Below are 56,653 nucleotides of genomic sequence, written 5' to 3'. Positions count from 1 at the left end.
TTTTTTCAAGCTCTAGCTTCTCTACACTCAAAGCATCTTTAACGAGAATATTTGGGAGTAGCTCAAATGCCTCATCTAAGTCACAGTCTTGCTCAACACCACGATTCAAAGCTTCGACGACAATTCTAAGTTTAGTCGCTTCAATAAAGTGGGCGTGAAGATCAAAGCCCCAAAGGACTTTCCCCCAGGCTAACAAAGTTGTTGATAGTGTAGATTCAACACCAAGGGTCCTTGATGCTTCGATTAATAGATTGCCAGCACCACATGTTGGATCCAAGACAACAGAACGAGAAGTGATAACTGGTAGTAAAGCTACAGCTTTTGTAGCCAATTTTTGACCTGTAAAAAAGCTACCCGCCTCACGCATTTCTTCAATCGTCAGTAACTCCCTCAATACCAAATCAATATTATCTAAATCCACTAAGCTGCGGAACTGTTCTTTATCAGGCGAGAGGAGTAACTTACGCATCGCAGCGTTATGTGAAGTAAGGGCGTTCATTATAGTATTCTGCAGGAAATTTTAGCTATTGTATCATTAAAACTTAATTCTAAGGAAAATAGATACAGGCATAACCCATTGTTTTAATTGGATTTATAAACAAGTTTAATTATCCCACTTCTGCAGGCTACATTGCATACAAAAAAGGCGCCCCTTAGGCCGCCTTCGCTTTTCTAAATCACTGCCTTCATGACGGTGGTAACAACTTTCCCGATTACCGCGAACTCGTTGAGTTTCTCCTCATTCACGATAAACGAATCATATTCTTCTTTGTTGTCTGAGATGACGTTATAGCCCTCGGCCATGATGTCGTACTTCAGGCGCTTTATGTAAACGTGCTTACCAATGCGGACAACATAGACACCATGCTTTACTGGGTGATCGAGCTCTCGGGTATCTACTAATACTTCATCGCCGTCACTCAAAGTGTCTTCCATTGAGTCACCGTGACAAATGATGATACGAGCGTCTTCTTCTGTCAGGCCAAAACGTCTTAACCATAAGCAAGGGAGGAACTCGGTTCTGAGTTGGTATTCAGAGTCGTTTTGAGTACCAAACCCACAAGAGGCGTAAACGTTGTAAACAGGTACAGCACACATATCACCTATTTCAGAAGTAGCTTTTACTAACTTAACATTTGATATTTCAGTGACGTTAGTAGCGCTTGACGTAGAATTCTTCTGTTCATCACGTATTGACTCTGTGAACTCAGCAAGCGCTTCCAACTTCTTAGCAAGCTCTTCCTGGGTCTCATCATACGAGACTCCTGGATTCTCTCTTTCAAAAAGTTGCCTAATAACCTCTTCATGAAAGTTTGAAATATGATATTCAAAAGCTCGCCCCTGCCCTGATGCTTTTCGACTCAACCATTTGTTTCTCCTGGCTTTTTGTGCAACACCAGTAAGGCTATTTGGCATACCTGCTAACCCAAGCAATTCGTTACTAGTAAACCACTCACGCATAAAACACCCAATAAAACATAATCAAACACCTTGAAAGCTGTTTGATTATGATCATATAATGACCTCAAACAACCTTAAATAAACAGTGATTATCTTTTATAGCGAAACGGCAACAAAGATAATCATAGATTAACTAAGAACTATAGCATGTCGTTGCTGTAGTGAAAATGAGGCTAACCCTATGAATACTCAATATGCGTTACATGCTGTATTTGGTTCCCCAGTAGTAAAACTTTCTGAGATCTCTGAACAATACTTTGGAATGAAATACGCGACAGCCAAAGGCAAAGTAAGTGCGAATGAATTCCCTATCCCTACCTTTCGACTTCATGAAGAAACAGAAACGAACAAAGGCACTAAAGCTCCACTGTTTGTTTCTATTGATGATTTAGCTTTCTACATTGACCGTAAGCAAGCTGAAGCTAAGCGGGAGTGGGAATCAATCTATGGCAAATTCGGTCACCACTAAGCCAGCTTAAAGCTAACCACTTTTCTTATGTTTCATAGTGAGTATCAGACATGGAAGTGAACCAGACAATGTGCGTCTTTTTAGCGGATGTACAAGAACAGTACAACGAAGCATGCAGCTTGTTTCGAGCACGACACCGTAACGAGCTAACAGACATAGCCAAAGCTTGTGGCCTTCGCTCAAACATGTTGCGTAACAAGCTGAATATCGAGCAACCGCACGTACTTTCTTTACCTGAAATGATGGCAATTTCTAAAGCTACGGATGACTACGTAATTTTAGAAGTTGTACTTCGCCAATTAGGGCTAGTGACCGCTCATATTCCTGAGGGTGAAAGAGAAACGTTTATTAAACGTGCTCTAGACAACTCTGTGATTGCTGGAGAGATCTCTCAGCTCGCGTTAGACACGGCAGACCAAAGAGCCCTGCCTCGCTCAACTCGAAACTCAATTATCAAAACGGCACAAGCTGGTATTAGCAACTTGGTGCTGCTCATTAACGACCTAGAAGACCGCACAAGTGGTGCACACCCTTTCTTATGTATGGGTGTGGACTTGTTAGCCAACGGTGCGCCTTTACCCGGTCTTACTTAATTACGGGGTGTAATTATGAAAAAACCATTTATCGCGATTCAAATCAACTCATTAGAAGAAGCACTCAACATCGAGAATGTTGCGGCACTCACTATCTCTAAGTATCAAACGAACGAAGTTGAAGGCCAAAAGCAACTTCAGAATAACTTGATCGCATTGTGGCGCGGAATTCACAAGCAAGCGGGTGACGCTCTCGACCAGTTCAAGGTTTGCCAGAAGGAATCACTATGAAAGCTCTACTCAAAACCATCACTTCAGGTGAAGACAAGATTTATGTCTACGAAGCTGGATATGTAGAAGGCGTGAAAGCTGCTCAAGCTTATTTAGCAGGCCCTGACGGATGGGGAGCTTCTATGTACTTCCCTTTGTATAAGGTTGAAGACTTCGCTCAAAACCAAGCTCAGATTGCCAATTTCCTTGAGCTTGCTAAAGAGAAACTCGGGATGGAGAAAGAGCCATGCAATACGTAGCGGTTGCACTGAACAGCGGTGGCGGCGTGGTTCGTGATGATGAAACTAGCGAAGTTAAGAATCTTCTTATCGGTGAGTTTGATTCACCAGAGCCAGCAATCGAAGCGGCTTGTGAGCACTTCAACTGTCAGCACGTTATGAACGGCGTGATCATCAGAGGTAATCACACTGGCGGACACATGGTTATGGACACACAGGAGTTTAGCGAATTATGAGTTTTTACAAGCAAGCGCAAAAACAAGCAGTGGCGATAAAAATTGGTGATCGCTTCTTCTGTGGTTTTGGCAAGAAGCAGCGAGTTCAAACAGCTTGGAGCCTTGCAGGAGCAAGCCTGTATTTGAGTGTTTATGACGACAAGGTAAAAGAGATTCTCGCTACGTTAGAAGAAAAGAAGAAGAAACCAGAAGTGATATTTGTTGAGGTGGCAGCATGAGTGATGTGACTTTTAGACCTGCTAAATCGACAGCTGACTTGCCTATCACTTCTCCAATACATAAGCCCTGCCCTGATATGGCGGGAATGGAGAATCCAGATCCAAAGAAACGAGAGCGAGCGCGCTTTTTAGTGTCGAAGTTGCGCGAAAAACACGGCATTAAAAAGCGTGTTAAGGGCAACTCTCAGCCAATGAATTATGTATGTAGTGAAAACGGGTGCGCTGAACCTTGGGGCTCGGTAAGTAATGCGAATCCAGGGGATGTGAAGCAGTAAATGAGAAGTTATATAACAGTCCAAGCTATTCGTAATTGCGCCAAGTGCCAAAGTAGCGAAGTGTTTTGTGAACAAAGTTTAGATGACACCCCAAAACATTATGTTGCCTGTAATCAGTGTGGGCATGAGGGCAATACTGCGCAAAATTACAACCAAGCTGTAACTGAATGGAATTACCCGCCCGATAAAAAAAGCATTCGAAGTTACAAGGAATACTAAGTGTACCCATTATTTGCTCGTGAATTTTTACCTAGGTTACCTCGCATTATTCAAGATGATGTGAGGTTTCAGGTTTCCCGCCGTAAACGTCGTACTAACGCGACTCAACAGAACATCGACCGATTCACTAATGACTCAGTGAAACACGCACTCAAGTGCTCTCCATTTATTGAAGATAAATACACTTTTGTGGATGAACGAAGCAATGCACCAGAAAGGCAGCGTTTGCATAGTAGTGCGCGCAGTTCAGTAGAGCTAAATCATCGTGTTTTGATGTGTGATGAAGCATTAGAGCATTTAGCTACAAACCTTACTGAAATGTTCACACGCTTGATCCAAATGACTGAGATTGAGGAAAATGAGTCGAGTTATGTCGATGCGCTTGAAAAAGTGTTTTATGGCATTCGTGAAGATATGAAGCGTTTTTATATCAAAGCTCCACAAATTAAAAAGAAACATGAAACCATAGAGGACGCAGAGCGCGAATTAGAACGTGCTATTCGCCGCTGTCTGGATGTGAGTTATCTAGTTCGCAAGTTTAAGTTCTTACGTACCCAATATATCGAGTATTCACAAATTGCTTTGAGTCGCGTTGGCGGTAACAAAGGTCAACGTAAGTATGTATCGAGTCGTTCTTATGCCCGTTGGGAAAAGAAGCAAATCGAAGCAGAACAATTTGTAAAGTCTATGTCTGTGTTGAACGATGAGACAGGTCAAGCGTTTGATTTATCGGAAGTGGTTAAACGAACTACGGCAAACCCCGAAAACCGCCGCATTGAATTGGTGGTTCGTAGCCGTGGAGATGAAGAACGTGCAATTGAAATGGGATATGAAGGCGTTTTTGTTAACTGGACATTGCCGAGTAAATACCATCGTAATTCATCTAAATGGAACGGCTGCACACCCAAAGAGGCCCATGAAGTAATGATGGCTAAATGGCGATGTGCACGAGCTTGGTTTAAAAAACCAAAGATTGATATTCAATGGTTTGGGCTTCGTGTCGCTGAACCTCACAAGGACGGTACGCCTCATGCTCATATGTTTTTGTATGTGCACCCAAGGCAAAAGCAAGACCTGATAGACATCATTGAGGGTATTGCTATTGATGAAGATAAAAGCGAACTCATCATCAACGGTAAGCTTGATAAAACTCCTCGTATAACGATTAAAGATTGTGACCCGTCACAAGGTACGGCTACGGGTTACATCATCAAGTACATTTCCAAGAACATTAACGGTGCACATATGCCAGAAGGTGATGCGAAACAAACAGCACTTTCTGCGACAGCATGGGCGCGCATACACAGAATTAAGCAATTCTCTCAATCTGGCTCCCCTTCTGTCGGGCTCTGGCGACAATTACGCAGAGCTAATCCAACGGAAACTGCTTTCGATGAAGAGTTAGAACAACTTCGAGATCATGCTGATAACTCCCGCTGGAAAGGTTTTTGTGAATTGGGCTTCAAAGCCAAGCTAGCTTATGAAGATAAATTCAACCAGTACGGCGATACGGTAAAGCGCGTCATTGGAATCAATTGGCTTGGTAAGGTCATCGCAACATGTAGCGAGCAATTTAGTTTGGTGAAAACTAAAGACGTAAAGCGTCGTGCTCTTGATCTTAAAAAGGGCGGCGCCCTTCCTTGGAGCACTGAAAATAAGTGTAACCAGAAAGAGAAAATACCGATTTCGCCACTTGAGCAGGCATTGATGGACGTGACCGGATGGGGCGTTAAAGGGGTTCAATGCTTGCTGCGGCCATTGTCGCTTGGTGCTACTGTACCAATAGACAAACACATGTCCTTAAAACTTAGAAACGGACGGTTAGCCACAATATAAAAAGAGGCATATATGAGTTATTGGTTTGGTATTGGCTCATCAAAAGTGGAGCTTGTGGGAAGCTTTGAAACATTAGAACAAGCACAACGCGCTTATGAGTCAGAACCCGAAGCAACGGTAGGCATATTTAATGCCTCCACTGAAAATTACGCGTTAATTATGCTAGAGAAACTCAAACCCAAACCGATAGTTAGCTCTCTGCCTTTGAGAATGCGCCAAGCATACCTACTCGGCAAAAGAGGAGGGAAAAACCCCTATGCACTTGGTAGCCAAGAGTTTAACGACTTCGAAAGAGCTAGAGATAAATAGCGTTCAATGACTTAGGGGTGGGCATTGAACGTATTAATTAAAAAGGGAGATTACAACAATGCTAGTGACATGCCCGAAATGTGAAAGCAAAACTCGTATCGCGACCTCGCGTTCTATCAGTTCAGAAACACGAGAGTTGTACTGCCAATGTTTAAACCTGAATTGCGGAAAAGTGTTTGTAGCGCATACGTCGTTCTCGCACTTCATTGAACCGACAGGTCAAAAGCCAAGCTCAGAACTACAGCCCGAGCTGTGCAAAGGTGATGTGAACCAAATCGATATCTTTGAAGCAGAACAACCAAGCGCGTAAAATAGAAGCCTAGACTACGGGTGTTTTGAAAAAATGAACCTTATTCCTAAAAAGCGCCTAGATACTTTGTTTGAAGTGCTCTCAAAAAGAGATATGCCAGAACAAACTCGTAAAGCAGTTAAGTTGGTGTTTGAGTCTGGCTACTCTTACGAGCTGGCTTCACTAAGAACGGGTGTATCGAGCAAGCGTGTATCACTGGCTGTTCGCAAGCTGAACCTAATGGATGAAATATTACTAAAGGCGTATAGGGTGTGATGATGGATAGAAACTCAATGGATTTATACTTTGCTCAAGCAGCGCTGAACGATGCCATGCAAACAAACGAGAACCAGATCTTCTTATCAGCTTCGACTCTAGATAGCGAAAGAATCCGTAACCATGTTATTGATTTGGCAAAATCACAAGAGCTGAGTTTATCTGGTAACCCGTTAGTGCTACCGAATGGCGCAATGTTGTCGTTCTTACAAACCGATAGCCAAGTTTCAGGTGGGTATTCTGGGAATGCATATGTGATGAATTGCTTTGATGAAACGAGTTATTCTTATATAAATGAGTTGGTTTCTGCATGGACGATGCTGAAAAAGCACAAAGCAGCGTTTGTATCTATCGACTAAAAAGACTTAGGTTTTTATGAGTCATATTGAGTTTTTGCAAAAAGAAGCAATACAACTGCGCCAAAGGTTCATCTCCATACCCGACCTCGAATTTCCCAATAATGAACTGCAAGTTTGCGTCGTTATTGTTGGCCTATCATTACTTTCAGTTATTGGATGTCGGGTATTGGTCTAAGTCGGAAAGCATAGACAGCCGAGCTTTTAGAAAATAGAGCAATTCTGCATCACTTCTCTATAGACCCCTAGTAATGCCTCTGTATCTGCAGAAATAACAGCTTCTTGAAATGTTACAGTCTTATTGGAATGGTGCACTGAACCATGAACTTCATTGCCATAGCTTTCTAACTTGTAGCTAAATGAAGTTGGGTAAAAGTTTGTTATTTTGCCCGTAAGCTTATTTTCACCACTCAAAGTGTAAGCGACCTCTGTTCCTGATACCTCCCACTTTTGAGTGCTGCCATCTGAATTATTACAGGTAACAGTTTGAGAAGCTGCTAGTGGAGAAGAAAGTAGAAGTATAGTTAGTAATGTTTTAGTCATTATGAAATCGTAAATTAGCATCAATAATTGAGTGAAAATTTTAGCATCTCGCGCGTAAGTGATTTTCTGGTATGTGTAACATTAGGTTACTATCACTTAAATTCAGGTTCCTTTTCACACTTTGTTACATGGTCTGACAATCCCCTAACAGTCATTCACCTAAACAATAGGGATAATCTCAAATTATGAAAGGTGTTCAATGTGATATCGGGTCGTTGAATACTGAACTCTAGATAGGTAATGGCACTAAATGAAAAAAGCTTCTCTCGTATTGCTAGTATTAGGTTTCAGCGCTCCTGTAGCATCAGAACCACTATGGTCACCAACTAAGGTTGGTCAAATCTTAGGTTGTAAAGCGATTGCAGTATATGGGCAGCAAGCCGATATAGTTAAAAGCTTAGATGTATATGCTAAGAATTTTGCAGGAGGACCTATCGGAGGTATTTCGAACTTCAATCAAGACAAACAAATACAGAGCGAGTTCTATGAACTCGAAAAAGAACAATTTGCTGCTATGTCAGAGCTAATTGGAGCTGTATTTGAAGAAAGTCGAGCTGAATGGCTATGGAACAACGGTTCCTGTGTTGAGTTTTACTCCGATTCGGTTTCATTTCAGAGTTAGGTTTTATAGCCAGTTACGAAATTTTCAAAAACGAACAAAAACGATCTCGGACGATCTCTAAATCCCCTATCTAAAACAGCCCTCGATGTAGATACATCGGGGGCTGTGTTCCAATACAACTACCGAAATAAAATGCGGTTCTAAGATCGCATAATTGCAGTGTGGAATTTTGGTGTGGAGGGGTGGGTGAGTCCGAACAGGGCCTGAGCGCCCTACTCCATCACTAATTTTATTCTCGCTGCCTAATTCTGATTTTCTTCTGTAGTTGGTGGCTTTTTGATGTGGGAACGACAGTACGAGCACGCTAGATGGAATGGGCTTAAGCTCAACATCCTATCGACCGCCTTTGATGGTGGTAAGCGCTTGCAAGTCAGCGAAATCCCCTACTCTGACCTACCACACATCAAAGTCATGGGAACAAAAGCTCGTACCTACACAATTGAAGCGGTGTTCGTTGGCTCCAGTTCTCTGGCCGATGCCAATTCCCTCATTGAAAACCTAGAAGCAAAACCAACAGGCGAGCTAGAGCATCCTTGGTTGGGTGAATTACCGCTTGTCTTTGAAGACGTATCCCAAAGCATCAGTACAAAAAAAGGCTTAGTCACACTGAGCCTGAAGTTTGCTCGCGCTGGCTCTTCCCCATCAATCACTGCTCCTACTTCAGTTCGTACAAAAACGCAGGCCAACATAGTCGAGAGCTTGTCGAAACGTTCTTTCGTAACAGAAGTAAGCGGCTTGGATGTATCGGACATTCACAGGGTTCAGAGTGATGTCACCAGCGCATTGAACGTGTTGGTCGACATCACCAACCGTTTGAACCTCGAAGATGAAAACCTTCAAGACATTAACTACGCCATCAATAAAGCATTCTCGGCAGTGAGTAGCCTCAGCACCAACCCAACTGAGTTTGCTGATCTATTCTCTACGTCAGTGAATGCGGTCGCCGATGGTGTTCAAGTTGAGCCTAATTCAAGTAATGAAGCGGTAGACAACTCGCGCAGTGCTCAAGCTTTGCTGTTAAATGAAGTCAAACCGGACACGCCAACTCAGCACCACAATGTACAAATGGTGACGGGCGCGGTGAAGATGAACAAAGACATCACGCACCTAGAGAAAGGCGACCGCTTTGATATTACGCAATCGGCTAAGCAGCCTGAAACCATCAAGAATGATCTGTCTACTTTGATTGTCGGTATCGAAGAGCGCATCAAAGACACCACCCAGGTGTCGACGCTTGAAAGCATTGAGCTATTCGACGCAGTCACGACATTGAAAAGCAATGTGAAGGTTCAGCAAGATAAGGTGGTCAGCGGTACTGCGCCCCATAGAACGGTGCAGTCACCACGCTTTCAATCTGCGCTGACGATTGCACACGATGAGTTCACTCAAGAAAAAGTCATCACGAAAATGAATGCACTGCAGCACCCGCTTTTCATTCGTGGTGACATCGCCGTGAGGGATGTGTCATGAACACGCTAACGATGCACATCGATGGCAAGCAGCGTGCCTTCTATCAAGCGAATCTCAACTACTCTATTGAACAGCTGGCCCACACGTTCAGTTGCTCAATTGAGCCTATGAGTATTGAAAGCCCGTTATCGGTCGAGTTCTTCCTTAACGACAAGTCGATTCTGATTGGTCAGATTGATGGTGTGGATTCCAATACCGATTCAAGCGCTCACGCTGTTTCCATTTCAGGCCGATCGAAGAGTGCCAACATGATTGATTCACGCATCACGATGGATGCGCTTTATAACTTGAACATGGAAGAACTACTTCGCCATGTCGCCAAGCCATTTGGTTTGAAAGTGAAAAGCCTGGTGAAGAGTATGCCGGTCATCCCTGAGTTTCAGATAAATGCAGAATCACCCGTAGAGAACGTGGCGCAACTCATTCGAGAGCAAGGCTTTATGTTGGTTGAGCGCAATGGCGTGTTGATCATTGAAAACACCGCACATGCAACTATCAGCAACATTGGCCTAGAAACGGGCAACAACATCGACAGCCTGGACATCAAGCGCACCTTCAATCAGCAATTTCACACCATTGATGTGCAAGGCCAGTGGGATGACGCAAGCGCACAGGTCATCAATCCAAACGTCGAGAGCTCACGCACCATGGTGATCACCTGTGACCAATTGCAAAACCGTGAAGCTTGCCTGTCTCGTGCTAAATATGAGCGCAACCTCGCCATTGCTCAAAGCCTGACTGCATCAAGCACAATTGCCGACATATTCCCTGAGTTGGCCATTGATGGATTAAACCGAGTGATTCGAGTCGCTGACCAAGAGCAAAGCTTCAGTGAGATGTTGGTGATCAAGTCGCTTGGCCTGTCAGCATCTGAAAGCTCTACAGAAACATCGGTTGAGCTGTTTAGGCCGTTTAAGGAGCAAAGCTATGTCTAGTGCTCTGCAGCAACAACAGCGATTAATGGCCAGAATTAAAAACGTGATTGGCACCGGCACTGTCACAGGTGCAACCACAGGTCGATTACAAATCAAAACCGCGACAGGCCGAACCAACGACAAAATAAAACGCGTGCACAACTACGGATTTATGAGCCGTCCATTACCTGGGGCGAAAACTTACAACCTGTTCATTGGTGGAACCACATCTCGCGGCATTACCGTGAACGTAGAAGACGAACGTCACCAAATAGAGTTGCAGCCTGGTGAAGTCGCGATACTCGATGACAAAGGCAACCTTGTTCATTTCACGCAGCAAGGTATCAAGATAAACGCCTGCGCAAAGTTAGAAGTGATATCGGCGCAAGAAACCACAGTGAACGCAACGGCTGTGAACGTTACCGCACCTAAATCCACGTTTTCTGGTGATGTAGAAATCGGCGGTAATCTGAAAGTCACCAAGAACGCTGATGTCACCGGTTCTGTGGGTGGTGCGTCCGGTACGTTCGGCGGTGTCAAAGTTGAAAAGCATGACCACGATTACACCGACGACGGGACAACAAGAACCACCAAGGGGCCAAACAAAGGATGAGCCATTTCAAATTAACCGCCCTGACAGCACCGCTCAGCTCTAAAGAGGGATTAACCCACGCTGTTTTGCAGAGTGTTTATAACTATGCCGAATCGACTCAAAACGATCGCGCCCGTATGGCACGCAATGAGCGCGGCGGCACTTGGAGCAATGAGTTGATAAACGTGGTCGGCTCTCGTGATTGGACGCTCAAACGAGCAAAGCTCACAGACGAAACATTAAGCCTCGCTAAGCGGTTTTGTGAAGAGTCGCTCGCTTGGCTCATTACCGACGGCCACGCCAAAGCAGTTGAAGTTTCAGTATGGCGAGAGAAGACAAACCAAATGGGTCGCAATGTGATGATCATCTTAGCCGATGGCTCTCAGTTTGATGTTCCACTTTCAAAGGTTAACCAATGAGTACACAACGAAGCCTAGACAGTCTGATTGCTCGCGCAGAAGCTAATCTAGTGTCTGAAACAGGGCAAAACAACCCCGCAACCAAAGCGATAGCCGCGGCCATTGCTGGCGTCAGCTATGGGCAATATGGTTATCAAGATTTGCTTTTCAGGCAACTGCATCCAGAGACTTGCTCTGAAGAGTGGTTATACCTACACGCCAATCGCCATAAAGCCCCTCGATTGCTGCCCACGTTCGCAACGGGTCGAGTCCAGTTCACTGAACTTGGTGGCACGGTGGTGATCAAAAAAGGCACCCGTTTAACGCATGCCAATCACGAGTACGAAACCACCAAAGAGCAATACAGCAACGTCCCCACTGACGTCATTGCGCTTGAATCTGGCGTAGATAGTAATCTTCCCGAAGGTGCAGTGCTTACGTTAAGCGAAGGGCTGAGCAGTATAGACCCAAACAGTGTGCTTTCACTTAGCATTGGCGGAGGCGCCAATATTGAAGAGCTAGAACACTGGCGAGTGCGTGTCATCGTTGCCTTTGAAAAGAACGAACTGATTGGCAAAGCATCGGATTACGAAGTGTGGGCAGTATCGGCTCACTCAGATGTAGATTTTGCTTGGGCGCTTGATAACACCCCAGAGCGAGGCATGGTTGAAGTGTATATCGGTGCGCGAGAAAACAACCCAACGTTAAGCGCTGAAGTGGTCAACTTAGTGCAAGACACCTTTGAAGACAATCGACTCGCAGGTTGTCACCCATTGGCTCACCTACCAGAGCAAGTCCCAATCAATATCGAGATCCAAGGTATTGAAGACCAAGTGGTGCGTGACGATGTGGTCACTGCACTCGAAAACTTAGTGAAAGAGAAAATGGGCAACATCGACCCGACAACCCAAAAGCCGGAATCCATCACCAACACCGAAATTGTTTTAACTATCTCTACTGTGACCAACAACTTTATTGTTCGCTCTCCGGTTGGAGAAGTCGCCATTAACAACAATCAGATACATGTATTAGGAGGTGTGACGTGGACACCTCCGACTTAATTATTGAATACAGTGCCGGTGATTTTGAAGGCGCCTATCGTGGGCTATTACCCAAAGGCGAATACTGGCAAGACACCGAGAACCTTGAGCTTGCCAGCACCATTAAAGGCATTGCCAAAGACTTCAAGAAAACCCATGACGAGATTGAACTGTCGTTATTAACGGAGTTTGAAGAGCAACAATTTGGTTGGAAGATTTCAGACTATCAACGGCTCTTGATGACGATGGGTTCAAACGGTGTCGTGTATGACGAGGTCGCAAGCCCAAACCTCATCAAAATAGACCTGTATAGCTACAACAATGACGCGGCCTTTAAAGCGCTAGAAGAAAAACGACTGCCCCACACCGAATTTCATTGGATTTATCCGTTTGATGCAGAAACAAAGTTTGAACAGGTCACAGCCTTAACCATTAAGCCAGAATTTAGCTCTCAGCTTGAACTAGAAGCTGAAGCCCCCTTTCTGTGCTGCACCGCCATAACTTGGCAACTTGAAATAGGAGACACCAAATGAGCACACTGCAAGCTATTCCAACTCAGCACGGAATAGATATTTTAAACGGTGAGCTGAAAAATACTGTAACCAAGTATCGGCTCATTGGCGCGTTAACCCATGACGCACCAAGTGAATCATTGTATTCATTCTATGAAAGCACCGTTGAAACCAGTTACTACGATGACAATGGCGTTCTAACCTTCATCTTGAATCTGCCTATTGAGCAGCACTTTGATGAGTACCTACACCAAATCCATGTACTTGATAGCAATGACCAGGCAGTGATCGAATGCTCGACACCAAAAGTGGCACTCGCCAAAGGTATCGGCGGCATGGTGACATTGAAAGCGTCGATATCTGGTGAAGCTGGAACGGTCATATTTAAGCACGGGGAGTTCGTGACTGAGACAGAGCTATTAGAGGTCCATCTTGCACAATATATGAGAACGGAAGATTTCGTTGGTCTCATTTTCCCAGACTCTACAGTAGTCCCAATGCGAGCTATAGCTTTCCTAGCTGACGGCTCATCATACCAAGTCATAGACTACCCAAAGCTGATGGGAAAGGTGCAAGGCACATCAATAATGGTCGCTCAATCACTCATTGAGGCAGAGCCAGAAAAATACGCAGCGTGCTTTGGTATCAGTGATGATGGTGTGTGGTTTACTACGCCTAATTATCCATTGCGCCCACACTTGGCAGCCGCAGGGATGTTTGGTGTTGTAGGAACTACGATAGGTGACCAGATTAGAAATATTACAGCGAATGTTTTTGGTTCATCTACCAGTGGTGGAACGCGCTTATTTCGAGATAGTAACGGAGCATTTGGTCAAAATACCCCACAAGGAAGTTTTATTGTAAGTTCATCTGCTCAAGGTAATGCTGTTAGTTCTCAACATTATGCGTCGGATAACCTTTATTTTGATGCGTCAAATGTCGTGCCAACAGGCAATCACAATGAAGTAAACTCTTCCTTTCTTAATTTCTACATCATTCACGGAGAATCGGCATGAATGAGTCACTAATCTTATATATCACATCGCATAAAAATGGTGAGTTGCTGGGTACTTGCGAAGCCCATCGAGATATCAAACAACCTGATCGTTTTGTGATCCCGCCCTATTACACACCGAATGCTTATCCTAGTGACACACTGACAAGCACCGAGTATTGGGCGCTATTAGATAGTAACGATAAGCCTGTCCGTGATTATCTAAATGGTGCATGGGTGAAGACTGAACGACAGCAAAAAGTCAACGCTTACAATAAGCAAACCATGCAACCAAAAAAGTTTGATGATACATCTTTGGTTACCGATGAATACACGTTAGAAAAACCGTCAACACAATGGGACGAATGGATTAACGACGCTTGGGTAACGAACAAGAGCAATCAATACATCGCTGAATATAACCAAGTCGACAACGTTCGCCGTGGGCTATACGTTCAGATATGCGATCCCTTAATTGCTGAAGCCAACATTAAGCGCTTACAAGGTTTTGATGTTGATACACAAACAATAGAAGCTCAAGCCTTAGCTGCCCGTGACAAAATCCAAACAGAGCACCCGTGGCCGACACCGCCTGTCACCTAATATCAACCCTATTCAAACCCAGCCATTGCGCTGGGTTTTCTACATTTTCCATCTAGAATTCGCCCCAATATCCGCCACTTAACCACCACGGTAAACTAAGCCTAGTTCATTACATTAGGTCGCCAGCATGGAAACATTAGCCACAGCACTTATTAAGAAACATGAAGGTCTTCGGCTTAAGCCGTATCGATGCAGTGTGGGAAAACTCACTATTGGTTATGGCCGCAACCTTAGTGACAACGGCATTACCCTAGAAGAAGCCGAACAGCTACTTCAACACAATATTGACGAAGTGATTCAACAGGCTCAAACCTTGCCTTTCTTCAATGTATTGAATGACGTTCGCCAGGCTGTGATTGTCGACATGATCTTCAATATGGGCTTGCCACGTTTTCAGAAATTCAAAAAGACCATTGCTCTAATTGAACAGCAAGCTTGGCAGGCGGCCGCTAATGAAATGTTAAACAGTCGCTGGGCAAGACAGGTGGGTAACCGCTCTCAAACGCTCAGTGACATGATGCGTTATGGAACTGAACCAACACAAAAGTAAGGAGTGGTTATGAACTTTATTACCGGCATTTTAGGTAAAACCCTGTGGGAAGTGCTGAAAGGCTTAATCTTACAAGTCGCATGGAAAGTGATTCTTGAGCGCTTCGCCTCTCGTCTTGTAATTTGGGGCTTAGAAAAGCTTAAAACCCTCACAACGAACGATGTCACACAAGAAACAGTGAATGACATTATCCATTCACTGAAAGGTAAAAAACTCAAAGAGGTCGAACAATGGGAATGACAATAGATCCGAACTGGCTTAACGCAGTGATAGCGTTTTGTACCTTTGTCACCCTTATCCTTAGCTTACTGATTGGTTACCTCTTTCGGCTATCGAAAGAGCTTGGTGAGCACAAGACTCACGTAGCGGAAACCTACGCCACCAAAGATGATGTCAAAGAGCTAGGCGACAGAATAGAACGCAACATGGTGAAAGAGTTCGACCGCTTGCATACCTTACTTCAAGGTAAAGAAGCCGCATAAAGATACCGCCTTTAATTGGCGGTATCTTTTGTATGGATTAGCGCTCACTTTAATTACCGCTCGTTATACCTAGCAAATCTAGAAACTTGTACTGAAAGTACGAATAGACAACGAACGTTATAAATGTGTGTTAAAGATCAAATATTAGATATTCAATTTATAAATGTCTCTTTATTAAATACATTAAAACCTGATACGCTACTTGTTGAATATTTAATAAAAACATCAATAAAATGAGTACATTAGTATGAAAAAAACAATATTTGCCCTTTCAGTTTCCACTTTGTTTTCAGTAACCGCAGTTGCTTCAGATTATATAGTAGGTGAGCCTCAGGAACTTTTGCCGAGTGAAGATATTAAGAATTTTTCAATGGTAGATCTTAACGGTGACGGTGTCGATGAACTGGTTTTTGTTACTGAAAATGGTCAACTAAAATACGCTCCGCTAATCGGCCTTGGACATGGTCTAGTTGATTCGAGTGCTTTTGAGCGCTTTAAAAAGGGTAGTGACTATCTCATGAATATTTCAATTAATGGGGATTACGCCAAAAATACGAAACTCTCGGTAATGAGTGACGGCAATGTTGGCATAATTACCAATAGTTCGTATAAATGTCTGGCTAAGGTGTATTTAGAGAATAACAAAGTAACCGCTGAATACAGTAGTTCATTCTATAATGCAGCCTATGAGTTCACATATATTTCTGACGACTACGTAGTAGGGAAAATGAAATGTACAAGTAAAGATGGCATAGACCAAAGTGAGGAAGTGTCATTTACAGCGACAAGTAGATAATACTAGTTAGCAATATCCTGGACGAACTATGAGACTGTGGCTATCTAAACCGCAGTGTTTGTAGGCTGACCAAGAAGTGTCACATCTTAAATGTTGACACTTCGTGCTTACTTATACTTCATCAATTCTTTTGTATAACTCAGGAGCGATCACCTCACTCCCCACAAAATCATTCAACTCTTGCATCATGTCAATGAGCGGTAGCAGTTCGTTCTTATGGAACAGCCAATCGACCTTGTTCAAATCGAGTGACGTAATACTCTCGCGTCGAATGCTCATCAATTCAATGGGTACACGGTGAACCGAAAGCACCTCATTCATGGTTTGGTTCTTCACTTCTTTGTATGAGTCTTTGGCTTCAACTTGACCAATTGGCTTGAGCTCTGGGGCTTTGGTGTCTTTACCTTTGGCATTCACAAATAAGTTTTTAAACGCCATGCCCTCTTGAGCTTGAAGCTGCTTCTTGATGGCCTTTTCTTGCTTCTCTGTCATGGTTGGCTCGTTCATATACAGCAAGTAACCAGCATGGTTACCGTTACGGTAGTACTGACGACGAAACAAGGTGGCATCATCGTTCAGCCAGATAGACGTCAAAGAGCTAATGTGACTCGGCAAACCATACAGCTCTTGCGCTACATCGTAATCGCCCAAATGAAACACTTGGCCTTTCTTGTAGTCGATGCGCCCATCATCATCGTAAGCTCTTGGTTTATACGTCCACCCTAAGTCTTCACGTCTACGCATATACAAAGCAGGTATGTGTTTGAGCTTAATTGGCTCCCCCAACCCTCCATAACCTCTAATGACCTGAAAGTAAGCATTGCCAAAGGTTAAGTAATCTTGAATAAAACGCTTTGCATCTTGGCGTGAGAGCAATCCACTCAGCGCAATGGCATGCATTAACGTATTGCGCTTAAACTCAATCGCACTCGAATGCATCGGGTTCGTGCGCAGTGCCTTGGCTAAGGTATCGAGTGCAATCGGTGGTTCGTACAAACCATCAACCAACGCCACTTCTAAATAGCTCAGAATGTCGCTGTTCATCACGCTCACGGGGTTAGAAAATTCAATCTCTATCACTTGGCCTCTCCAAAATTAGGCTAGAAGAACTCGACACTGGTGTTGGTGTCATTGTTTATATCAATCGGCTCCCAACGCATTACATGCATCGAAGCCCAAGCTAAATCGGCATGAGAGCCAATTTTGCTGCGGTTGGAAACAAAGGTAATTTGGTTACTCACCTTGGTGGTTTGCTGGCGAATCATTAAGAACGAGTGAACGAGATCATCCCATTCCGCTTCAAACTGTAAGCGGCCACTGTTAATGATTTCTCTCGACTTATAGGCCATCAGTCGTTTCACTTCGGGTGAGTAATCCAGCTCGACCAGAGCTGGGTAAAACTTACGAACCAGCTCAGCGGTAGCCGAGCCTACGCCACTGGTATCCATGGCTATGTACACCACATTGTATTTCTCAGTAATACCGCGAATGGTTTCTGCCTGTTGCTCATAGCTGGAACCTTTCAGGCGAACCCGCTCAATAAATCGGAACACGCCGCCTTTACGTTTAGGTTTCAGCGCCACCACTAAGCCTGCATCATCCGAGCTTTCACCCGTTCCGCCACCTCTTGGGTCATAACCGACCAAAACTTCTGCGTTACCTACTGGCCTTGCTTTTTCGTGGTCCACATCTTTCCAAAGTGAACTGTCTGCCTTACACGCCAGTAGTGCTTTCAGTGAGAAGAACGAGGCGCTGTCGTCCAAAAACTTACAACGCAATAGATTGTCGAAAATCTCTTTAACCGGATATTTGCGCTTGAGCTTATCCATGTTGAAGAAGGTCGCGCCTTTCTTAATCGCATCATCTACCGTGATCATTTGGCGGAAGATAAAGTCGACACCCAAAGCGCCGGCTTTTAGCGCCTTGTGGCTAATATCAATGCCGTGCTCTTTCTTGCCTTGCCATTTCGCGTAGGCTTCATGGGCCATGGTGGAAGGGGTTGAAATGTAAGTGGTGCGGAACTGCGATTGCATCGACATACCGCCCGCGTAATTATCCAAATCCGCAAAACCGGGGATCCAGAACACCTCATCCCAATACATATGGCCGTTAAAACCTTGAGAGGTCGCTACGTTGGTGGACATAAAACCAAGGTTCGCGCCGTTGCTAAGCTCGATGTCGTCCTTACCTTTTAGGTCAACTTCACCAATCTCTAGCGCAAACTTACGAATGTAGTTTTTGAAGATATACGACTGCTTTTTCGACGCAGAGATAAACACCTGGTTGTCGCCAGTCAGCACCGCATCTTCAAACGCTTCAAAGGCAAAATAGAACGTAAGACCAATCTGCCGCGACTTAAGATAAAAGCGCACTTCATTGATCTCATCGTTTTGCTTATGGCCATGAATGTCCTTTTGGTATTCGAAGAAGGTTTTCTCTCGATACTCGTCCAACATCTCTTTGGTGATGTGGGATACATCGTTCTTCGTCTTATTTGGCTTGCGACCACGCTTATTCTCGCCATCACTTCGGCCAGCTGGTCGGTTGCGCCTTTGCTCAGCTTCATCACGTTTAAATTGCTGTTCGAGCAACATCTTGAGCTCACGCTCTTGGCTCTCAAGCTTTTGGTCAACCCACATCAAGTAAGCAATGCGCTGTCTCATCATTAATTCGACGGGCGCGTCATCCCTCAGCGTTTTCCAATCAAACTGAGTTATCCATTTTTGAACCGTGCGAGTGGCCACACTAACTGATTCTGCAATTTCAGCAGGCTTACGTTGGCGTAAAAACAATCCCAAAGCTTTCGTTTGGTCGGCGGTATAGAGCGGTTCGCTAACAACATTATTTTCCATGTTTGCATAGTGCTACAGCGCTTGTGATTACTCAGCTTGAACGATTTCTATATCAAGTGTTTAGAACTAGGACAAATACAAAAAGGCGGAGGCATTGGGTAAATTGGAATCATCGAATTTAGGAGAGTTTAGGCATGTTCCAATCAGAGCTAATTTGTATTTTACAGGCAGGAGCAACCATTGATGGTCGAGTCATTGAGCAAAAAATCATCGATGAGATTGCAGAAACTTACAACCCAGACATCTATACAGCTCGAATTAATGCAGACCATTACCCCTGGAGTAACAAGTACGGCTCTGTCCTCTCTGTCGAAAAGAAAGAAGACAAGCTATTCGCAGTACTGAAACCAAATTCAATGCTTTTGCGTATGGCTGAGCAAGGACAGCTTTTACATACCTCATGTGAGTTCTATGAAAAGTTTGCAGATACAGGGAAAGCCTACCTGACCGGATTGGCCCTTACCGATGAGCCTGCATCGTTGGGTACCACGCAGATTCAACTGTCTGCCAACAACAAAGATAAAGCGTGCGTCCCAACGAGCTTTCAAATTACCCCAGAGCAACTCTCGAAAGACACCGAGGAAGAATCCTCGATGTTCCATACATTTAAACGCTGGCTTAAGGGCGAAGGTGAACTTGAGCAGCTCTCACAACAACAGGAAGAAGACGACATGAGTAAAGAACTTGAAGAGCTACTCAAGCAAAGCATTGAGCAAGGTAAAGAAAATCAGCAACAACTCAGCCAGTTAAATGAGCAAGTTGAAAAGCTGAACACCAATGGTCAGCCGCCGGAGCAACCTGGTGAGCCTAAAGAAAGTACGGATGTCACCGAACTAAAAGACCAGGTAGAGACTCTGTCTTCACAGGTAGAAAACCTAACAGGCCAAATTGAAAAGTTCAGCAAATTGACCGATGAAGAGCAGCGCAAGTTAGCTGGCGAAGGTAATGACGAAGAGCGTTACTTATAGGCTTCGACACGTCTTCAACCCATAACGAATTGAATTAGGTAAGAACATGCAAAAGCAGACCAAAACAAAACTCAGCGCCTACGTGAAAGCCGTGGCAGCGCAAAACGATGTGGATGATGCAACAGAGAAGTTTAACGTGAGCCCTAATGGTACTCAGCGCATTATCGCGGCTATCCGTGAAAGCAACTGGTTCCTAGGCAAAATCAACATCATCTCAGTGAAAAACCAAAAAGGTGAATCCATTGGTCTTGGCGCTACAGGCATGATTGCCAGTCGTACCGATACGTCAGGCTCAGGCAAACGTACACCGAAAGATCACTCTAGCATGGGGGCGATGCCTTACATGTGTGAGCAAACGAACTTTGATACCGCGCTTCGTTACGCAAAACTGGACGCATGGGCGCACCATAAGAACTTCAACACCTTGATCAGTAAAGCAACCCGAGAGCAGATTGACGCCAATAAAATCACCATTGGTTGGTATGGCGTAAGTGTCGCTAAAAATACCGATGCTAGTGCCAACCCGAACGGTGAAGATGTGAACAAAGGCTGGTTCCAAGCCATGCGTGATCATAACGAAGATCGCTTAATCACCACGGGACAAAAAGCGGATGGTGAAATTCGTATCGGTGAAGGTGGTGACTTCATCAACCTAGACCTAGCCGTGCTTGAAACGAAAAACCTACTGCATGATGCCTGTGAAAATGACTCAAACCTTGTGGCCATCATCGGCTCTGACTTGCTTGCTTATGACAAGGCCAAGTTCTACGAAGCGCACGGTAATACGCCAAGCGAAAAAGGCAAAATTCAAGAGCTGCAAGTCATCGGTACTTATGGCGGTCTGCCTGCAGTGAAAGTACCAGGCTTCCCTTCAACGGGCATCATGGTGACCAGTTACGACAACCTATCCATCTACATTCAAGAAGGTTCAGTTCGCCGCTCTACAGGTAAGAAGAACGACGAAAAAGACCAAATTGAAAACTTTGAGTCGATGAACATGGCTTACGTGATCGAAGAGATTGGCAAAGCTGCAGCCATTGAATTCAAAAACGTGAAGCTTTGGATTAACGAGGCTTGGCATTAAGCCAACCATTACAAACTAACACCCCCTCAATGCAGGCTCTATTGCTGTTTCAGGTGCGCTTTGGTGCTAACTGTTATTCGCGATTGTCGGCCTGCATTCCCTAACCCTGTAAGGATACATCATGGAATTTATCGGTGATAAAAACGAACGGTATGAATCAGAGTTGCCAGCCTCGGACAAATATCCAGCCCTGAAAATTTCAGAGTTTCAGTCTCTGTTCCATTTCCAAAGCAATGAAACAGAGGCAGGCATTCTGCACCACGCTACGGTGTCACGCATTAAGGTGCATTCTGAGCTTAAAGACACCTTAGTGCCTTTTGCTAGTTTGGCGGAGTTATCTCAAGAACGTTTTGGTGATGACTCAGCCAAAACACTTTACAAGCAAGCCGTATTTGCACTGACCGCTGCTCAACTAATCAGTGTGCAAATGAGTGGTGACGCCACCGCCGAAGCGGCAGACAGACAAAAAGCGCTCACCAGTAAGAAAGAAGAGTGCGAAGTGCAGTACCGCCAAGCCATAGATATGTTGATTCACGCAGAAGAAACCTACTGCTTTGAGAGGGTGTAATGAAAGCGCTGCAAAGCTTAACTGACCTATTCAAAAGCCATGTAACAGATGCGGCCAAAATGGATATATGGGCGGAGGATGGCGCCTTATTTTGTGGTCAGGGTGCCGATGTCGATGGGTTTGAAATTGAATATACCGCCATCGTTTTCTTGCAAAGCGCCAAGTTAGAGCCGCAAGTGTTGTTTATGCATTTAGTCAGCTGGCTCAATAAGTACGACCCAGAGCGAGCGGAAAAAGGCTTACCCATGCCGACGTTCGCGCTAGAGCCTCTCGATAAAGGTGCGTTTGATTTCAAGTTGAAAATTGATATTCGTGAAGAGTTCAACCTTCAAGAAAACGAACAAGGCAATTGGAAGCAAGGTGATACCCGTTATGAATGTATCAGTGGATTCGAAGCGCGAGCCGATGAAGACCAACTCGGCGAATTGGTCTACTTTGTCGGCCACTTAGATGATTTGCCATGAGTGAATTAACTCTCGCGACGCCTGAGCAACTGACTCAAGTTGTGGAAAGTTTGGTGCTGACGGCCAGTGATAAATTTGAGCTGAACAAACGGATGGCCAACCGCGCAAGACAATTCTTTCGTCAGCAAATTCGAGCTCAGCGAGATATAGACAATAACCCGTACCAAAGCCGAACGCGGCGAAAGGCAACCCAACTATGGGATGGCACTCAAGCGCAGAGCACCGTGAACAATAAAAACATGTTGCTGGGTTTTGGCAAGGCGTTAAGAACCCACGTTACAGCCGACAGCTTTGAGGTTGGCCTAAAAGGCGTCGCAGGTCGCATTGGCCAAGAGCACAACCAAGGCGCTCAAGTGTCATTTACGACTCGCGTTAATGGTCACTACAACAGTAAAACAGGTCAATGGACAGGTGGCGTAAAAACCAAGCGCAATTACCAAATGCCCAAGCGAACCTTCATTGGTTGGACGCCTGCTCTAGAGCGAGAGTTACTCGCCATGGCAGCAGAACACTTTGCACTAGAGGATGCAGCGTAATGGATAAACAAGAAGTAGAGAAAACGGCGCTACCCACTTTCAAGATTAAGCCAGCGAAAACAAGTTTGATCGTGAAAGACCCAACAACCCGAGAGCCACTGAAAGCAGCAGGTGAAGATAAACCTCGTAACGCTTACTGGCTACGTCGACTTGCTGAAAAAAGTATCGTGGTCATCGATAAAACAGCCAAGCCCACAGCCAAAAAGGAAACTAAATAATGAGTATTGGTTTTGCTGAAGTACCAAGCACCGCTCGCGTTCCCGGTGTCTACATTGAAATTGACAATAGCCTGGCAAACAGCGCAGAAGACTTGCAAGTTGTCTTGGCGATCGGTAATGCGGTTAGTGACGCCACGGTCGCGCCCAACAAAATCACGCTTTGTATGGATGAGACGATTGCTGCAGCTTCGTTTGGTGCCAATAGCGACATAGTGGAAATGATCACCTATTTCCGCAAGCAAGATAAAACCATGCCTATCTTTGCGGTCAGTGTTGAAGACAGTGATACCGCAAGCGCCTTAGCCGCATTGGGGGATGTTCAATATCACCACATCATGTGTTCATTGAACGACAGCACCACCATTCGTGAATTAGGGACTTTTCTTGAAGAGCGATATGGCGCATTAGAGCAAGTACCAGGCATCGCGTATCTACCCAAGAAAGGCACACACGCAGAGCTCATCACCTTTGCACCAACAAGCAACTGCGCGTTAATCAACTTTCTGCCCATCAATAACTTGGGTGACTCGGCAGAAGCGCCACTGTCTGACGCGGCAGCGATTGGCGCATGGGTTGGTCAAATCGCCCCATCATTGGCCATCGACCCTTGTAGACCCCTGCAAACGCTCAAGTTGAACGGTGTTTATTCACTGGCAGCACAAGAATGGGACTGGGCTGAACGTAACCTCTTTTTGTATGAAGGGTTGAGTACGTACACGGTGAACTCAGCGAATGAAGTGTTAGTTGATCGCGCCATTACTGCTTACACCGAAAACGCAGCTGGCGTAACGGACAACAGTTACCTCGATGTCATGACACCGGCAACCGCCATGTATTTTCGTCAGAAACAACGTTCGTTGATCTTAAGTGTCTACCCTCGCCACAAGGTAGCGAAAGACGGTACCAAGTTCGCCAAAGGTCAGCCGATTGTGACGCCGACCATGTTCAAAGCCAAGCTGTTGACCTTGTATCGAGATTTGGAATACCAAGGCATCGTGCAAGATTTCGATGGCTACAAAAAGTCGCTCATTGTCGAGCTCGATGAAACCAACAAGCAGCGCGTCAACTACCAAGATTCACCGCAGTTCGTGAACGGTTTAATTATCGTTGCAGGCAAAATTCAATTTAGGAAGTAAGTCATGGGAACAAAAATTACTAGCCGTGCTGTCCTTAACGCAGGCTCACTGGGGCGCCTTCCCATCAAAGAAGGGGCGGAATATGGCCTTGGCAACATGAAGCGCGAAACCATAATGGGTGACGATGGTCCTTTGGGTTTCTCTGAACAATTCTCGGACGCACCTTTCATCAAATGCACCATCATTCACGCTCAAGACACCGATGAGAAAGCCATTGCTGATTTTGTGGGTGAAGACATCACCTTAGAAACGAACACAAACCGCGCTTACACCTTGAAAGGCGCATGGACAGTCGACCCGCTTACGGTTGCGATAAAAGATGGTCAGCTTGAAGTGCTCTTCAACGGTGACGAACTCATCCCGCAGTAAGGAGAAAGACCATGTTATCCATACTGATGAAACGAGAGGCTCAGAAGGCAAAGCCAGAACCGGTTGAAGCCTTTGAAGCGATCGACAGTGTTGACGCTATGAACGAGTCAACAGTAAGCCAAGCCGTTCGCACCGCTTTTGCTGATAGGCCCTGGGAAGAAACGCAACTCGTGTTTAAGCAAGACCAAAGCTACTTGCGCACCTTGTCTGGCTCGAAAGAGAAAGATCCGTACAAGCAAGAGCTCATTAACAAGTACCGACCATTGGTTGAAAAGCTACTGGATACCCACAAAGGCTACTACGACAACCTTGATGTGATGTGGTGCTTTTATATGTGGCACTTTGACCTTGGCCAGTTTGAAGAGATCCACGATGACTTTCGAGCGGCCATCGATGGCGGATTAGGAACACCGGCTAACTTTAAAGTGAACGGTCAAACAGGCTTTTGTGATTACGTCTTTAAGTACACGCACAAAGCGCACACTGAAAAGAAAGCGTACAAGCGCGAATACCTGCTTAAAGCCGTCAACGATTTACTGGCGGGTGAGCTTGCTACCAACGCCCCACTTAAAGTGAAAATGTTCCGCCTTGTCGGTGACTGGCACTTTGAAGCAGGCGACAAGGAAAAGGCGCACAACCTGTTTGAGCTAGTGATGAAGCTAGATCCAACCAAAGGCGGCGTGAAGAAAAAGCTTGAAGCATTACAAAAGGAACTTGGCTATGACCAACCCCATTAAAGACGAGTCACAAGTTAAGGTAGCGGAGCTGGCCTCGCCTATTGAAAAAGACGGCAAAGCGCTTACGCATATTGATATCAGCAAGCCACACTCTGGGCATTTGCGCGGGTTGAGCTTGATAGATGTGTGCGGAATGAAGTTTGAAGCAGGACAAACGCTATTGCCTCGAATCTCTTGCTTGAACGAGCGTGACATTATCAATATGCCTCCAGAGAACTGGGCGCCTTTGCTCACGACGCTTGCCTCTTTTTTCGTCGCGACGGAATAGTAATAGATCGAGTTGAAGACTATTACGCAGATATCGCCCTTGTGTTCCATTGGCCGCCAAGCGAAATAGACAAACTCAGCTACGACGATCTATTACTGTTTCGTGAGCTTGCCCGAGAGAGGCACGAACAAACACCACAAGAGAGCGAATAAGCTCTCTTTTTTTGTATCAACAAAAGGCTATCCAGAATGAAAATGAAACTGTCTATTCTCATGGATATGAAAGATAAAACTTCAGCCGTTCTCAAAGGGATGAGTGGCGAGAGCGATTATTACGCCAAATCTATCAAGAAGGTACAGAAGACACAGGCTGATGACTCTGCCGCAATGGGGATGATTGACTCTTTAAAAACGTCACGAAAAGCGATGGACAAGAACGCGATTGCGGTTGCTGCGGTCAGCGAAAAGCTTGAAGAGTTAAAAGTAAAAGCGGCAGGTGTTGAATCCCCAAGTGCGGCCCTAACGGAGAAAATCACAAAGCAGCAAGCTAAGCTGAGCAAACTGAATACCGAGCAAGAGGGGTATAAATCCCACTTAGAGAAACTCGATACCCAGTTAAAAAAGACAGGTGTGAATACGGAGAAACTCGATAATGAATACGACCGACTGAATCGAAGTTATAAGAAACACGGTAAGGAAATTGGCAGGCTTAGTAAGCGTTATACCACCTTACAAAGAGTCATGAGCCCGATTCAAAAGCTGAACCGTTCAATCAAGTTTCCAAAGGTCGGCGCTGCAGCGGCAGGAAAAGGAGCCGCGCTGTTAAGTGGGTTGAGCTTTGCTGGGTTAGTGACACAAGTGAATGGCGCGGCAGGTGAAATGGACAACCTTGCAAAGACATCGGCGACCCTAACCCTACCCATTCAAGAACTCCAAACCATGCAGTCCCAAGCTGAACATGCGGGGGTAAGCTCTGACGCACTGTCTAACTCCATGCTTCGTTTTACCAAGCGACTTGGAGTACTGCAACAAACGGGCTCAGGTGCGTTAGGCTCTTACCTCAAGAAGAGTGAGAACGCGCTGCATAAAGACTTACAGGGAGCAAAAGACACCAAGCAGGCTTATGAGATGCTCCTTGAAGAGTTCTCTCAGCTTGAAACGCCGCAAGAGCAAATGGCCTTTGCCGATGCGGCCTTTGGGCAAGATGGTCGCAAAATGCTGATCATGTTACGTGAAGGCACTGAAGGATTAACGGCAGCAAGAAAAGAGCTCAATGCATTGGGTGGCGGTGCGACTGCAGAAGATGCGGCGAAAGCGGAAGCCTACAACGATGCTCTGCAAAAAATCGAAGAAAGCGTTCGCTCTATGAAGTTTGCAGCACTTGCACCCATCATGGAAAAAGCAACCAAAGCATTCACCCAGTTTTCTGAGAAGTTTAAGAACGCAGCTTGGCGAACCGATTTTATCGAAAAGCTGATCCAAACCGTGGACGGTCTTTATCAAGGTTTGGAACTGCTAGGTAAAGGGCTTATTTGGTTAACGCAAAACTTCAAAGGGATCCTTGCGACCATAGCTATCTTAAAAGTGGCTCTGATTGCTTTAAATGCAGCGGTTCTGGCAAACCCTATCGGGCTTATGGTGGCCGCTGTTGCCGCTGCAGTAATCGCGATTACCTATTTAATCGATAAGTTCATTGGCTTAGATAAAGTCATTAAATGGATTGGTGATGGCATTGGTTGGTTGTGGGATAAATTCAAAGCGCTAATCAACAAACTGCCAGATGCACTCATCCCCGATGGGTGGAAGATTCAAACCGATGAAGCTGGCCAAGAAGTCGATAACTTAGCAGCCAAACTCAACCGTATTGAAGATAAGAGCGCGACGCTTGGCATTACGAGCAATGAAACCCAAAATCGAACTGAGCGAACCCAAACCGAGCAGGGTTACCATGCTTATCAAACTGGAGGGATTCAGCCTATTAAGCAAAGCGCATCTTATAGCCCACTGGGGAACCAAACCATCAAAAGTAAATCTGAAGTGTCATTGACTATCAAATCGGACAAGCCTGTTGCGATTGAAAAAGCGAAAAGTGAAAAGGGAACTGACTTAAACTTAGATGTGGGGAATATGGCGACAAGCTTTTAACCTTTTTAGTTGGACTTCTTTGCAATAAAACCACAAAGCTCACGCCCAATGGTAGGGGTGACCTATGAGTTCATGTTTGGGCTATACAACAAAATCGCTTGGCGATCACACGAATCAGTTAGGTGTAGACAAATCATTCCTGCCTCAAAGCTTTCTAGAACAAACAAAAAAGAGGCTGATGTTCAGCCTCTAGTTCGTGGTGCGTACAACGACTGTTATGTTAAAGCCAAATGTTATCAAACATAGAAGAAATCAAAAGGCTTCCCTTTATATTGAGGTGACTACTATCGTCATATATAGACACACCATCAATCTGAGATATATACCCATTACCATCGTCTAATAAAGGTAGTGGATTCAGAATAACCACATCACACTTAGACTCAAGATCACTTAACACGCCATTCATATATAAGTTTCTTTGCTCATACTCACTATAACTCATTGATATAGGTTGTATACTCCCAAGCCTCCGCTCTTGCGATGCGTATTCATTAGAAACATTAAATAAAAACTCAGGAACCGGCTTTACGATATAAAGATTTCTTCCTTGACTTAATTCACAAAATCCATCTATTAACGTCTTCTTAAATTCATGCAAGTATTCTTTAGAGAATGATTTAAATTCATCCATATAAACAAATGGTTCATTTATCTCTCCATTTTCATTAAATCCAAATGGATACAAGTTCAATCGGCTAATTATGATAACCGGGGTTTTTTCGTATTGACCATTAGTTAACTTATCATATAGATAATCATTGTAATTGCCACATCCAGAAAATATCGCTCCTTCTCGATGTCTTATTCCTTTCAAGGGGATGCAGCCACTAGCCCTAGCATTTATGACGTCTCCCGTCTTCTCGCTATCAATTAATGACTTTAAAACACCAGAAGCCATAGAGCTTGCATGACTGTCGCCAATAATAATAGCCTTTACTTTCCCATTTTTTTCATCTAGCTTATTACATCCTGTTCCATGGCTAATACCACCTCTTTCATAAAGTCGACATTCATCTTCCATTATACTTACCAAACTTTGAGGAAGTTTCTTATATAGCTTTTCATTTATATTAACGTTATCCAGTTCTAAAGTTCTTATCGTCTCAGGCAACATTTTATAAATAAAACCAGACAAACCAACAACCCCAACAAATAAAACCGTATAAATAGATTTGGCCCTAAAGATATCAGACCATTGGGAAACTATTCTAAATTTAGCCGTTTCAACAAATCTAAAGCTAAAAAAGCCTAAAATCACAGATAGAGGTAACCCAAACAAGTACCAGTTTTGAGTGTCAATACTATATCCTAATATAACAATAGGCCAGTGCCACAAGTAGATTGAATATGACCACTTCCCTAAATACTGGAAAAGAGCATTATTTGTTATGACGCTAGATTGTCGATTAGCAACAATCATTAAATAAGAGCCTAAAACTGGAATTAAAGCGAAATGTCCAGGCCAAGGGATATCATCAGAAACAAAAGCGTATGAACTAAGAATCAGAAGCAAGCCGATAATTTCTACGACCTTCTTCCTAGAATCAGAAACGCTCCAAGGATAAAGAAAAGCAACACCTCCCATCATCATTTCCCACGCTCTCGTAGGAAGAAGATAGTAAGCAGAGTTTGCCCATTTCATTGTTGCAACAACACTGAATCCAAAACCTAAAACAGTTCCAATTACAATCAACCGTTTTAAGTTATCTAAAGAAAGGAACCGTTTTAGTACGACTAAAACAATTGGATAAATAATATAGAACTGCCATTCAACAGACAGAGACCATGTATGAAGAAGCCACTTATCGTGTGAAGCTACGTCAAAATACCCAGACTCTCTCCAGTAAACAACATTAGAAAAAAAGCCCATACTACTCGCCACATGCTTACCTAAAGCTTTGTAATCTACAGGCGTTAAGTAGAACCATCCAAAGATTAAAAGAACTAAACACAAAACAGTAAGAGCAGGGATAATGCGATTGGCTCGAGCTAAGTAGAACTTAAATAAGTTAAAATTATCATTCTCTAGCCCCCTGAAGATAATACTTGTCATCAGAAAACCAGAGATAACAAAAAACACATCTACGCCGGCGAAACCACCGGGAACCCAAGCAGGGTTAAAATGGAAAAGAACCACAGCTATCACCGCAATTGCTCTTAAACCATTTATGTCATATCGAAAATTCATCAAAAACACTCAAAGCAGAAATATACGCGCTATTGTATAGGCAAGATAAGGCAAGGCAAGGCAAGAAATTATAAGACGTGCGGGAAACAATGTGCGTGGTATGCCCTTTATGATAAACAGCCGACTTAGCACCTCAAAACGACCATCAGGCACACCCAAACGACTCGGGAGTGTTTTTAGCACTAACCTCTCACCTACTTACCCAGAAATCAGGCTGTAAGTTTGTGATAGAAATGAGCACTATTGAGTGCAAACTTTAATCGTATTTCATTCCAATACGGATTTGTATGAAAGGCTAATTTTAGAGTGTCTTCATTGTTCTAAGAAGCTTCTGTCTAGAAGCTTGATGGGATGCACTTTTACCTCAAAAGTATCCCTTTCTTGTTAGTTCGCCAAAAGTGCTTAAAATAATTGGGGTGTACCAAAGTCTCATCTTGCTAGCTAACTGCCCCACTTCGTTTATACTAGGCTCAACTTATCTATAGGCTGTGATTTCAAAAAACTCATTGGTACACCTATAGTACACCTCATCCTATTGGAACCCTTACATTACATGGCTCTTAAACCGACAATCTACAAGTTTCGTATCTCTTTAACCGATATGAATCGCGACTATTACGACTCTTTTAATCTAACGGTTGCACAACACCCTTCTGAAACAGAACAGCGAATGATGGCGCGTATCATGGCTTTCTGTATCAATGCATCTCCTGAACTTGAGTTCACTAAAGGGTTGTCTAGCATTGAAGAACCCGATTTATGGCAGAAGTCGTTAGACGATCAAATCCTAGAATGGGTTGATGTAGGCGAACCTGATCCAGAGCGTGTTAAGAAGGCAACTCGCCTATCTAAATCAGTGCGTGTATTCAGCTTCAACACTAAATCAAACGTTTGGTGGGAGCAGAACAAAGGTAAATTCGGTTACCTAAAAGCTCAGATAGTTCGTCTAGACAACGATGGCATTGAGCAGCTAGCAGCGATGACACAACGTACGATGGATCTTTCAGTCATGCTGTCGGGCAACTCTGCTTTCGTTAACAGCGATACTCAATCTGCAGAAGTAACGTGGGAAGAGCTACAGAGTAATGACTGAGCGTCCAACCCCGAATAGTTCGCAAACTGAAGCTAGCATGCAAGAAGAAGCCAAGCAGCAAGCCAACACACAGCAAGAAATCAAAGCCAAACAACAAGCTAGAACCAAGCTTCACCAGTGTTTAAAAGAAGCAGGTTTAGATTCAGTAAAAGCGCTTTCAACAGGCTACGAGAAAGAGCTGTCGTCATTTATTGATGAAAACCACGCTTTGTTTAAACACGCCTGTGAGAACAAGCCAGACAACTCTGCACGTCAGACGTTGCTTGGCCTGCTAACTAAAGTACATATCGATGCAAGCTATCGCTTTGAAAGCAATAAAGAAGCGAATGAGGCGATGCAAAATGTATTCGATAATACAGTGGGCACTGAGCACGGCGACAAGTTTCAAAACTCTAACGCTCAACAGTTAAAACTAGTCACGCATTTGTGGTTGTTCATTCAAGGACGACTAGGAATGGATTACAGCCTAGCCAATGATCACGCAGCTGCAGCCGCTACGCTGTTGTCTCGCATATCGAGAAGCAGTGATGATGAGATTCGCGTAGAGTTCATGGCGAGTTTTTATGATGGTTTGAACATCTATCAAGCCGAGAACAAGCCATCAGGTATTGTTCACCACTTAAAGCGTTTGTTTAATCTTTCTTAAGCACTCCACCAGCGACTGATTCTAGTTACGCTCTATATTTTTATAGAGCGTGCTTTTTCTGCTTGGCCGAAAGAGATTCCCTATTACGTTCGTTCCTCACTTTAGGGAATGACGGACTCGTGTTACTTAGATTCAACGTTTCGGTTTGCCTAGACAGAAACAGAAACAAAAACCGCTTTAGGTGAAATACTATTGAGCTAATTCCCACACACTCGCCGTCATCCTCGAGAAGGAGGAACGACTGAATCGGGGATCTCATACCAAATCAGAAACTACACAGACAAACAGACTCCCTACTCGCTCATTCTTCACTTTAAGGAATAACAGAGGTGACCGAGTCTATCATTCTGCAAGATCACATCTAAAAGGCTAATGATAGAATACACACTGGCCCCTCACCCTCGTATTTTACCTCACACGCCGTCATCCCCGAGAAGGAGGAACGACTGGATTGGGAATCTCATACCAAGTCAGAAACTACACAGATAAACAGACTCTCTACTCGCTCATTCCTCACATTAGGGAATGACGAAAGTGAACGAGTCGCTCATTCTTCACTCTAGGGAATGACGGCATTCGTAGTCGCTGCTGTTTACTTCATTACAGACGTAAAAAAGCCCCGCAGAAAGCGAGGCTTAGAATATTTTCAACGAACATCAATTTACAGAGGCTAAATCGCGTTCATCAAGTAACGAAACGTATTATCGTAGGCCGTGTAAGAATTCGTGACGCGTTGCTGGGTTTGATCTGAATATACCGCCCAGAGCTGTTGTTGTCGTTTCGCTGGTTGCATCCATTACACCGCGAGATTTAACGCAGTAGTGAACGGCATCCATGGTTACAGCAACATCATCGGTTTCGAGTAGCGTTTGCAGTGCAACAAGGATCTGCTGAGTCATACGCTCTTGAACTTGAGGACGTTGAGCAAAGAATCGAACAATACGATTAATCTTTGAAAGGCCGATGATTTTCCCACGCGGGATATAAGCGACCGCAGTCTTACCATCAATCGTCACTAAGTGGTGCTCACACGTACTGGTCACGGTAATGTCTTTTACTCGTACCATCTCACGAACACCCATCTTGTTTTCGATTACAGTAATTTTAGGGAAATTAGCGTAATCCAAACCAGAGAAAATTTCATCCACGTACATTTTAGCAATACGTTGCGGTGTTTCTTCCAGACTATCGTCCGTAAGATCAAGTTCAAGGAGAGTTAGAATCTCACGCATATGGTGTTCGATTCGTTCCTTTTTCTCTTCTCGGCTTACCTGGTTAGGACTCATTGGTGTCTCTAATCCGCGGCTTGCTAGCGCATCTTTAACCAACTTCGCTGATTCGCTAAGACCTGACATTGAACTTCCTCTTTTATTACCCCTTCTGGATGGCAAACAAGGATACTCGGAATTTTGAATAAATACACCCATATTTTAAGGGAGGTCATTATTTACGGGGCTTAAACTATGCTAAAGTGGCTGCAATTTCGTTGGCGAACCATCATGATTTGATAACTATTGAATCCCTATTGCCAACCACCAAATCAAAATAATAACGATCAAAGGATTTCAATTATGGGCTGTTGCGACGCTCCGGGCTTGATGCCAATTGAAGAAGCACTAGATAAGCTGCTATCACCAATTAAACCTATTCAAACGACCTTATCACTGCCATTGGCAGAAGCATTGGGTTACGTACTTGCTGAAGATATTCTATCCCCTATTTTCGTCCCTCCTTTTGATAACTCAGCAATGGACGGCTATGCACTGCGCTTAGCAGACCTAGAGAACGGTAAAGTACTGCCTTTAGCGGGTAAGTCCTTTGCAGGTCAACCATTTGAAGGTGAATGGCCAGCAAACACCTGTATTCGCATTATGACAGGCGCAAAGATCCCGGAAGGTTGCGATGCCGTAATCATGCAAGAAAATACGGCTGAAACTGGCGCTGGCATTGAAATTCAACAAGACGACATCAAGTTGAACAATAATATTCGCCCTACTGGTGACGACATCAAGCAAGGCGATATCGTTCTTAGCTGTGGCGAACGTTTAACACCTCGTGACATTCCAATGATTGCTTCGCTCGGTGTGAGCCATGTAACTGTGGCACGCAAGCCTAAAGTCGCTTTCTTCTCTACTGGCGATGAGCTCAAGCCATTAGGCCAGCCTCTTGAAGACGGTCAGATCTACGACAGCAACCGCTACGGCATTAAACCGCTGATTGAAGCATTTGGTTGTGAAGCGATTGACCTAGGCATCATCCCTGATTGCCCTGCAACGCTTAAAGAAACCTTCGAGAAAGCTCAAGAACTCGCAGATGTTGTTGTGACTTCTGGCGGCGTGAGTGTTGGTGAAGCGGATTACACCAAAGATATTTTGGAAGAACTCGGCCAAATCGGCTTTTGGAAGCTCGCTATCAAACCAGGTAAACCGTTCGCATTTGGTGAATTGGATAACGCGTGGTTCTGTGGCTTACCAGGTAACCCAGTGTCGGCGATGATGACTATGTATGTGTTAGTTCAACCTATGCTGGCTAAACTGGCTGGCCACACCGCATGGACAGCACCAGAATCGATCCCTGCTATTACCAAATCTGCATTCAAAAAAGGCCCAGGCCGTACTGATTACCAACGTGGCATCTACTCGATTGAAAACGGTCAGTTTGTTGTAGAAACAACTGGTAACCAAAGCTCTGGCGCTTTCCGTTCAATGAGCTTAGCAAACTGCTTTGTGGTCCTAGAGCGTGAACGTGGCCGTGTAGAAGTCGGTGAAACGGTTCAGATTCAACTGTTTAACTCGACGCTTTACTAACGAGGCTTGCTGATGGAAATACTGTCTGACGCAGAGATGCTTCGCTACAATCGCCAGATCATTCTCAAACAGTTTGATTTTGAAGGCCAAGAAGCACTGAAACAGAGTTCAATCTTAGTGTTAGGTGCCGGTGGTTTAGGCTGTGCCTCTGCTCAATACCTCGCGACTGCGGGAATTGGTAAGCTAACACTGATCGACGATGATGTTGTCGAGCTTTCAAACTTGCAGCGACAAGTGCTTCATACCGATGCTGATATTGGTAAGAAGAAAGTTGATTCTGCCGCTGAGTCTTTACAGGTATTGAATCCTCATCTGACGATTGAAACTGTCGATCACAGGCTTGATGACGAGGCACTTGGCAAGTTGATTGAAGCACACTCTCTTGTTCTTGATGCCAGTGACAACGTTGAAACGCGCAATCAGTTGAACCGCTTATGTTACGCATCAAAAACGCCTCTAGTATCGGGCGCTGCGATTCGCATGGAAGGTCAGATTAGCGTATTCACTTATCAAGACGCAGATGCACCGTGTTACCAGTGCTTGAGCGCTCTATTTGGTAACGCTGCTCTAAGCTGTGTCGAAGCCGGTGTGATGGCACCTGTTGTTGGCATGGTAGGCGCGGCTCAGGCTTTGGAAGCTATCAAGGTTATTGCCAAGTTTGGACAACCAAAGCAAGGCAAACTTTTGATTCTCGATGCCATGTCTCACAGCTGGCGTGAAATGAATTTAATGAAGATGCCTAATTGTTCGGTGTGTGGATAAGCTAAATCATATCCCCCTCTGATCGAAAACCTAAGCCTTGACTATATGTTGGGGCTTTTTTAGGCCTCAACATCAGCTTCGCAACTCGCTTTATCAATTTGAAATACTCTATGAGAGATTAGTTTCATTTGAATTCTCATTTTGAGAATACAACGAGAAACCCAGAACCATAAAATATAAACCTTAAAAATCAACAGCTTAAAAATGGCACGTAACTTGTAAAAGTATCTAGACCTTCCATCACAAGGATGTAGATATGAGAATTACAACGTTAAGTTTGCTATTAAGTGCGCCCCTAGTCGCCAACGCAGCGCCATTCGATACCTGTCCAAGTAAGGCGTACCTTTTTCAGTCCACCCCTGTGCAAGTTTGGGGCGTGAACCTAGTAACCGGCTCAACCACTCTGTTGGAAGACGATACCGGTATGAATGCCAATATCAATGGTGTCGGTTTTGATTTCCAAGACAGATATATTTATGGCTATGACACCACCAACAAACGCTTGGTGCGTCTAGGCCAAGACTTTCAAGCGGAAGTTATCAACACAAGTGGACTGCCAACTGACCACACCTTCTACGTCGGTGACGTCTATGACCATGTGTATTACCTTTACCGCACTGGGAAAGGCTTATTCACCGTTGACCTATCGCCTTTAGACGCAGACCCAAACGCGACTGTTACAGTTAACAAAATAGCTGGTAGCCCGGCAACCGTGAAACTGACCGATTTTGCTTTCCACCCAAGTGATGGCTCTTTATATGGTATCGACAATAACTCGGGTGGCTTGTACAGCTTCAACCCGACTACAGGTGCTGAAACCTATATTGGTGATACCGGAGAAACAGGGACGTTTGGCGCAGGTTATTTTGATGTGAACGGCTACTACTACGTATCTCGAAATCAAGACGGTAAGATCTACCGTATCAACCTATCCCCAGATAACGCTGCAAACATCGCTGCAGGTGTCGTTCCTGCTGTAGAGTTTGTATCGAATGGCCCTTCTTCGAATCAAAATGATGGTGCTCGCTGTGCGAATGCACCTGTGGTAGATGAAGATTCCAACATAGACTTCGGTGACGCTCCAGATACTTACCTAACGTTATTAGCAAGTAACGGTCCTCGACATGAACTGGATGGCGTGACTTGGTTAGGTACAGATGCACCCGACGCCGACCTTGACGGCTACGTAACACCGCAATCGGATGAAAGCGTGGGTATTGATGACGAGTGGGCGAACGGTGGTATCGGTTTTGTAACCGCACTTGAAGCTGGTCTTGATTCAAAAATGGTGATTGAAGCTTCAACAACCGGTTACCTTTCGGCTTGGATAGATTGGAACCAAGATGGCAGCTTCGATGGCGCCAACGAGCAAGTATTTACAGATTACCTGTTAGATGCGGGTGAAAACGATCTGTTCCTAAATGTCGATATCAACGCTCTGACCGGTACGACGTGGGCTCGATTTAGATTCAGTCAACAAACCAACCTAAGTTACTTTGGCGGTTCAACCTCTGGTGAGGTGGTCGATATTCAAGTCGATGTTCTTAACGATGGTGCCACCGCTCGTTACTTCCCAAGTGCTTCTGGTTACGCAACGCTAGCGTACGAAGATAACTGGCCTTATAAAGCTGACTACGACATGAACGATGCTGTTCTTATGTATCGTATTACTGAAATCCTTAAAGATGGAAAAGTCGTTAAGTCCACTATCGACGGCCGCCTAGCTGCTGTCGGGGCATCGTACAGAAATGGTTTTGCTGTTCGACTTCCTAACCTCGACCCGAGCTTAGTGAGTAGTGGCAGCTCTTACATGAAACACAACGGTGTGTTCACTGACCTTGACCTAGAAGATGGACGTAGCGAAGCAATCTTTGTTATCGCCAATGACCTGACAGAAAAAATCAGCACTGGCTGTACCTTCTACCGCACCAGTAATGGATGTAAAGAAGATGAGCAGTTCTCGTTCCAAATTGGTATTACTTTAGCCGGTGACGGTGTGAGTACTGGCAGCTGGACCGATATGCCTTACGACCCGTTCATCTTCGCAACGCCTGGGTATTATCATGGTGAAAACCTGCCACTACATCCAGGACGCAGCTGGGAGGTTCACTTGCCAGACCAAGCTCCAACCGAAGCATTTGATACCACTAACCTCTTTGAAGCTGGTTTAGGCGTCGATGACAGTAATCCATCAACAGGTAAATACTTCAAAACAGTAGAAAACCACCCTTGGGCTCTCATAGTAACTTCGGATGACGAATGGGAGTGGCCTCTAGAGTACGTCGATATTGTTACCGCTTACCCAGAGTTTAAAGAATACGCAGAATCCGGCGGTGAAACGAACCAGACATGGTACCAATCACCTGCAGACAACCAACGTTACGAACCATAAGGAGAGACGTTATGACTATTCACACTAAACAATATCGAGACAATCATTGCGTTGATTCAAGTCGCAATCTCTTTGAGGAAAAACGTATGTCTGTACAAAGCACTTGGAACATGAAGAAGTCACTAGCCGTTATTTTAGCAGCAGCGCCATTAGTATTAGCCGGTTGTGGGGGCGGTGGTGGTGGTGGCGGTAGCAGTGCATCTACTCCATCGCCATCTACACCGTCGACACCTGCAACTCCGTCGAATCCGGTAACAGCAACGACTCCGGTAACCGCAACGCCTTCGCCGTCTCCCGCGACAAGTGCGGCAGCAGCGCAAAGCTATACGATGAGTGATTTGGTGGTACCTGACGGGTTTGACTACAACTCTGTTGAACAGTTTGATCTCGACATCGACATCAGCAGCATTTCGACAGATCGGTCTTTTGTGACCGTTTATAGCCGATTTAGCACAAGAGATGACTCAACCTTGAAGCCGGATTACTCCAGCAAGGTCATTGCAGGTCCATTAGATAATGGCGTATTCGCCTCGAACTTTGCAGCACCGGTAAACCATGAAGCACTCTTGATAGAGATTTGGTTCTACGATGGTCAACCTCCATTACAACAAGTGGTTTCTAGCGGTGACTCTCAGATTGTCTGGCAGTAAATCGTTTAACAGCAGGTAACTTGTCGTTAGTTGGGTCTATGACGAAACAGAGTCAAAATTGATTGTTTGTAAGCAGGAAGTGAGCAGAAATGCTCACTTTTTTTGTCTTCGCCGAAGTGTGGTTAATTCAGCTTTCTTAGCGAGTAGCATTCACTTTACCACCAATCTCACTTATATTTTCAACATAACCTTCAAAGACTTACTCTCATGAAACAGTTAAAAATAGGTCTATTTATCTTAATGTGTGGCGTAGGCGTGTTAGTTGCCCTTGCCTATTTCCCGCTAACATCAGAGACGGGCCAACGCATTCAAGCCAAAGTGATTTCGAACACGCTGACTCAATCCTTAGATGGGCACAGGCGTTATCTTACGGTTCAGACAAAAGATAATGACGTATTTCGGGTCTCTATTGCTCCTACCACAGACTGCCCTATTGATTCTGTGGTTGCGCTTGATACATTAAACAATCAAATAACCGGACAAAGCAGTTATCAGTTCATCCACTGTCGAGCAGCACAGTAGCTATCGATGCAACAACGGTATTCGTAGAAACGACAGTAATCGCTATAACACTGTATTCGCTAAAACAACAAGAATGGATATAACAATAATGAATCAGCCACTCATCTCACCAGAACAACTTCAACAACGTTTGCTAGAAAAAGACAATATCATCCTCCTCGACGCCAGTATCGAGTTTCAAATTCCAAGCGAGTCAGAGAAGATCAAAGGACAAATGATTCCTGGGGCTATTCGTTTTGACTACGACAAAGACTTTTGTAACAAGCACACTCTGCTTCCTCACATGTTCCCGAGCGAAAAACACTTCAACACTCGCGCAAAAGAAATTGGCATCAATCAAGACAGTACGATTGTGGTTTACGATAACTCCGGAACCTTCGCTTCTCCCCGTGCGTGGTGGATGTTTATGGCAATGGGACACAACGACGTATTCATCTTAGATGGCGGTTTGCCAGCTTGGATCGACGCCGGTTACGAGACCGAGACTGACTATCGCACCGAAGTAAAAGCGGGCAATTTTGAAGGCCATATTCAAGACAACTACTTTGTCAGTGCTCAGCAGATTGAAGGTTACTCAACTGACAAGAGCGCAAACATTGTAGATGCTCGTTCTCAAGCTCGATTCGATTCAGAAATTCCTGAACCACGTGAAGGCTTACGTAGTGGCCATATACCGAATTCGATTTGCCTACCGTTTGCTCAAGTACTCGATAACGGTAAGTTAAAGTCTCAAGAAGAGCTTATTGAAATCTTTTCAACGTTAGAATTAACGCCTTCTCAGCCTACGTTTTTTAGCTGTGGCTCTGGCGTAACAGCCTGCATCATATTATTAGCCGCTAAACTCGCTGGCTATAACGGTGAAATGGGAGTTTACGATGGTTCATGGACGGAATGGGGTGCTAACGACAAACTCCCTATTGCCGTGACTAAAAAGTAATTCAACTTCGCTTACTGCCACTGTTAGAATATACTGCGCATGCATAAAGAGCTTACTGATAATGATGGCCTCACGTCTCATGAAGTAAGCTTTTATGTCGCAGTTAACGCTATGTTCATTTGAGACCAAGACTCGATTCACGCCGTTTGATTTATAGCCCACATTAAGTTGCTAACGATAATTTGTGATTAATCATAAACTAATCGTTATCGACGTTATGAATACTAATATTTCACTCAAGAATCTCTGCTCGTAGTCGTTACACTATTTAATCATTAATACTTTCACCATTTGTGTTTGTATCTTTCGTTGCATGAATCGCGCTGACGACCCAATAGTTTGTCACTTGCAGTCTGTTAAAAGTAGTAACCAACAAAAGGCATCTCATGGCTCTATTTAAGAAAAATATCTGGTCGCTGTACGCGTTTATCGTACTACTGACCCTGATACTTTTCGCCGCGTTGGGAATAACAAACTGGAAAGCGAACAGAGACGACTTCATAGAGCAGCAACACATCCAGGTTGAGCTTTTTTCTAGCTCAGTCAATTCGCTGCTGACCAGTCAAGAAGCCTTGTTAGAAGTGGTCGGCCATCAACTGGCTCAACAATCTGATTTCACACGTACAGCGTCTATCCAAATTAGGCCAATTTTAGACAAGCTACTTGAAACCCACCCTGCGATAGCAGCGTTTGGCTTGTTGAACACCGACGGTGATTACCTCTCGATCAGCTCAAATCTCGAACTTGCGAATCAAAGGAACTTGTTGCAATACGCGCCAACAAGAGACTCTTTCTTAGACGCCCTATCAAGCAGTAGCATGGTGCTTGGCCGTACCTATTTTCAAGAATCCTTGAATAGCTTGGTTATCCCGCTGAGAAAATCCATTTCAATCGATGGCAAGAAAACCGATGCAGTAATGACCGCAGGGCTACGATTAGACGCCACGATCGTATTTGAAAATAATGCTCACGCCGGAAGTTTCAATACACTAAGCCTGATCCGAAAAGACAGCTATCGCCAATTTTATTCGAGTGATATCGAATCTGAGAGTGCGTATTCCTCTCCAGTAGGCAAAGATGTCATACAGCGTATTGCAAGTATCTTTACCGACCACTTCGGAATTAGCGTGCAAGAAGCGATGAATGGGCAAGAAACCTACTCTTTTGTCGTCGACGATGAACAATACCACTCTTTAATGAGCGCGAAATACATCCCAAACTACAAATTATGGGTGGTAGGCCGTACGGATCTAACTCACGTCGATAGTATATTCATACAAGAGTTCAGCATTCTTTTCGTTGCCTTTATTTTTCTTCAGTTTGGTTTCTACTTTTTGGTTAAGTCTATTGCCAAGAATGAACAACGGACTCGTAGCCAACTCATTTATCAGGCGAACCATGACCCTTTAACCTCTCTGCCAAACCGTTTGTACATGCGTAGAAACATTGGCAAATGGATTGACGATGAGTCAGAGCCGTTTTCGCTATTGTTTATCGATATCGATAACTTTAAATGCGTTAATGACACCCACGGGCATGACTTTGGAGACAAGGTTCTCAAACAGATCGCTTTGCGTTTGATGAGGTTCCGATCTCGCCTCAGCCTATTGGTACGTGAATCCAGTGATGAGTTTTTGTTCTTAACGCCCTTGTCGAATGAAGTTGAAATTAAACGACTCGCCAAGCGCATTATTGAAGTGCTTTCTCAACCTTATGAAGTTGAAAGCGCTCAGTTTTTGTTAGGTTGCAGCATCGGCGTAGCGCGTTTCCCTGAACACGGAAAAGATCTAGATAGCCTATTACGTTCTGCCGATATTTCGATGTACAAAGCGAAACAGCAGCAAAACTCGTACAGTATTTTCACAACGGAAATGCAAGATGCTCACCTCTACAAAATGAAAGTAGAACAAAGGCTACGCATCGCTATCGAGAAACAAACGCTGTTCATGGTTTTCCAACCACTGGTTCGTGCAAATGAAAGTATTCACGGTGTAGAAGCACTCGTGCGCTGGATTGATGACGAATTGGGGTTTGTTCCACCAGATGTCTTTATACCGATAGCTGAGAACACAGGCTTAATGCAAAAGCTCGGCACTTTTATTATTGAGTCCAGCATTATGCAGATCGCCCATTTGCACCGAACGACGGAACAAAAGATCGGGCTTTCGATCAACATATCTGTTCGACAGTTTTCTCATCAATCCTTCTCTGAGCACTTGTTCGCGACACTAGAAAAGTATCAACTGTCTCCTAGCTGTTTAACGCTAGAAATTACGGAGAGCTTGTTCATTGAAGATGTGACTTTGGTGAAACCGACTTTTGAAGCCCTCAAAGAGAAGAATATAAAGATCTCTTTAGATGATTTCGGTACAGGCTATTCATCACTAAGCATGCTGAAAGCACTGCCTATCGATGAGCTTAAAATCGATAAGAGCTTTATTGAGAACATTGCTGTCGATCAGCAGTCACTTACCATGGTGCAAAACATCATCGCAATCGGTAAGAACTTCGGCATGGTGGTATTAGCAGAAGGCGTAGAATCGAACGAGCACTTCGCTATTCTAAAAGCATGTGGATGTGACTTGATGCAAGGCTATTACTTCTCTCGCCCTATTCCTTATGATGAGCTGGCTACTCACCTAAACAAGCAGGTGACTGAGCACGCGGAATGTTCTGTTTAAGAACGTGAGTTAAATAGACGAGCTAAATAAATAAGGTAGGCAGATAAACACCTACCTTATTTTCTGGGTATTTTCTGTTCGGTTATTTATTCATTTCACTATGCATAACATCGATCAACTGTCCGGAAGGATCTCCTGATAATTCCCAAGTAAAAATGCCGCCTAGGTCTGATTTCTTCGCCCATTCTGCCTTTGCTTTAATAGAACGCTGATCTTCAAAAGATATGAATACTTTTTTATCTGGGTTCCACAAATAAGGTGCCTGAGCTTGCTCGTCATAATTGTACTCATAACCTTGTTTGCTGCTGTAGTTATTCATAAGGTCCCAGAACATAAAGTAACCGTTTTCACCGGTACCAAACTGCGCCCCTTGTTCAGAAACTAGGTCACCTTTAGGCAGCTCTCCAGCAAAGTCTTTTGTCCCTTGCCAGCCTCGACCATAAAAAGCCGCCCCGATCACGAGCTTCTCGCTAGGAATACCTTGCTCTATCATCTGATTAATGAAGACGTCAGCTCCCATTCCCCACCAACTGCGCTCTGTGGCGTGTAAGTTTGTTGTGTGACCTGTTTGAGCTCCCCAACCTCCGAGGAAGTCATACGTCATCGCAAACATGTTCGTCAGATATGGGCTAGCTGCGTTCCAATCAATTTGGGCTGCCTTAGCGCCAACACCGACAGCCGTTGAAAGCTCATAATCTCTTTGAGTCGTCTTTGATAAAGCGTCCAAATCACTTCTGATTGTTTTTACTAAAAGTGTGAAAGCTTCACGCTCTTGCGCTTTCTGCTCATCCGTTAGTTTAGTCTCTGGGTTCCAAGGCGAAGTGGTTAAGCCGCCGCCTCCTGGGTATTCCCAATCAAGATCAATACCATCAAAGAAGTCATATTTTTGGATTAACTCAACAGCAGTTTTTGAAAAGTGCGCAATGGCTTTAGGATCTTTCGCCATCGCATGGAAAGGTTCAGACATTGTCCACCCACCAAATGATGGCAAGATTTTGATATTTTGATTGTCGGCCTTCAATTGAGCTAACTGGGCAAAGTGACCTTTATAGGCGACATCAACACCCACGTCTCCGAAATCGACTTCTAACGCAGCTTCTTTATCCACAATAATCGCGGTATATGGTTGTTTGTCTGCACATTGCTGCTGAATTTGTTTTTGGACGGGCTCACCAGCACCGCTATGAGGACCACACATGCTCAAGAAAGCGTAAATAATATGTGAGAGCTTGTCTGCCGGTATGTCGTCAACGGTATAAGGGTTATCTTTATTCAGATATTGCCAATCCGCAAAATACCCTGCGACGACTTTATCATCGGCATGAACTGTAGGTGTGAGCACACAAGCCGTGACTATTAAGCTAAGCGCAATGATAGAATTAGATTTAAAGATAGAACTTGATTGGTCACTGTTGCTAGAAATAGCGTGTGTGATAAATGACAGTTTCATAATTATCTCCTTTAGTGTGGCTTAACATTAAAGAGTGATAATTCTTTCAACCGCTGAACAAATTCACTATTCGAGTCATGTCTAATAGTTATCCCCCTTATTGCACTGGTTTCATTAGGGAGGAGTTGCCATGGTTACCCAAATAGTGAATTCAACGAAGCATAAATAACTTAGTATTCACCGCCTTTTGGTTTATTCACGCTAAGTTGTTCGTCCAAGTTTAAAACGGTCAAAGCATTACTTACGCTGGTTGCGATCACATCAACTACGCCAGTTCTTAACGCGCCTAATAGAGCTAATGGTTTACTGTTTTCGGCTGCGATGGCAATGACCTCTGCTATTGGCCGGAATTCTTCCAAGGCCAAACCAATCACACGGTCACTCATTACTGTGTTTGCTGTTTTACCGTGAACATCGAAAAAGTCATAACCCGCAAAGTCACCGACGACACCTTGTAATAGACGAGATTGAACGACCTCACCTGCGGTAAACCAACCTAAGTCGACCATATAACTGTTTTCGCTCATATCACCGATACCGACTAAAGCGACATCGGCTTTTCGAGCGAGATCGAGTGTCTGCTTAACGGTGCTGTTTTCCATGAATGCGGTTTTTTGCGCTTTATTCTCGGCATAAGCGGGGGCGTATAAGGTTTCAGAAGATCCACCGTACTTTTTGGCTAGCTGCCTGCATATATGATCGGCATTAAACATACCGCCTCTTGGGTGAATACCGCCGATACCACACACGAATTTACAGTCTCGTGGCGTAATTACGCCAGTGTGGTGAGCAACAGACGATACGTTTCGCCCTTGTCCTACTGTCACTACCATACCGTTTTTCAGTATACTGGTAAGATAGTTAGACACTAAACCAGCAACCTGTAATCGCTGCTTCTCTTCATTTGGTTGGTCTAGTGCCACAAGAGCACGCTTTACACCAAATCGTTCGATCAGACGTTGCTCGATCTTCGCACTAAAGACAGGGTGGTATTTAACGGTGATCTCAACAATGCCCTCATCTCTGGCTTGTTTGAGCATTCGACCAACCTTTGCACGGGAGATAGAGTACTTTTTGGAGATCTCTTCTTGCGTGGCACCATCTTGATAATAAGCAACCGCTACTTCAGTGAGGAGATCAGTGTTTTCTTCGGAAACATCTTGGATATTCTTACTCATATACCACTTAACCAATATTTAACAATTATTTTACCTGCTTGAAGAACAAATGTTCGATGCTTAAGCAAGTGATACACAAGTTTACACCCCGAACATATGTAACAGCAAGGTACATTTGCTCATCGTCATAACCATGGTTTTGTTGTTGATTAATTCACCTTACTTTGCTCGTTAAACGTTTGCTTGCATACCCCATGATTACTAGAGCGAAATATATTTGACTGAAGTCACCATACAGCACTATTTACCGTTGACTTTGGGGCTAGATCGGATAAATATGGCTACATCATTTACTCATCGAGCGATCAAATGTTCTGTGCAAATGTTCGTTCGGAGAAAAATTTAAATTAATGTAAGTTTGGCTCACTGGTACAACCATTGAGAACTTCATTAGTTAGCTTGCAAATGCCCACACCTCTCCCATTAATGAGGTGTTATGCGATACATAGGATGATCAAAATGAGCAATAAATTAGAGCAACTTCGTAAACTAACAACTGTTGTAGCTGACACTGGCGATATCGAAGCTATCAGCAAGTACACTCCTGAAGATGCAACAACTAACCCATCTCTAATTCTTAAAGCTGCTCAAATTGCTGAGTACGCTCCTCTAATCGATGCTTCTATCGAATACGCAAAAGCGCAAAGCGGTGATAAAGCACAGCAAGTTCAAGATACTTGCGACATGCTTAACGTGAACATCGGTAAAGAAATCCTGAAAGTTGTACCTGGCCGTATCTCTACTGAAGTAGATGCTCGTCTTTCTTACGACATGGAAGGCAGCGTTGCTAAAGCTCGTCAACTTATCAAAATGTACAACGACGCTGGCATCACTAACGACCGCATCCTTATCAAACTGGCTTCTACTTGGGAAGGTATCCGTGCTGCTGAAATCCTAGAGAAAGAAGGCATCAACTGTAACCTAACGCTTCTATTCTCTTTCGCTCAAGCTCGTGCTTGTGCTGAAGCTGGCGTATTCCTAATCTCTCCTTTCGTAGGTCGCATCATGGACTGGTACAAAGCGAAAGAAGGTCGTGATTTCGAAGCTTCAGAAGATCCAGGTGTAATCTCTGTTTCAGATATCTACAACTACTACAAAGACCACGGCTACAAAACTGTTGTTATGGGCGCAAGCTTCCGTAACATCGGCGAGATCCTTGAACTTGCGGGTTGTGACCGTCTAACTATCGCTCCTCAACTTCTAGCAGACCTAGAAGCAGCAGAAGGCGAAGTAGTTGAGAAGCTTATCGACTCTAACGGTACTAAAGAGCGTCCAGCAGCGATGACTCACGCTGAGTTCCTATGGGACCACAACCAAGATGCAATGGCTGTTGAGAAACTGGCTGAAGGCATCCGCAACTTCGCCGTTGACCAAGGCAAACTAGAAGACATGATCGCAGCTAAGCTGTAATCACTCTTACCAAATTCAAATAGGGGAACGTTCAGTTCCCCTACTTTTATCAATTTTGTTTTTCTTAATTTTTATTCGGAAGTTCTTATGAATCGCAAACATCTAGCTAACGCTATTCGTGCTCTAAGCATGGACGGCGTACAACAAGCAAACTCTGGTCACCCAGGCGCACCTATGGGTATGGCTGACATCGCTGAAGTACTTTGGCGTTCTCACCTAAACCACAACCCAGCAAACCCAGAGTGGGCTGACCGCGACCGTTTTATCCTGTCTAACGGCCACGGCTCAATGCTGATTTACTCCCTGCTTCACCTAGCAGGTTACGAGCTTTCAATTGAAGATCTTAAGAACTTCCGTCAACTGCACTCTAAGACTCCAGGTCACCCAGAGTACGGCTACGCACCAGGCATCGAAACAACGACTGGTCCTCTAGGTCAAGGCATTACTAACGCTGTTGGTATGGCTATGGCAGAGAAAGCGCTAGCTGCACAGTTCAACAAAGAAGGCCACGACATCGTAGACCACTACACTTATGCATTCATGGGTGATGGCTGTCTGATGGAAGGTATTTCTCACGAAGCATGTTCTCTAGCAGGTACGCTAGGTCTTGGTAAGCTGGTTGCTTTCTGGGATGACAACGGTATCTCTATCGATGGTGAAGTTGAAGGTTGGTTCTCTGACGATACACCTAAACGTTTCGAAGCTTACGGCTGGCACGTAATCCCAGCGGTAGATGGCCACGACTCTGACGCTATCAACGCAGCAATTGAAGCGGCTAAAGCAGACCCTCGCCCAACTCTAATCTGTACTAAAACAGTGATTGGCTTTGGTTCTCCAAACAAAGCAGGTACGCACGACTGTCACGGTGCACCACTAGGCGCTGAAGAAATTGCAGCAACACGTAAAGAATTAGGTTGGGAGCACGGTCCTTTTGAAATTCCGTCGGAAGTTTACTCAGAGTGGGATGCGAAAGAAGCAGGCGCAGCTAAGGAAGCAGCGTGGAACGAGAAACTTGCAGCTTATGAAGCAGCATACCCTGAGCTGGCAGCTGAATTCAAACGCCGCGTAAACGGTGAACTACCTGCTGAATGGGAAGAGAAAGCATCGGCAATCATCGCTGATCTGCAAGCTAACCCAGCAAACATCGCATCACGTAAAGCATCTCAAAATGCTCTAGAAGCGTTCGGTGCTATGCTACCTGAATTCATGGGCGGCTCTGCTGACCTTGCGCCTTCTAACCTGACTATGTGGTCTGGTTCTAAGTCTCTTGAAGCAAACGACTTCTCTGGTAACTACATCCACTACGGTGTACGTGAATTCGGTATGACGGCTATCATGAACGGTATCGCTCTGCACGGTGGTTTCGTACCATACGGCGCAACGTTCCTAATGTTCATGGAATACGCTCGTAACGCTATGCGTATGGCTGCTCTGATGAAAACTCAGAACATCCAAGTTTACACGCATGACTCTATCGGTCTTGGCGAAGATGGTCCAACTCACCAACCAGTTGAGCAGATCGCTTCTCTACGTCTAACTCCAAACATGAGCACATGGCGTCCATGTGACCAAGTTGAGTCTGCTGTTGCCTGGAAACTAGCAATCGAGCGTAAAGATGGTCCTTCTGCGCTTATCTTCTCTCGTCAAAACCTTGCACAACAAGATCGTGACGCTGAGCAAGTAGCAAACATCGCTAAGGGTGGTTACATCCTGAAAGATTGTGAAGGTAAGCCAGAGCTTATCCTTATCGCAACGGGTTCTGAAGTTGAGCTAGCGGTTAACGCTGCTGCTGAGCTAACGGCTGAAGGTAAGAAAGTACGCGTAGTTTCTATGCCTGCTACTGACGCGTTTGACAAGCAAGACGCGCAGTACCGTGAGTCTGTACTTCCATCTGACGTTACAGCACGTATCGCTGTAGAAGCTGGCATCGCTGACTTCTGGTACAAGTACGTTGGTTTCGGTGGCAAGATCATCGGTATGACAACATTCGGCGAATCTGCACCAGCAGGTGAGCTATTCAAGATGTTCGGTTTCACTACTGAAAACGTAGTAAACACAGCGAAAGAGCTTCTAGCTTAATCTTGAATGCATTGTCCCGCCCTTAATGGGTTGATGCATACAGAAAGCCCCGCATGAAAATGCGGGGCTTTTTTTGTCTTTTCTCTCATTCGGATTAAATCTAACGACTATTTTTCTTCGAAACGCTTTGCCAGTTGGTAGAACTCGTTCACTTGTTCTTTTAGCTCTGTGGAGTGGTCTTTCACTGAATGCGTAGCAACCAAATTTTGTTCTGCAGTCGACGCGATAGACTGCATATGCAGATTGACCTCACTCGACAGCTCACGTTGTTTATGAGCAGAACTTTCAACAGACTGCATGAGTTCATTCATGGATTGCATTAGGTTTTCGACTTCCGACAAGCGCTCTGCACTCACCTTCGCAACATCACCACACGCGTCCGTTTGCTCACGGTTCGCCAGAATATCTTTTTGCCACCCTTCAATCGTCGTTAGCATGGTATCGATGCTCTCTTTGATCTGAACCGTAGCCTTTGAGGTTCGACCCGACAACGCGCGTACTTCGTCTGCAACGACAGCAAAGCCTCGTCCTTGCTCGCCCGCTCTCGCCGCTTCAATCGCAGCGTTCAAGGCCAACAAGTTGGTTTGTTCGGCGATTCCACCAATCTCTTCCATTATCTTACTTACGCTCTGCGCTTGGTCGCTCAGTTGGTAAGTCGTTTGAGTCGCCTTTTCGGCCTGAGAAGCTAGGCTCTCTAAGTTTTGATGAGTTTGATTAATACTCTCTTTAGCACCAGCACAGGTTTGCAAAGTCACATCAACAATCTGGTGCGCTTCTTCTGTGCGAGAAGAGACCTCATTGGCGGTGACTTCAACCTCTTCAGTCGCCTCTCGTACTTGAAGAATATCTTTTGTTTGTTGATCTAAAGCTTCAGATACTTCAAATGACGTGGCATTCAGGTTATCAGCCAAATCTTGTAACGGCTTGGCAGAGTCTGTCATACGACCTAATACGGTGCGGATTCTTGCAGACAATAGTTTTAAGTGAAAGTCGGCAATAGAGAACTGACTATTACCTGAATAAACAAGACGACTAACACTATCGAATTTCGATTGCAGCTTTTTCAACTGCAGTGGGGTATCAATCAGCTCTTGTCGGAAAAGTAACGCCAATGCTGAAACAGGAAGTAGGCTCAACAACCATTGTGATACTTGCCCTACTTCAACGAGATTTGAAATCAGAGGCGCAGCCAAAGAGCCTAGCAACACGGCGTAACGAACACTGTCACTGATCTTTAAGGACCATTGACGACCCGACTTTTCAGCCTTCAAGAGGCCTTGGTAAGCCTTGTCTGCAACTTGTATCCATTCATTCTTTGGCTTAACACGAACAGATTGGTAGCCACTCACCTTACCATTGTCGTAAATCGGAGTTACGTAAGCATCGACCCAATAAAACCCACCGGATTTGGTTTTGTTTTTTACGATGCCACGCCACGCTTTACCTTGCTTTAGGTTAACCCACATATCAGCAAATGCGGCTTTTGGCATATCGTTATGCCTTACGATATTGTGGTGTTGCCCTAGCAATTCTTGTTGGCTGTATTCCGCTATGCGACAAAAAGCATCATTACTGTACGTAATCACGCCTTTTAAGTCAGTGGTAGAGACAAGTTGTTCGTTTTCGCTGAGAAGCGTTTCACGAGATTGAGTAGATGAGCTGACAGTCATTATATTAACTTAGGTTAATTATTATTTTAGGCGAGGAATATATACAATTATTAAAGTTATGACAAAATGTGAACGTCACATTTTGTGTAAATGCCTGCTATTTATACAAATATTAGCTAAGTACCTCACAAAGCTAATAACTTCACATATCTTCTCGAGCTAACAGTCACGACTCATCTAAGTTTACTGCAGTGGTAAATTTCACGGTTCTCATTGAGACAGAGGTATGGAATTTACGAATATTCAGATCTTTGCGCAGTACTCGCTCCACAAAGTCTTCGTAGGCTTGAATGTCTTTGACCGTCACAATCAGCATGAAATCAAAGCTGCCTGATATCTGATAGCACTGCGTGACCTCTTCAGCCTTTGAAATAGAATGGCGAAAGATTTGATAAATATCCCCTCGGTCACGCTCCATTTCCACGGACACAACCAAAGTCATCTTACTGCCGGTCAGTTCTGGATTAATGATGGACACATCACCGACTATCACGCCCTCTTCTCTCAGCCGTTTCACTCGCTTTAAGCAAGCAGGCGGTGATAACCCGACCAGCTCAGCCAATGTCTGATTAGGGATTCTGTTGTTCTTTTGCAGTTCAACCAGAATGCTTCTATCTATACGGTCAATCACCATAATTTCTTAAACCAATACATTTATGACTTATAATTTTTAATACTACGATAATTAAAAAATCTATCGCAACTTTAAAGGTCAATTTAGAAATCTGAATCACAACAATCACGGTAAGATCTTCTCATACCAAACAATCGAACCATGGTCGTAACTATGAAATCAACCTATCAATTTTTTAAAGAACTCCTTAGAGAGATTTTCGATGTCACCTCGACTCTTTTCCGAATCATGATTCCAATTATCATCGTGATAAAGGTCGTTGAAGAGCTCGGCGGCATCGTGATTCTTAGCGAATGGCTGAGCCCAATAATGGAAAGCGTCGGCTTACCGAAAGAAATGGGCTTGGTATGGGCTACCACCATACTCACTAACATCTATGCGGGGCTGATTATTCTCATCAATTCTGACGCTCCCTTAACGGTTGCTCAAGCCTCGGTTTTAGGCAGCATGATGCTACTAGCACATTCATTACCGATTGAGGGGGCGATAGCCAAAAAAGCAGGCGTGAACTGGTTGGCTACGCTGTCGGTGAGAGTCGGTGGTAGCTTGGTGCTGGCATGGCTACTCAACCTCAGTTATCAATATGGGGATTTGCTCAACTACCCAGCAACCGTACTTTGGCAGCCTGAAGTATCAGGAGACACAAGCTATTTGGGTTGGGCCATTGAACAGCTCAAGAGCTTTGCTGTTATCTTCATGGTGATTTCAGCGCTATTACTGCTACTCAAGGTTTTAAAGATTCTCGGCATTGAAAAGCTCATGGCAATATTGTTAAGACCGTTCTTGAGACTGCTAGGAATCAGCAAGGACGCAACCAACCTAACGATCATCGGAATCACGCTTGGTCTTTCGTTTGGCGGCGGCTTATTGATCAACGAAGCCAAGAAAGGACATATCTCCGCGAGGGATGTATTCACCGCAATCATGCTGCTCAACTTGCTCCACAGCTTGATTGAAGATACGTTGTTGATCATGCTCATTGGGGCTGACTTCTACACCATATTTTGGGGAAGGTTAGTATTCTCAGTGCTGGTTATCGCTTTAATATCCAACATCATTAAGCGCATGAATCCAAGCACTTGCGAACGTTACTTTTATCGCGATGTCTCTCAGTCATAAGTAAAAACACTAACGAAACTAAAAGTAAAAGAGCTCAAATACGGGCTCTTTTTTGCTACTTGGTGCTCCTTTCACCTCCACTATTGTTAAATTTCACGTCATTGAAACACTGAAAGTTACTCTCAATACCCTAATTATTGATATTTTGAGTAAAAATAATTTGAGCATGGGTATTTACTAATGACTCAGTTATTACATGCGTATTTTAAAACACAGATAATAAAAAATTATCTTATTATTTAGAAACCAACTCCTTGTATAAAGCGCCCTCCAGAATAATAACCACGATCTAATCAATGTTATTAAACATCCAAACTATCAGCTATTCATTCAACAAAAACCATTAAATAACTGACAATAGAATAAATAACACTCCTTATTTTATATTAACTCTAAATGTTGAAACCGGAACGAATAATTAATTGTAATAATTATCCATTTGATTGGTGGATTTTATAAATATATTTTGTTACATAATCAAAACTGATGGCTTGATATAAGAATGTCACACAAAACAATGGCTTTAATGGTTCTAATTTTTTCCTCACTGTCACAGGCTTCCACTATTGAGAACGACGAACTATTGCTGAAGTCATTGATTAAACGAGGTGTTATATGTTCAGGCTTAACCTATGAGGAAAATCAAGAAGCTTTGCGTATCTATCTCAACGCTAAAAAAGTGAAGAGCACTCCGTTTGATTCAAAAAATAGAAAAGAGACAACCAATACAAAAGAGATAGAAGGTAAAAAACATACAACAAACACACGTCAGTTAAATAAGACACCACAAGAGTGTATTAGGCCAAACTCGGACAACAGATCCGAATAAGGCAAGTTGATACTGATATCGACATGGAAATATAAAAAGGAAATATAATGAAAATGATGAGAAAAACATTGTTGGCTTCAGCAATGCTTACTCTATTTAGCGTCAGTGGTTATGCAAAAACACCTATTGATTTAGGCGTAGTTAATGAAGACAAACTCATTGAAATGCTAGTTAGACAAGGCTTAGTCGACCAAGATGCAACCGATGTGGCAAAGCAGGATGCACTTGACCGTTACTTGAAAAATAAAATCAATTCTGGTTTTAAAGGCGATGCTCAATTCGGTAAAAAAGCACTTGAGCAACGCGCGAAAATACTCAAAGCCATAGAAAAAGGGTCTGGTGTTAAAAAAGCGAGTGTCTTTGCTTTGGAAGTCGGCACCAAGCGTACCGACAAAGTGCTCGCTCTGTTGGTCGACTTCCCTGATTTGAACTGGGATGACAACAAGCTGACCGAAGAGCACACGCAGATGCTCTACGAGAGCTACAACCCAGAGCATTATCAAGAGTTGTTGTTTTCAAATTCTGGCTACACTGGGCCAAATGGCGAAAACCTAATCTCGATGCGTCAGTATTACCAAAGCGAATCAGGTGATAGTTACAGCGTTGCAGGTCAAGCGGCAGGTTGGTATCGCGCCTCTAAGCCTGCGTCATTCTATGGTGGTAACTCCCCTACCACCGACAACGACTTAAACGCACAAGAACTGGTTCGTGAAGCGCTGAATCAACTGGCTCAAGACCCAAGTATCAACCTTGCCGATTACGACATTGAAGATCGTTACGATTACGACGGTGACGGAAACTTCCGCGAACCCGATGGTGTGATAGATCACCTGATGGTGTTTCATGCATCGGTAGGCGAAGAAGCCGGTGGTGGAGTGTTAGGCCCTGATGCGATTTGGTCTCACCGATTCAACCTTGGTCGCACTCATGTACTGGAAGGTACTTCTAGTTCGCTCCCAGATCGTTTTGGTGGCCAATACGCGGCGTTCGATTACACCATTCAACCGATTGATGCGGCTGCGGGTGTTTGTGCCCACGAATATGGCCATGATTTAGGCTTACCAGACGAGTATGACACGCAATACACAGGCAAAGGCGAACCGGTTTCTTACTGGTCAATCATGTCTTCGGGGAGTTGGGCAGGTCAAATTGGCGGTACACAACCAACGGCATTCAGCTCTTGGGCAAAACACTTCCTACAGAAATCGATTGGCGGCCGTTGGGTTAACGATGATCAGATCTCGATTGATGACCTAGAAGACAACCCACAAGTGTATACGCTGTTCCAAACAACGGATAACAGCCGTCCGAACATGATTAAAGTGGATCTTCCTGAAAAGCAGATTGAAAGTCTGAAACCCTTTGAGGGCGAGTATTCATTCCACTCTCAAAAAGGCGATGATCTGAAAAACAGTATGACTCGCAAGTTGGTGATCCCAGCGGGTGATTCTGCACTGCTGTCTTTCAAAACTTGGTATGAGATTGAAAAAGACTACGACTTTGCGCGCGTGCTAATCAACGGACAAGCCATTGCAGGCAACATTACCTCAATGGACGACCCATACAACACGGGCCTCGTTCCTGCTATTGGCGGTGAGTCTGACGGATGGGTCGACGCTGAGTTCGACGTTTCACAATGGGCAGGCCAACAAGTTGAACTGTCTTTTGAATACATCACCGATGGCGGCTTAGCAATGGAAGGCTTCTATTTAGATAACCTTGCTGTGGTTGTCGATGGTGAAGTGACCTCAATAGACGATGGTGAAAGCAACTCCACCTTCGCCCTTAATGGTTACAAGCTGAGTAATGGATTCCATCAAGCGCAGCACTACTATCTACTGCAATGGCGCAGTCACATGGATGTTGATGAAGGTCTAGCCAATATCAAACGTATGGGACAACTGATGTCATTCGACCCTGGCTTGATCATTTGGTACGTGGACGAATCACTAACTGACAACTGGGTAGGTAAACACCCAGGTGAAGGTTGGTTAGGCGTGGTCGATGCAGATCAAAATGCCATGGTGTGGGCAAACTCTGGTGAAGTTGCTCAAACACGCTACCAAGTTCGAGACGCAGCGTTTTCACTCAAAGATCATACTCCAATGCGTCTTGTAAACAGCGACAATGATGTGCTCGAAGATACCAGTTTGGTTGGCAATGCGAGCTTCTCGGATGACCAAGATTACACATCGCCTCAAGCACCAGATTCAGGGCGCATCCTGACGGAATTTGGTTTAGCGGTCGATATTGTGAATCAAAGTGATAACAACGAATACGGCGTGGTTCGCTTATCTAAAGTAAGCCAACACAACGTCGCTCCTACTGCGAACTTCGAGCTGAATGTGACTGGCCTGAATGTTTCTGTAAACAACTTCAGCTCAGACCAAGACGGTGAGATCACCCATTACCTATGGGACTTTGGGAACGGCACAACAAGTAACGAAATAGCACCAACTTGGTCTTACGAGCAAGCGGGTGAATACACGGTGAACTTGACTGTTGTCGACGACAAAGGCGCTACCGATTCATTTAGCTCCGTAGTGAATGTTGAATCTCCAAACGCCCTTCCAGAAGCGAGCGCGAAGTACATTCACTTGGGCCGCTGGGTAACCATGTGGTCTAAAAGTTCAGACAGCGATGGTCGTATTGTTGATACCGAGTGGACACTTCCAAACGGAAAGGTGAAACGAGGTCGCACATTCACTTCAATCTTCCCTTCATACGGAAAGCACGAGGTGATACTGAAGATAATCGATGACCAAGGTGGAATTACCACCAAAACGATTTTGGTCGACCTGTAAATCATCGCAGGCTCTGTCATGCGTATTTACAACACAAGCTTAAGTACTGTTGTCACAGGATATAAGCCAAGACAGCAGTTTTAAGAAAACGTTATTATTTAAGCCGTAAGCAAAAGCCCTACCGATTTGGTAGGGCTTTTTATTGGTCGCAGTTCGAGATACTAGGGGTTTAATCACAGTAACAAATTTACTGAACCACCATTCGATGAGCCATTACACAGGCTGCTTTTGAATACGCGATTTACGAGCACTGAATGCGAACAACAAGATAACGGCCAACACGAATGGTAATACATAGATATTGAGATTCTGCCACCCAGCTGTTGATTCTAACCAACCAGAGAGCATCGCTGTAATCGTCACACATCCAAACACAACAAATTCATTAAACGCTTGTGCTTTGGCTTTGTTCTGCGACTGGTAAGACTGACTAAACAAGCCCGTTGCCGCGATAAACATGAAGTTCCAACCGACACCAAGCACAACCAAGGCTGCTCTGAAGTGCCATATGGATTCGCCATGAATGTTAATCGCGATACAGACAACGAAAAGCACCCCGCCTGCTAAGATCATCATTCTTGAGCCAAACTTCTCGATAAGTGACCCAGTAAAGAATGCAGGTACAAACATCCCCAACACGTGCCACTCAATCACACCCGCCGCTTTAGTAAAGTCAAAGCCACAGCCAATCATTGCCAATGGCGTTGCTGTCATCAGGATATTCATCACCGCATAAGCGACCATGGCAGCAAACACGGCACCAATAAAGTTAGGCGCTTTCACTATCACACTGAGAGGATCGGATTTAGGCGCCTGACTATTAAAAGAGACTTTTGGAAACTGAATGGTTTGTAAGATGAGTAACGCAAGAATGTTCAATCCAATCAAAGAAGCAAAAGCACCAATGTACAAGCCATCTTGCGACCACTGTTGAGACATAATCGCTAAGTTGGGCCCGAGTACCGCTGCTAAAACGCCACCAGCCATAGAGATAGAGATCGCTCGATGACGGG

General features: G+C 44.5%; 63 protein-coding genes (2 of these 63 only partly in view). 51 read left to right on the top strand and 12 right to left on the bottom strand.

Annotated elements, in window-relative coordinates; genetic code table 11:
- On the bottom strand, positions 1-499 hold the 5' end (the start) of the coding sequence (locus HRQ85_RS04880; RefSeq protein ID WP_172378879.1) for an N-6 DNA methylase. It extends 764 nt beyond the left edge of the window; 499 of the gene's 1,263 nt are visible here — the first part of the coding sequence; the start codon lies at positions 497-499; its stop codon lies beyond the left edge, outside the window.
- A 173-nt stretch (positions 500-672) separates the two neighbouring features.
- A complete protein-coding gene (locus HRQ85_RS04875; RefSeq protein ID WP_172378878.1) occupies positions 673-1,461 on the bottom strand; it encodes a helix-turn-helix domain-containing protein in 789 nt (262 codons plus the stop codon).
- 181 nt (positions 1,462-1,642) lie between these two features.
- Here HRQ85_RS04875 and HRQ85_RS04870 point away from each other — a divergent pair, with 181 nt between their 5' ends.
- From HRQ85_RS04870 to HRQ85_RS04815, 12 genes are all read left to right on the top strand, one after another.
- Entirely contained in the window at positions 1,643-1,930 is a 288-nt protein-coding gene (locus HRQ85_RS04870) for a pyocin activator PrtN family protein (protein WP_172378877.1), read from the top strand.
- A 50-nt stretch (positions 1,931-1,980) separates the two neighbouring features.
- Positions 1,981-2,523 (top strand): phage regulatory CII family protein, encoded by a 543-nt coding sequence (locus tag HRQ85_RS04865; protein WP_172378876.1) that lies wholly within the window; start codon positions 1,981-1,983, stop codon positions 2,521-2,523.
- A 15-nt stretch (positions 2,524-2,538) separates the two neighbouring features.
- Positions 2,539-2,754 carry a hypothetical protein gene (locus HRQ85_RS04860; protein ID WP_172378875.1) on the top strand — a complete coding sequence of 72 codons (216 nt, stop codon included), beginning with the start codon at positions 2,539-2,541 and terminating at the stop codon, positions 2,752-2,754.
- Positions 2,751-2,993, top strand: coding sequence for a hypothetical protein (locus tag HRQ85_RS04855; RefSeq protein WP_172378874.1), 243 nt, complete (start codon positions 2,751-2,753; stop codon positions 2,991-2,993). Before HRQ85_RS04860 ends, HRQ85_RS04855 begins: the two co-directional genes overlap by 4 nt.
- On the top strand, positions 2,981-3,208 hold the full coding sequence (locus HRQ85_RS04850; protein WP_172378873.1) for a hypothetical protein: 228 nt from the start codon (positions 2,981-2,983) through the stop codon (positions 3,206-3,208). The genes HRQ85_RS04855 and HRQ85_RS04850 overlap by 13 nt, the downstream gene beginning before the upstream one ends.
- The gene (locus HRQ85_RS04845; RefSeq protein WP_102258119.1) at positions 3,205-3,426 is read left to right on the top strand and encodes a hypothetical protein; all 222 of its coding nucleotides are present in this window, start codon (positions 3,205-3,207) and stop codon (positions 3,424-3,426) included. The genes HRQ85_RS04850 and HRQ85_RS04845 overlap by 4 nt, the downstream gene beginning before the upstream one ends.
- The gene (locus tag HRQ85_RS04840; protein WP_016785360.1) at positions 3,423-3,701 is read left to right on the top strand and encodes a hypothetical protein; all 279 of its coding nucleotides are present in this window, start codon (positions 3,423-3,425) and stop codon (positions 3,699-3,701) included. The genes HRQ85_RS04845 and HRQ85_RS04840 overlap by 4 nt, the downstream gene beginning before the upstream one ends.
- Positions 3,702-3,920: 219 nt before the next feature.
- Positions 3,921-5,756 (top strand): replication endonuclease, encoded by a 1,836-nt coding sequence (locus HRQ85_RS04835; protein ID WP_172378872.1) that lies wholly within the window; start codon positions 3,921-3,923, stop codon positions 5,754-5,756.
- 12 nt (positions 5,757-5,768) lie between these two features.
- Positions 5,769-6,065 carry a hypothetical protein gene (locus tag HRQ85_RS04830; RefSeq protein ID WP_108167641.1) on the top strand — a complete coding sequence of 99 codons (297 nt, stop codon included), beginning with the start codon at positions 5,769-5,771 and terminating at the stop codon, positions 6,063-6,065.
- Between the two features lie 58 nt (positions 6,066-6,123).
- Positions 6,124-6,375: an ogr/Delta-like zinc finger family protein gene (locus HRQ85_RS04825; protein ID WP_108020906.1), complete on the top strand. Its 252-nt coding sequence runs from the start codon at positions 6,124-6,126 to the stop codon at positions 6,373-6,375.
- A gap of 33 nt (positions 6,376-6,408) precedes the next feature.
- Positions 6,409-6,630, top strand: coding sequence for a hypothetical protein (locus tag HRQ85_RS04820; protein WP_172378871.1), 222 nt, complete (start codon positions 6,409-6,411; stop codon positions 6,628-6,630).
- Positions 6,631-6,647: 17 nt separating this feature from the next.
- Positions 6,648-6,989: a terminase large subunit domain-containing protein gene (locus HRQ85_RS04815; RefSeq protein ID WP_172378870.1), complete on the top strand. Its 342-nt coding sequence runs from the start codon at positions 6,648-6,650 to the stop codon at positions 6,987-6,989.
- Between the two features lie 201 nt (positions 6,990-7,190).
- On the opposite strand, the gene HRQ85_RS04810 is transcribed toward HRQ85_RS04815, so the two are convergent.
- On the bottom strand, positions 7,191-7,529 hold the full coding sequence (locus HRQ85_RS04810; RefSeq protein WP_172378869.1) for a hypothetical protein: 339 nt from the start codon (positions 7,527-7,529) through the stop codon (positions 7,191-7,193).
- A gap of 250 nt (positions 7,530-7,779) precedes the next feature.
- On the opposite strand from HRQ85_RS04810, the gene HRQ85_RS04805 reads away from it, so the two are divergent.
- From HRQ85_RS04805 to HRQ85_RS04745, 13 genes are all read left to right on the top strand, one after another.
- The gene (locus HRQ85_RS04805; RefSeq protein WP_172378868.1) at positions 7,780-8,151 is read left to right on the top strand and encodes a hypothetical protein; all 372 of its coding nucleotides are present in this window, start codon (positions 7,780-7,782) and stop codon (positions 8,149-8,151) included.
- Positions 8,152-8,430: 279 nt separating this feature from the next.
- Positions 8,431-9,621 (top strand): DNA circularization N-terminal domain-containing protein, encoded by a 1,191-nt coding sequence (locus HRQ85_RS04800; RefSeq protein WP_172378867.1) that lies wholly within the window; start codon positions 8,431-8,433, stop codon positions 9,619-9,621.
- Positions 9,618-10,556, top strand: a complete 939-nt coding sequence (locus HRQ85_RS04795) for a phage tail protein (RefSeq protein ID WP_172378866.1) — start codon at positions 9,618-9,620, stop codon at positions 10,554-10,556. Before HRQ85_RS04800 ends, HRQ85_RS04795 begins: the two co-directional genes overlap by 4 nt.
- Positions 10,549-11,148 carry a phage baseplate assembly protein V gene (locus tag HRQ85_RS04790; RefSeq protein WP_172378865.1) on the top strand — a complete coding sequence of 200 codons (600 nt, stop codon included), beginning with the start codon at positions 10,549-10,551 and terminating at the stop codon, positions 11,146-11,148. Before HRQ85_RS04795 ends, HRQ85_RS04790 begins: the two co-directional genes overlap by 8 nt.
- Positions 11,145-11,546, top strand: a complete 402-nt coding sequence (locus HRQ85_RS04785) for a phage GP46 family protein (RefSeq protein WP_172378864.1) — start codon at positions 11,145-11,147, stop codon at positions 11,544-11,546. The genes HRQ85_RS04790 and HRQ85_RS04785 overlap by 4 nt, the downstream gene beginning before the upstream one ends.
- Positions 11,543-12,586: a baseplate J/gp47 family protein gene (locus HRQ85_RS04780; protein WP_172378863.1), complete on the top strand. Its 1,044-nt coding sequence runs from the start codon at positions 11,543-11,545 to the stop codon at positions 12,584-12,586. Before HRQ85_RS04785 ends, HRQ85_RS04780 begins: the two co-directional genes overlap by 4 nt.
- Positions 12,568-13,098, top strand: coding sequence for a hypothetical protein (locus HRQ85_RS04775; protein WP_172378862.1), 531 nt, complete (start codon positions 12,568-12,570; stop codon positions 13,096-13,098). Before HRQ85_RS04780 ends, HRQ85_RS04775 begins: the two co-directional genes overlap by 19 nt.
- Complete coding sequence (locus HRQ85_RS04770) at positions 13,095-14,093, top strand: hypothetical protein (protein ID WP_172378861.1); 999 nt, start codon at positions 13,095-13,097, stop codon at positions 14,091-14,093. The genes HRQ85_RS04775 and HRQ85_RS04770 overlap by 4 nt, the downstream gene beginning before the upstream one ends.
- Positions 14,090-14,674 (top strand): hypothetical protein, encoded by a 585-nt coding sequence (locus HRQ85_RS04765; protein WP_172378860.1) that lies wholly within the window; start codon positions 14,090-14,092, stop codon positions 14,672-14,674. Before HRQ85_RS04770 ends, HRQ85_RS04765 begins: the two co-directional genes overlap by 4 nt.
- 127 nt (positions 14,675-14,801) lie before the next feature.
- Positions 14,802-15,224: a glycoside hydrolase family protein gene (locus tag HRQ85_RS04760; protein ID WP_172378859.1), complete on the top strand. Its 423-nt coding sequence runs from the start codon at positions 14,802-14,804 to the stop codon at positions 15,222-15,224.
- Between the two features lie 9 nt (positions 15,225-15,233).
- Positions 15,234-15,464, top strand: coding sequence for a hypothetical protein (locus HRQ85_RS04755; protein WP_102561736.1), 231 nt, complete (start codon positions 15,234-15,236; stop codon positions 15,462-15,464).
- Complete coding sequence (locus HRQ85_RS04750; protein ID WP_172378858.1) at positions 15,455-15,706, top strand: hypothetical protein; 252 nt, start codon at positions 15,455-15,457, stop codon at positions 15,704-15,706. Before HRQ85_RS04755 ends, HRQ85_RS04750 begins: the two co-directional genes overlap by 10 nt.
- A 247-nt stretch (positions 15,707-15,953) precedes the next feature.
- The gene (locus HRQ85_RS04745; RefSeq protein WP_172378857.1) at positions 15,954-16,502 is read left to right on the top strand and encodes a hypothetical protein; all 549 of its coding nucleotides are present in this window, start codon (positions 15,954-15,956) and stop codon (positions 16,500-16,502) included.
- Positions 16,503-16,613: 111 nt separating this feature from the next.
- Here HRQ85_RS04745 and HRQ85_RS04740 read toward each other — a convergent pair whose 3' ends face one another.
- Entirely contained in the window at positions 16,614-17,582 is a 969-nt protein-coding gene (locus tag HRQ85_RS04740; RefSeq protein WP_172378856.1) for a phage portal protein, read from the bottom strand.
- Between the two features lie 20 nt (positions 17,583-17,602).
- A complete protein-coding gene (locus HRQ85_RS04735) occupies positions 17,603-19,354 on the bottom strand; it encodes a terminase large subunit domain-containing protein (protein ID WP_172378855.1) in 1,752 nt (583 codons plus the stop codon).
- A gap of 134 nt (positions 19,355-19,488) precedes the next feature.
- On the opposite strand from HRQ85_RS04735, the gene HRQ85_RS04730 reads away from it, so the two are divergent.
- From HRQ85_RS04730 to HRQ85_RS04675, 12 genes are all read left to right on the top strand, one after another.
- On the top strand, positions 19,489-20,322 hold the full coding sequence (locus HRQ85_RS04730; protein ID WP_172378854.1) for a GPO family capsid scaffolding protein: 834 nt from the start codon (positions 19,489-19,491) through the stop codon (positions 20,320-20,322).
- 46 nt (positions 20,323-20,368) lie between these two features.
- Positions 20,369-21,406, top strand: a complete 1,038-nt coding sequence (locus tag HRQ85_RS04725; RefSeq protein WP_108021095.1) for a phage major capsid protein, P2 family — start codon at positions 20,369-20,371, stop codon at positions 21,404-21,406.
- A 121-nt stretch (positions 21,407-21,527) separates the two neighbouring features.
- Positions 21,528-21,974 carry a head completion/stabilization protein gene (locus tag HRQ85_RS04720; protein WP_172378853.1) on the top strand — a complete coding sequence of 149 codons (447 nt, stop codon included), beginning with the start codon at positions 21,528-21,530 and terminating at the stop codon, positions 21,972-21,974.
- Entirely contained in the window at positions 21,974-22,438 is a 465-nt protein-coding gene (locus HRQ85_RS04715) for a phage tail protein (RefSeq protein WP_172378852.1), read from the top strand. Before HRQ85_RS04720 ends, HRQ85_RS04715 begins: the two co-directional genes overlap by 1 nt.
- Positions 22,435-22,974 (top strand): phage virion morphogenesis protein, encoded by a 540-nt coding sequence (locus HRQ85_RS04710; protein ID WP_172378851.1) that lies wholly within the window; start codon positions 22,435-22,437, stop codon positions 22,972-22,974. Before HRQ85_RS04715 ends, HRQ85_RS04710 begins: the two co-directional genes overlap by 4 nt.
- Positions 22,974-23,192, top strand: coding sequence for a DUF2635 domain-containing protein (locus tag HRQ85_RS04705; RefSeq protein WP_102308521.1), 219 nt, complete (start codon positions 22,974-22,976; stop codon positions 23,190-23,192). Before HRQ85_RS04710 ends, HRQ85_RS04705 begins: the two co-directional genes overlap by 1 nt.
- Positions 23,192-24,328, top strand: coding sequence for a phage tail sheath subtilisin-like domain-containing protein (locus HRQ85_RS04700; protein WP_172378850.1), 1,137 nt, complete (start codon positions 23,192-23,194; stop codon positions 24,326-24,328). Before HRQ85_RS04705 ends, HRQ85_RS04700 begins: the two co-directional genes overlap by 1 nt.
- Positions 24,329-24,331: 3 nt before the next feature.
- Positions 24,332-24,697 (top strand): phage tail tube protein, encoded by a 366-nt coding sequence (locus HRQ85_RS04695; RefSeq protein WP_061016063.1) that lies wholly within the window; start codon positions 24,332-24,334, stop codon positions 24,695-24,697.
- Positions 24,698-24,708: 11 nt separating this feature from the next.
- On the top strand, positions 24,709-25,434 hold the full coding sequence (gene gpM, locus HRQ85_RS04690) for a phage terminase small subunit (protein WP_172378849.1): 726 nt from the start codon (positions 24,709-24,711) through the stop codon (positions 25,432-25,434).
- Positions 25,418-25,702 carry a phage tail assembly protein gene (locus HRQ85_RS04685; RefSeq protein WP_004737238.1) on the top strand — a complete coding sequence of 95 codons (285 nt, stop codon included), beginning with the start codon at positions 25,418-25,420 and terminating at the stop codon, positions 25,700-25,702. The genes gpM and HRQ85_RS04685 overlap by 17 nt, the downstream gene beginning before the upstream one ends.
- Positions 25,651-25,854, top strand: a complete 204-nt coding sequence (locus tag HRQ85_RS26455) for a GpE family phage tail protein (protein ID WP_308822072.1) — start codon at positions 25,651-25,653, stop codon at positions 25,852-25,854. Before HRQ85_RS04685 ends, HRQ85_RS26455 begins: the two co-directional genes overlap by 52 nt.
- A gap of 36 nt (positions 25,855-25,890) precedes the next feature.
- Positions 25,891-27,786, top strand: a complete 1,896-nt coding sequence (locus tag HRQ85_RS04675) for a hypothetical protein (protein WP_172378848.1) — start codon at positions 25,891-25,893, stop codon at positions 27,784-27,786.
- 220 nt (positions 27,787-28,006) lie between these two features.
- On the opposite strand, the gene HRQ85_RS04670 is transcribed toward HRQ85_RS04675, so the two are convergent.
- Positions 28,007-29,977, bottom strand: coding sequence for an acyltransferase family protein (locus tag HRQ85_RS04670; protein WP_172378847.1), 1,971 nt, complete (start codon positions 29,975-29,977; stop codon positions 28,007-28,009).
- 553 nt (positions 29,978-30,530) lie between these two features.
- On the opposite strand from HRQ85_RS04670, the gene HRQ85_RS04665 reads away from it, so the two are divergent.
- Together HRQ85_RS04665 and HRQ85_RS04660 are read left to right on the top strand one after the other, a co-directional pair.
- Positions 30,531-31,070 (top strand): YaeQ family protein, encoded by a 540-nt coding sequence (locus HRQ85_RS04665; protein WP_019822856.1) that lies wholly within the window; start codon positions 30,531-30,533, stop codon positions 31,068-31,070.
- Between the two features lie 37 nt (positions 31,071-31,107).
- Positions 31,108-31,716 (top strand): hypothetical protein, encoded by a 609-nt coding sequence (locus tag HRQ85_RS04660; RefSeq protein ID WP_172379343.1) that lies wholly within the window; start codon positions 31,108-31,110, stop codon positions 31,714-31,716.
- A gap of 701 nt (positions 31,717-32,417) precedes the next feature.
- Here HRQ85_RS04660 and folE read toward each other — a convergent pair.
- A complete protein-coding gene (gene folE / locus HRQ85_RS04655; RefSeq protein WP_017061725.1) occupies positions 32,418-33,071 on the bottom strand; it encodes a GTP cyclohydrolase I FolE in 654 nt (217 codons plus the stop codon).
- Between the two features lie 216 nt (positions 33,072-33,287).
- Between folE and moeA the strand changes: the two genes are divergently transcribed.
- The 7 genes from moeA (at position 33,288) to HRQ85_RS04620 (ending at position 42,467) form a co-directional block, all read left to right on the top strand.
- Positions 33,288-34,523: a molybdopterin molybdotransferase MoeA gene (moeA, locus tag HRQ85_RS04650; protein ID WP_172378846.1), complete on the top strand. Its 1,236-nt coding sequence runs from the start codon at positions 33,288-33,290 to the stop codon at positions 34,521-34,523.
- 12 nt (positions 34,524-34,535) lie between these two features.
- Entirely contained in the window at positions 34,536-35,285 is a 750-nt protein-coding gene (gene moeB, locus HRQ85_RS04645; protein ID WP_172378845.1) for a molybdopterin-synthase adenylyltransferase MoeB, read from the top strand.
- Positions 35,286-35,541: 256 nt separating this feature from the next.
- Positions 35,542-37,677, top strand: a complete 2,136-nt coding sequence (locus HRQ85_RS04640; RefSeq protein ID WP_172378844.1) for an LruC domain-containing protein — start codon at positions 35,542-35,544, stop codon at positions 37,675-37,677.
- An 11-nt stretch (positions 37,678-37,688) separates the two neighbouring features.
- The gene (locus HRQ85_RS04635) at positions 37,689-38,327 is read left to right on the top strand and encodes a hypothetical protein (RefSeq protein WP_172378843.1); all 639 of its coding nucleotides are present in this window, start codon (positions 37,689-37,691) and stop codon (positions 38,325-38,327) included.
- Positions 38,328-38,534: 207 nt separating this feature from the next.
- Positions 38,535-38,849: a hypothetical protein gene (locus tag HRQ85_RS04630; protein ID WP_050620744.1), complete on the top strand. Its 315-nt coding sequence runs from the start codon at positions 38,535-38,537 to the stop codon at positions 38,847-38,849.
- Positions 38,850-38,937: 88 nt separating this feature from the next.
- Positions 38,938-39,786, top strand: a complete 849-nt coding sequence (locus tag HRQ85_RS04625) for a sulfurtransferase (protein ID WP_172378842.1) — start codon at positions 38,938-38,940, stop codon at positions 39,784-39,786.
- A gap of 386 nt (positions 39,787-40,172) precedes the next feature.
- Entirely contained in the window at positions 40,173-42,467 is a 2,295-nt protein-coding gene (locus tag HRQ85_RS04620; protein WP_172378841.1) for a putative bifunctional diguanylate cyclase/phosphodiesterase, read from the top strand.
- 82 nt (positions 42,468-42,549) lie between these two features.
- Here the strand turns inward: HRQ85_RS04620 and HRQ85_RS04615 are convergent, their stop codons facing one another.
- Together HRQ85_RS04615 and HRQ85_RS04610 are read right to left on the bottom strand one after the other, a co-directional pair.
- Positions 42,550-43,917 (bottom strand): glycoside hydrolase family 18 protein, encoded by a 1,368-nt coding sequence (locus HRQ85_RS04615; RefSeq protein ID WP_172378840.1) that lies wholly within the window; start codon positions 43,915-43,917, stop codon positions 42,550-42,552.
- 170 nt (positions 43,918-44,087) lie between these two features.
- The gene (locus HRQ85_RS04610; RefSeq protein WP_172378839.1) at positions 44,088-45,095 is read right to left on the bottom strand and encodes a sugar-binding transcriptional regulator; all 1,008 of its coding nucleotides are present in this window, start codon (positions 45,093-45,095) and stop codon (positions 44,088-44,090) included.
- 459 nt (positions 45,096-45,554) lie between these two features.
- On the opposite strand from HRQ85_RS04610, the gene tal reads away from it, so the two are divergent.
- Positions 45,555-46,505 (top strand): transaldolase, encoded by a 951-nt coding sequence (gene tal, locus HRQ85_RS04605; protein ID WP_009845571.1) that lies wholly within the window; start codon positions 45,555-45,557, stop codon positions 46,503-46,505.
- 87 nt (positions 46,506-46,592) lie between these two features.
- Positions 46,593-48,584 (top strand): transketolase, encoded by a 1,992-nt coding sequence (gene tkt / locus HRQ85_RS04600; RefSeq protein WP_050052425.1) that lies wholly within the window; start codon positions 46,593-46,595, stop codon positions 48,582-48,584.
- A 107-nt stretch (positions 48,585-48,691) separates the two neighbouring features.
- Here the strand turns inward: tkt and HRQ85_RS04595 are convergent, their stop codons facing one another.
- Together HRQ85_RS04595 and HRQ85_RS04590 are read right to left on the bottom strand one after the other, a co-directional pair.
- Positions 48,692-50,254 carry a methyl-accepting chemotaxis protein gene (locus HRQ85_RS04595; protein ID WP_061038113.1) on the bottom strand — a complete coding sequence of 521 codons (1,563 nt, stop codon included), beginning with the start codon at positions 50,252-50,254 and terminating at the stop codon, positions 48,692-48,694.
- 166 nt (positions 50,255-50,420) lie between these two features.
- Positions 50,421-50,888: an Lrp/AsnC family transcriptional regulator gene (locus HRQ85_RS04590; RefSeq protein ID WP_048606174.1), complete on the bottom strand. Its 468-nt coding sequence runs from the start codon at positions 50,886-50,888 to the stop codon at positions 50,421-50,423.
- A 153-nt stretch (positions 50,889-51,041) separates the two neighbouring features.
- Between HRQ85_RS04590 and HRQ85_RS04585 the strand changes: the two genes are divergently transcribed.
- From HRQ85_RS04585 to HRQ85_RS04575, 3 genes are all read left to right on the top strand, one after another.
- The gene (locus HRQ85_RS04585; protein WP_172378838.1) at positions 51,042-52,007 is read left to right on the top strand and encodes a hypothetical protein; all 966 of its coding nucleotides are present in this window, start codon (positions 51,042-51,044) and stop codon (positions 52,005-52,007) included.
- A gap of 502 nt (positions 52,008-52,509) precedes the next feature.
- Positions 52,510-52,836, top strand: a complete 327-nt coding sequence (locus HRQ85_RS04580; RefSeq protein ID WP_172378837.1) for a hypothetical protein — start codon at positions 52,510-52,512, stop codon at positions 52,834-52,836.
- Positions 52,837-52,883: 47 nt separating this feature from the next.
- Positions 52,884-55,640 carry an immune inhibitor A domain-containing protein gene (locus HRQ85_RS04575; protein ID WP_172378836.1) on the top strand — a complete coding sequence of 919 codons (2,757 nt, stop codon included), beginning with the start codon at positions 52,884-52,886 and terminating at the stop codon, positions 55,638-55,640.
- Between the two features lie 213 nt (positions 55,641-55,853).
- Here HRQ85_RS04575 and HRQ85_RS04570 read toward each other — a convergent pair whose 3' ends face one another.
- Positions 55,854-56,653 carry the 3' portion of an MFS transporter gene (locus HRQ85_RS04570; RefSeq protein WP_172378835.1) on the bottom strand. The gene runs 376 nt beyond the window's last position, so only the last 800 of its 1,176 coding nucleotides appear in the window; the start codon falls outside the window, past its right edge; the stop codon is at positions 55,854-55,856.

Origin of the sequence: Vibrio sp. Vb339 (genome assembly GCF_902751245.1) — a bacterium.
GTDB lineage: Bacteria > Pseudomonadota > Gammaproteobacteria > Enterobacterales > Vibrionaceae > Vibrio > Vibrio coralliirubri.
Note: the sequence above shows the minus strand (reverse complement) of the source record. Positions and strands in the feature narration are given on the sequence as shown.

Coding starts and splice junctions, on each gene's coding strand:
- HRQ85_RS04760 (WP_172378859.1), top strand. CDS start 14,802: ATGGAAACATTAGCCACAGCACTTATTAAGAAACATGAAGGTCTTCGG.
- HRQ85_RS04620 (WP_172378841.1), top strand. CDS start 40,173: ATGGCTCTATTTAAGAAAAATATCTGGTCGCTGTACGCGTTTATCGTA.
- HRQ85_RS04730 (WP_172378854.1), top strand. CDS start 19,489: ATGTTCCAATCAGAGCTAATTTGTATTTTACAGGCAGGAGCAACCATT.
- HRQ85_RS04790 (WP_172378865.1), top strand. CDS start 10,549: ATGTCTAGTGCTCTGCAGCAACAACAGCGATTAATGGCCAGAATTAAA.
- HRQ85_RS04860 (WP_172378875.1), top strand. CDS start 2,539: ATGAAAAAACCATTTATCGCGATTCAAATCAACTCATTAGAAGAAGCA.
- HRQ85_RS04700 (WP_172378850.1), top strand. CDS start 23,192: ATGAGTATTGGTTTTGCTGAAGTACCAAGCACCGCTCGCGTTCCCGGT.
- HRQ85_RS04825 (WP_108020906.1), top strand. CDS start 6,124: ATGCTAGTGACATGCCCGAAATGTGAAAGCAAAACTCGTATCGCGACC.
- HRQ85_RS04795 (WP_172378866.1), top strand. CDS start 9,618: ATGAACACGCTAACGATGCACATCGATGGCAAGCAGCGTGCCTTCTAT.
- HRQ85_RS04685 (WP_004737238.1), top strand. CDS start 25,418: ATGACCAACCCCATTAAAGACGAGTCACAAGTTAAGGTAGCGGAGCTG.
- HRQ85_RS04785 (WP_172378864.1), top strand. CDS start 11,145: ATGAGCCATTTCAAATTAACCGCCCTGACAGCACCGCTCAGCTCTAAA.
- HRQ85_RS04745 (WP_172378857.1), top strand. CDS start 15,954: ATGAAAAAAACAATATTTGCCCTTTCAGTTTCCACTTTGTTTTCAGTA.
- HRQ85_RS04715 (WP_172378852.1), top strand. CDS start 21,974: ATGAAAGCGCTGCAAAGCTTAACTGACCTATTCAAAAGCCATGTAACA.
- gpM (WP_172378849.1), top strand. CDS start 24,709: ATGTTATCCATACTGATGAAACGAGAGGCTCAGAAGGCAAAGCCAGAA.
- HRQ85_RS04865 (WP_172378876.1), top strand. CDS start 1,981: ATGGAAGTGAACCAGACAATGTGCGTCTTTTTAGCGGATGTACAAGAA.
- HRQ85_RS04580 (WP_172378837.1), top strand. CDS start 52,510: ATGTCACACAAAACAATGGCTTTAATGGTTCTAATTTTTTCCTCACTG.
- HRQ85_RS04595 (WP_061038113.1), bottom strand. CDS start 50,254: ATGACTGTCAGCTCATCTACTCAATCTCGTGAAACGCTTCTCAGCGAA.
- HRQ85_RS04710 (WP_172378851.1), top strand. CDS start 22,435: ATGAGTGAATTAACTCTCGCGACGCCTGAGCAACTGACTCAAGTTGTG.
- tkt (WP_050052425.1), top strand. CDS start 46,593: ATGAATCGCAAACATCTAGCTAACGCTATTCGTGCTCTAAGCATGGAC.
- HRQ85_RS04800 (WP_172378867.1), top strand. CDS start 8,431: ATGTGGGAACGACAGTACGAGCACGCTAGATGGAATGGGCTTAAGCTC.
- HRQ85_RS04820 (WP_172378871.1), top strand. CDS start 6,409: ATGAACCTTATTCCTAAAAAGCGCCTAGATACTTTGTTTGAAGTGCTC.
- HRQ85_RS04815 (WP_172378870.1), top strand. CDS start 6,648: ATGGATTTATACTTTGCTCAAGCAGCGCTGAACGATGCCATGCAAACA.
- HRQ85_RS04635 (WP_172378843.1), top strand. CDS start 37,689: ATGACTATTCACACTAAACAATATCGAGACAATCATTGCGTTGATTCA.
- HRQ85_RS04875 (WP_172378878.1), bottom strand. CDS start 1,461: ATGCGTGAGTGGTTTACTAGTAACGAATTGCTTGGGTTAGCAGGTATG.
- HRQ85_RS04765 (WP_172378860.1), top strand. CDS start 14,090: ATGAATGAGTCACTAATCTTATATATCACATCGCATAAAAATGGTGAG.
- HRQ85_RS04610 (WP_172378839.1), bottom strand. CDS start 45,095: ATGAGTAAGAATATCCAAGATGTTTCCGAAGAAAACACTGATCTCCTC.
- HRQ85_RS04870 (WP_172378877.1), top strand. CDS start 1,643: ATGAATACTCAATATGCGTTACATGCTGTATTTGGTTCCCCAGTAGTA.
- HRQ85_RS04780 (WP_172378863.1), top strand. CDS start 11,543: ATGAGTACACAACGAAGCCTAGACAGTCTGATTGCTCGCGCAGAAGCT.
- HRQ85_RS04615 (WP_172378840.1), bottom strand. CDS start 43,917: ATGAAACTGTCATTTATCACACACGCTATTTCTAGCAACAGTGACCAA.
- HRQ85_RS04725 (WP_108021095.1), top strand. CDS start 20,369: ATGCAAAAGCAGACCAAAACAAAACTCAGCGCCTACGTGAAAGCCGTG.
- HRQ85_RS04660 (WP_172379343.1), top strand. CDS start 31,108: ATGCAAGAAGAAGCCAAGCAGCAAGCCAACACACAGCAAGAAATCAAA.
- HRQ85_RS04810 (WP_172378869.1), bottom strand. CDS start 7,529: ATGACTAAAACATTACTAACTATACTTCTACTTTCTTCTCCACTAGCA.
- HRQ85_RS04770 (WP_172378861.1), top strand. CDS start 13,095: ATGAGCACACTGCAAGCTATTCCAACTCAGCACGGAATAGATATTTTA.
- folE (WP_017061725.1), bottom strand. CDS start 33,071: ATGTCAGGTCTTAGCGAATCAGCGAAGTTGGTTAAAGATGCGCTAGCA.
- moeA (WP_172378846.1), top strand. CDS start 33,288: ATGGGCTGTTGCGACGCTCCGGGCTTGATGCCAATTGAAGAAGCACTA.
- HRQ85_RS04830 (WP_108167641.1), top strand. CDS start 5,769: ATGAGTTATTGGTTTGGTATTGGCTCATCAAAAGTGGAGCTTGTGGGA.
- HRQ85_RS04705 (WP_102308521.1), top strand. CDS start 22,974: ATGGATAAACAAGAAGTAGAGAAAACGGCGCTACCCACTTTCAAGATT.
- HRQ85_RS04750 (WP_172378858.1), top strand. CDS start 15,455: ATGGGAATGACAATAGATCCGAACTGGCTTAACGCAGTGATAGCGTTT.
- HRQ85_RS04590 (WP_048606174.1), bottom strand. CDS start 50,888: ATGGTGATTGACCGTATAGATAGAAGCATTCTGGTTGAACTGCAAAAG.
- HRQ85_RS04625 (WP_172378842.1), top strand. CDS start 38,938: ATGAATCAGCCACTCATCTCACCAGAACAACTTCAACAACGTTTGCTA.
- HRQ85_RS04845 (WP_102258119.1), top strand. CDS start 3,205: ATGAGTTTTTACAAGCAAGCGCAAAAACAAGCAGTGGCGATAAAAATT.
- moeB (WP_172378845.1), top strand. CDS start 34,536: ATGGAAATACTGTCTGACGCAGAGATGCTTCGCTACAATCGCCAGATC.
- HRQ85_RS04855 (WP_172378874.1), top strand. CDS start 2,751: ATGAAAGCTCTACTCAAAACCATCACTTCAGGTGAAGACAAGATTTAT.
- HRQ85_RS04585 (WP_172378838.1), top strand. CDS start 51,042: ATGAAATCAACCTATCAATTTTTTAAAGAACTCCTTAGAGAGATTTTC.
- tal (WP_009845571.1), top strand. CDS start 45,555: ATGAGCAATAAATTAGAGCAACTTCGTAAACTAACAACTGTTGTAGCT.
- HRQ85_RS04755 (WP_102561736.1), top strand. CDS start 15,234: ATGAACTTTATTACCGGCATTTTAGGTAAAACCCTGTGGGAAGTGCTG.
- HRQ85_RS04575 (WP_172378836.1), top strand. CDS start 52,884: ATGAAAATGATGAGAAAAACATTGTTGGCTTCAGCAATGCTTACTCTA.
- HRQ85_RS04850 (WP_172378873.1), top strand. CDS start 2,981: ATGCAATACGTAGCGGTTGCACTGAACAGCGGTGGCGGCGTGGTTCGT.
- HRQ85_RS04670 (WP_172378847.1), bottom strand. CDS start 29,977: ATGAATTTTCGATATGACATAAATGGTTTAAGAGCAATTGCGGTGATA.
- HRQ85_RS04675 (WP_172378848.1), top strand. CDS start 25,891: ATGAAAATGAAACTGTCTATTCTCATGGATATGAAAGATAAAACTTCA.
- HRQ85_RS04665 (WP_019822856.1), top strand. CDS start 30,531: ATGGCTCTTAAACCGACAATCTACAAGTTTCGTATCTCTTTAACCGAT.
- HRQ85_RS04840 (WP_016785360.1), top strand. CDS start 3,423: ATGAGTGATGTGACTTTTAGACCTGCTAAATCGACAGCTGACTTGCCT.
- HRQ85_RS04720 (WP_172378853.1), top strand. CDS start 21,528: ATGGAATTTATCGGTGATAAAAACGAACGGTATGAATCAGAGTTGCCA.
- HRQ85_RS04630 (WP_050620744.1), top strand. CDS start 38,535: ATGAAACAGTTAAAAATAGGTCTATTTATCTTAATGTGTGGCGTAGGC.
- HRQ85_RS04640 (WP_172378844.1), top strand. CDS start 35,542: ATGAGAATTACAACGTTAAGTTTGCTATTAAGTGCGCCCCTAGTCGCC.
- HRQ85_RS04695 (WP_061016063.1), top strand. CDS start 24,332: ATGGGAACAAAAATTACTAGCCGTGCTGTCCTTAACGCAGGCTCACTG.
- HRQ85_RS04735 (WP_172378855.1), bottom strand. CDS start 19,354: ATGGAAAATAATGTTGTTAGCGAACCGCTCTATACCGCCGACCAAACG.
- HRQ85_RS04805 (WP_172378868.1), top strand. CDS start 7,780: ATGAAAAAAGCTTCTCTCGTATTGCTAGTATTAGGTTTCAGCGCTCCT.